Genomic DNA, 56,952 nt, shown 5'->3' on the forward strand with positions numbered 1-56,952 from the left:
CGGCACATCACCGCCGAAGCGCGCCGCCGCCAGTACCGTCGCCCGCGCGTCCACCAGCCCTCCGCAGTCCCGCGCGGCCCGCAACAGCGCCTCACCCGGCTGGCGTCCGGCCCGCACCTCCCCGGCGAGCGCCCCGCACAACGCGATCACCGCTTCCGCCCGCCGCTCCCGGTCCCGGCCCGCCCGGCCGGCCTGCCGGACCCGCCTCAGCAAGGGCATCCCGGCCGCTCCCAGGACAACCGGCAGCACCGACGCCCCGAGCACCGCAAGCACCAGCCCGGCCACCGGTGACCACCACTCGGCCCGCAACCGCCCACGGACCCGCCGCAGCCCACCGCTCATCCGCCGCCACCCGGGCGGCCCACTCCCGACGGCTCCGCCGCCCGCGAGCAGCAGTCGCGCCCGCCGCGCCGCCGAGTCCCGCTCCCCCGACAACCAGACCGCCGCCCCCATGCACGCCACGGCCGCTTCCATCGACATCTCGGCCACCCCCGCCATCACTCGCCCCCTCCAGTCCGTGCCATCACTCGGCCCCCTCGGCCCCTGCCATCGCTCAGCCCTCCCAGCCCCGCCGTCGCTCGGCCGCCTGAGCCCTCGTCACCACTCACCCACCGCCGCCACCAGCGCACGGCCTGCCTCACCCGGCCCCCTTCCGCTGCCTTCGCTGCCCCCGCTGCCCCCGCTTCCCTCGCCGTCCTCGCTTCCCTCGCCGTCCTCGCTGTCCTGGCCACCCCCGCCGTGCTCGCCACGAAGCAGCCCCCGCAGCCGCTCCCACCCGCGTTCGCGCACGAAGGCCTCCGCTCCCCACCGCAGCGCCGACACCGTCCGCACCAGCCCCGACGGATCGCGCTCCAGCACATGCACCTCGGCGATCCGCCGCCGCCCGGCCCGGTCGCGTACGAGGTGCAGCACCACGGAGAGGGCGGCCGCCACCTGGCTGTGCAGCGCGGCCCGGTCCAGCCCGGCGGCCGTGCCGAGCGCCTCCAGCCGGGCCGGCACATCGGCGGCGGCATTGGCGTGCACGGTTCCGCAGCCGCCCTCGTGGCCGGTGTTCAACGCGGCCAGCAGATGCACCACTTCGGGCCCGCGCACCTCGCCCACGACCAGCCGGTCGGGCCGCATCCGCAGTGCCTGGCGCACCAGGTCCTCGAGGGTGACGAGGCCCGCACCCTCCTGGTTGGCGGGTCTGGTCTCCAGCCGCACCACGTGCGGATGATCCGGCCGCAGTTCCGCCGAGTCCTCGGCGAGGACGATCCGTTCGTCCGGCCCCACCAGTCCCAGCAGGGCACTCAGCAGTGTGGTCTTGCCCGAGCCCGTACCCCCGCTGACCAGGAAGGACAGCCGTGCGTCGAGCAGTGCGCGCAGCACGCGGTCGCCGCCCGGCGGCACCGTGCCCGCCGCGACCAGCTCGCCAAGGGTGAAGGCACGCGGCCGTACGACCCGCAGCGACAGACAGGCGCAGCCCACGGCGACCGGTGGCAGCACCGCGTGCAACCGGGTCCCGTCGGGCAGCCGGGCGTCGGCCCAGGGCCGGGCGTCGTCCAGGCGGCGCCCGGCCACGGCGGCGAGGCGCTGGGCGAGTCGTCGTACGGCCGCCGCGTCCGCGAAACGCACCGACGTCAACTCCAGTCCGCCGCCCCGGTCCACCCAGACCCGGTCGGGGGCCGACACCAGCACGTCCGTCACCGACGGGTCGGCGAGCAGCGGCTCCAGCGGGCCGCTGCCGACCAGTTCGGACCGCAACTGTGCGGCGGCGCCGAGGACTTCGGCGTCTCCGAGCACCCGCCCCTGTTCCCGCAGGGCCTGGGCCACGCGCGCGGGGGTCGGCTCGGCCCCGCTCTCGGCCAGCCACCGCCGCACCCCGTCGAGCAGCCCGGCGCCCTCGGGTCCGGGCACCGCTTCGGTCATCGCGCTCATGGGGCACCGGCCTCGACGAGCGCCCGCTCCCAGAACCCCTTGCAGAACCGGGCGAGCGGTCCGCGCGGGGCGCCACCCGGTGGTGCCGTGCCCTCGTCCGGGCGCAGCAGCCCGGGCTCGACCGGCACCTCGCCGACCAGGGGCAGTCCGAGCAGCCGGGCCACCTCCCGGTCGTCGAGCCCCGGGGGGTACGGCCCGCGGACCGCCACCCGCAGATCGCGCAGGACCATCCCGACGGCGGACGCCACACGCCCGGCCGCCGCGACGGCCCGCAGCTCGGCGGGCACCACCAGTACGCCGACGTCCAGTTGGGTGAGCACCTCGGCGACCCCGTCGTCGATGCGGCGTGGCAGGTCGACCACGACCGTGCCGCCCCGGCGACGGGCCGCGGCGAGCACCGCGCGCACCGCCTGGGGCGGGACGGCGATCCGGTCGCCGCGGTCCCAGCTGAGCACCCTCAGCGAGTGCAGCTCGGGCAGCGACTCCTCCAGGGCACCGCCGCCGACCCGTCCGCGGGAGGAGGCGAACGCGGGCCAGCGCAGCCCTTCGGCCGTCTCACCGCCGAGGAGTACGTCGAGTCCGCCGCCCAGCGGATCGGCGTCCACGAGGAGCGTACGCAGCCCCTCCCGCGCCGAGGTGACGGCCAGCGCGCACGCGAGCGTGGACGCTCCGGCCCCGCCCCGGCCTCCGATGACGCCCACGGTGAGGGCGGGCCGCCCGACGCCCTCGACCACGTCGGCGATGCGGTCGACGAGCCACTGCTCGCCGTCGGGCAGCATCAGGACGTGCTCGGCGCCGATCTCGACGGCCCGCCGCCACACCCCCGAGTCGTCCTGGTCCCGGCCGACGAGCACAACGCCCCTTCTGTGCACGGCACCGCGCACGCGCCGCGCGGCGTCGTCACCCACGAGGACGAGAGGCGCGGCCTCCCAGCCGCCTCTGCGCTCCGGCACCCCGTGGTGCACCTCAGGGGTGGCGCCCGCCGCCGCGCACAGGCGCAGCAGGTCGTCGAGGAGGTCGCTGTCCTCGGTGACGATCAGTGGTCCGCCCTGCCGCCCTCCGGCGGCCGGTGTCGGATCGTGTGTGACTGCTCCGGCCACGGTCATCCCCCTTCACTGCTTGCCTCGCGCGGCCCTGCGGCCCCGCGATTCCCGAACGTGGGAAGAACCGACGAGGCGGCCTCCCTATGAACGGCCGACAGAAACCGGCCAAACGCACCCGGCAATCGGAACCGGCCATGAACTCGCCGCGAGCGGGGCGCGCAGGAATCACGGTGCAGCGATCTCGGAAATCGTGTGGATCTTGGTGGATAACTGTGGAAGCGTCGACAGTTGTGAATATCGCCGTCACCCATACCGGTGAGCTCCACAGGCCCTGTGTACGACTTCCACAGAGCAGTCCGACAGCTACACAAAGTGACAGATCATGGGCATGACAAGACTCTCGCCAGCACCACATCGGAGCGGCGATCCGGCCGCGCGAAGAAGGAGAAAACCCACCCGGACATGCGACGACCCCCGCCGGGGGGGAGAGCGGGGGTCGTCCCCACGGCCGACTCGGGGGGGGGAGGAGTCGGGCCGGGTTAGCACGGTCGCGAACGATCCGTGACTTCCATGGTGTACCCGAGAGCCTTCTCAGGCAAACCCACACGCCCCACCTTACGCCGAATGGGCTGCCCCTATGCTCAGGGGCGTGGAAAACCACTCGTTGCCCCGCACAGCGGCCTTCTTTGACCTGGACAAGACGGTCATTGCGAAGTCGAGCACGCTCACGTTCAGCAAGTCGTTCTACCAAGGCGGTCTCATCAACCGCAGGGCTGTCTTGCGTACCGCATATGCCCAGTTCGTCTTCCTGGCCGGCGGCGCCGACCACGACCAGATGGAGCGTATGCGCGCCTACCTGTCCGCGCTCTGCCGCGGCTGGAACGTGCAGCAGGTGAAGGAGATCGTCGCCGAGACGCTGCACGATCTGATCGACCCGATCATCTACGACGAGGCCGCCTCGCTCATCGAGGAACACCACACCGCGGGCCGTGACGTCGTGATCGTGTCCACGTCGGGCGCGGAGGTGGTCGAGCCGATCGGTGAACTGCTCGGCGCGGACCGCGTGGTGGCGACCCGCATGGTCGTGGGCGACGACGGCTGCTTCACCGGCGAGGTGGAGTACTACGCGTACGGCCCGACCAAGGCCGAGGCCATCAAGGAACTCGCCGCGTCCGAGGGCTACGACCTCAGCCGCTGCTACGCCTACAGCGACTCGGCGACAGACGTCCCGATGCTGGAGTCCGTGGGCAACCCCCACGCCGTGAACCCGGACCGCGCGCTGCGCCGCGAGGCCCTCGCTCGCGGGTGGCCGATTCTGGACTTCCACCGCCCGGTCCGGCTCAAGCAGCGCATTCCCGCGTTCTCCGTACCGCCGCGGCCGGCGCTCGTCGCGGTCGCCGCGATAGGCGCCGCGGCGGCCACCGCCGGCCTCGTCTGGTACGCGAACCGGCGCCGGACGACGGTCGCCTGACCCGAAACGACCCGAAGTCCTATTTGAACCCAAAAGTAAAGAAGTGCAGCCTGCACTTCCGCTTACTGCGGGGCAGGAGTACAAAGGACTCAACGGCCCGCGAGACCAAGGACATCCGAGAGGATCACCTTAAATACGCATTTGGCCCCACGGACCGCGCATGAACACCGGGCACCCACGCGACGTCGACCCGTCGAATACGGGCCAGCCGCACCAGGTGACGGGCAAAGTTCCCGACCTGATGGGCATATACCGAGGACGCTTGGTAACCCGATGCTCATGCCAGCGGCGGTACGAGTTTCTCGTACCGCCGCATCTCTTTGCGGGCCTTCCGGCTCAGTGTCACGCCGCTCCGCGCTGGAGCGCCTCGCACACCGCCGTCGACTCGCGTGCCCCCAGTTCGACCGCCCTGCCGCAGTGGGCGATCCAGGCGGCCACGCCCTCCGGCGTACCGGAGACGTACCCGTCGAGGGCTTCCAGGTAGGCGCCGCGGCCCAGCTCGGCGTGCCCGACCTCGGCCGGGCAGACCGACTTCGGGTCCAGGCCGCTGCCGACCAGGACGATGCGCTCGGCCGTGCGCGCGACCAGGCCGTTGTGGGACGTGAAGGGGCGCAGCGCGAGGAGTTCGCCGTGTACGACGGCGGCCGTCACCAGCGCCGGTGCCGTGCCGCCCGCGATGATCAACCCGGCCAGTCCCTCCAGCCGGCCGTGGGCTTCGGCCGCGCTCGGCAGCGGCAGCGCGACGAGCGGCTCGTCGACCGGCTCGCCCTCCTGCCGGGGCCGTCCCACCTGGTCGGCCTGGCCGGCGGCCGCGACCAGGTGCAGCCGGGCCAGCACCCTCAGGGGTGACTGCCGCCAGATCGACAGCAACTGCCCCGCCTCCGCGGTGAGCCGCAGCGCGGCACCCACGGTGTGCGCCTCGTCGTCACCGCTGAAGTCCGTACGCCGGCGCACCTCCTCCAGGGCCCAGTCAGCGCCGGACAGCGCCGCCGAGCCACGGGCGCCGCGCAGGGCCGCCTCGGAGGTGACCGCGTTGCTGCGCCGCCGCATGATCCGGTGCCCGTAGACCCGGTCCACGGCCTTGCGCACGGACTCCACGGACTCGGCCACACCGGGCAGCGCCCCCAGGGTCGCGAGGGGGTCGGCGGTCGCACCTGCTGTACTCATGAGTACGACCCTACGCATCCCGGGAGCCCTCCCCACTGCGGAGTGGCCTTCTTCACTGCGCTACGGCTTCGCCGCCGGAGCCCCGGGCACGCCCCTCGGGGCCGGGGCGGGGCCGCCGGCGAGGAAGGACGCCCAGCCCTGCTTCGGCTTCTCGCCGACCTTCAGGGAGCGCAGCTTCTCCAGCGTCGCCGGGTCCTGGGCGTCCAGCCAGTCCACGAGCCGGCGGAACGAGACACAGCGCACCTCCTTCTTGGTGCACACCGCCTCGATGACCTCCTCGACGGCCCGCATATAGGTGCCGCCGTTCCAGGACTCGAAGTGATTGCCGATGATCAGGGGCGCGCGGTTGCCGTCGTACGCCCGGTAGAAGCCCTTGAGCAGGCCGTCGCGCATCTGGTCGCCCCAGAAGTCGAACTTCTCGGGGTCGCCCTGGGTGGTCGTGCCCGACTGGTTGACCATGAAGTTGTAGTCCATGGTGAGCTGCTCGTAGGAGTGCCCGGGGAAGGGCACCAGCTGCATGGAGACGTCCCACAGGCCCTGCTTCCGCTTGGGCCAGACCTGGTCGTTGACGCCGCTGGTGTCGTAGCGGAAGCCCAGCTCTCGGGCCGCCTTCATGAAGTTCCGCTGTCCTTCCAGGCAGGGGGTGCGGGCGCCGATGAGCTCCTTGTCGTAGTCGAAGGGCAACGGGGACGCGTTCCGCAGGCCCGTGTTGGTCTTCCAGGTCCTCACGAACTGCTTGGCCTGGGCGATCTCGTCCTTCCAGTCCTCCACCGACCACTCGCCGACCCCGCCGCCGCTGCCGCAGAAGTGGCCGTTGAAGTGCGTGCCGATCTCGTTGCCCTCCAGCCACGCCAGGCGCAGTTGCTTCGCGGTGGCGGCGATGCCCCGGCGGTCGTTGAAGCCGATGTCGGAGCGGCCCGGTGAGTGCTGCGGCGGCCGGTAGAGGTCGCGTTTCTCGTCCGGCAGCATGTACACGCCGCTCAGGAAGTACGTCATCGTCGCGTCGTTGGCCTTGGCGACCTCGCGGAAGTGGGAGAACAGCTTCTGGCTGTCCTCGCCCGCGCCGTCCCAGGAGAAGACGACGAACTGCGGGGGCCTCTGGCCGGGCCGCAGCCGCTCGGGCCTCGGCAGGTGGGGCTGGGCGCCGGTGTAGGCGGTGGAGCCGTCTCCGATCAGCCGGACCGAGCTCTTCGGCGCCTGGGCCGGCTTCGCCGTCTGCGGGTCGGGGGCTGCTTCGTGCCGGGCAGTGCCGGTCGAGCAACCGGCGAGCGATGCGGCGCAGACCGCGGCGATCACGGAGCCCGCGGCGATCCTGTGGGTGGCGGCCATGTGTCGCCCACCTTCTTCCTTCTCTCGGGTGCCGACAGCGCCGCCAAATTCGCACGGGACCGAGAAGGAATTAGTACGACAAGCCGATCAAATGGCCACTTCACTCGTCGAGGTGATTTATTCGCCCATTTGCCCGTAAAGTCTATGCCCGCCCTTTACTCTGCATTACGATCCGTTTACCGAGCGTTGATTCATCCCGCCGATTTACGCCGTGACCTACGGCCGCGACCGAACCCCGCCCCGAGCGGGCGCCCCAGTTACGCGACCGCGCAGCCCCGGAGGAGACGGGAAACAATGTCTGCCTGCGTCCCCACACGCGCCGCCGACCCCAACCGGACCGAGCGCACCCACCCGCCCCACAGCCCGCCGCCGACCGGCCCCCGCCGCTTCCGGATCGCGGGTGCCGACGTGTCGGCCTCGATCGCGGTCTTCCTGATCGCCCTGCCCCTGTCTCTGGGCATCGCCCTCGCCACCGGCGCCCCCCTGCAAGCCGGCCTCGTCGCCGCCGCCGTGGGCGGGCTCGTCGCCGGACGGCTCGGCGGCTCCCCGCTCCAGGTGAGCGGACCGGCCGCCGGACTCACGGTCGTCACCGCCGACCTCATCCTGCGCTACGGCTGGCGGACGACCTGCGCCATCACCGTCCTCGCCGGCCTCGCCCAACTCGGGCTGGGCTGCCTGCGCGTGGCCCGCGGCGCCCTCGCCGTCAGCCCCGCCATCGTGCACGGCATGCTCGCCGGAATCGGCGTCACCATCGCCGTCGCCCAGCTGCACATCGTGCTCGGCGGCACACCGCAGAGCTCCGTCCCCGACAACCTGGCCGCGCTGCCCGCCCAGTTGGCGGACATGGGCCCCGCGGCCGTGTCGGTGAGCGCGCTGACCCTCGCGCTGCTGCTGCTCTGGCCGAGACTGCCCGGCCGGGCCGGGCGCCTGCTGCGCAAGATCCCGGCCGCGCTCGTCGCCGTGGCCGGAGCCACCGTGGTCGCCGCCCTCGCCGGGCTGCGCCTGCCCAAGGTCGACCTGCCGTCCTGGAGCAACCACGCCCTGGCCGGACTGCCCGAGGGCCCCGTGCTCGGCCTCGTCGCCGCCGTGCTCACCACCACGCTGGTGTGCAGCGTGCAGTCCCTGCTCGGCGCGGTCGCCGTGGACAAGCTGGTCGCCGGACGTCCCGGTCTGTCGCCCCGGGTCGGGCGCTCCAACCTCGACCGCGAACTGCTCGGGCAAGGCGCCGCGAACATCGTCTCCGGATCGCTCGGCGGGCTGCCCATCGCCGGTGTGGCCGTGCGCAGTTCGGCGAATGTGCACGCGGGTGCGGTGAGCCGGAACTCCACGATGCTGCACGGCGTTCTCGTAGTGATCGCCGCCCTGCTGATGGTCCCGCTCCTGGAGCTCATCCCGCTCGCCTCGCTCGCCGCCCTGGTGATGGCCGTCGGCATCCAGATGGTGTCCCTGAACCACATCCGCACGGTGACGCGCCACCGGGAAGTGTGGGTCTACGCCGTCACCACCCTGGGCGTCGTGTCCCTCGGCGTCCTGGAAGGCGTGGCGCTGGGTGTCGCCATGGCCGTCGGCGTCGCCCTGCACCGCCTCACCCGCACCCGCATCACGCACGACGAGACGGAAGGAGTGCATCACGTACACGTCAGAGGACAGCTGACGTTCCTCGCGGTGCCACGGCTCAGCCGGGCCCTGCATCTCGTACCCCACGGTGCCGACACCGTCGTCGAGCTGGACGGTTCGTTCATGGACCACGCGGCGTACGAGACGTTGCAGGACTGGCAGAAGACGCACACCGCGCAGGGCGGCAGCGTGGAGATCGCCGGCCGGCATCCCGGCACCCGTGTCTCCGAGCCCCAGCCCCTCACCGACTGCCGTTGCCGGCCCTGGACACCCTGGCGCAACCACCAGTGCGACCACCCCGGGTCCGCGCCCCGCTCCGAGCACGCCCCGGACGGGACGGACCGCCCCGAGCCCGACCCGACGGGCCCCGGCAGCGCCAGTGGTCACGAACTGGCGCGTGGCATCAGCGCGTTCCAGCGCAACACCGCACCCCTGGTGCGCAGTGAACTGGCCCGGCTGGCGCGCGAGGGACAGCGCCCTTCGCAGCTCTTCCTGACCTGCGCCGACTCACGACTGGTCACCTCGATGATCACCTCCAGCGGTCCGGGCGACCTGTTCGTCGTGCGCAACGTGGGCAACCTCGTACCGCTGCCCGGCGAGGAGAGCGGCGACGACTCGGTGGCCGCCGCGATCGAGTACGCGGTGGACGTGCTGAAGGTGCGGTCCATCACGGTGTGCGGGCACTCCGGGTGCGGAGCGATGCAGGCGCTGCTCAGCTCCGAACCCGGCGGCACCCGGACCCCGCTAGAGCGATGGCTGCGGCACGGGCTGCCCAGCCTGGAGCGCGTGGCCGGCGACAGCCCGCCGTGGGGCAGGCTGGCCGGACGGGCGCCCGAGGGCGTGGTGGAGCAGCTCTGCCTGACCAACGTGGTCCAGCAGTTGGAGCATCTGCGTGCCCACGACTCGGTCGCCCGCGCCCTGAAGGAGGGTGAGCTGGAGCTGCACGGCATGTACTTCCACGTCGGCGAGGCCCAGGCCTATCTGCTCACCGAGCGGGACGGGGACCGGGTGTTCGAGCACGTACGGGAGGCCGGTCTGCCGGCGTGAGCGCGGGGCTCGCCCCAGGGCAGCCGGCCGAGGCGACCGTCCGCACCCGGCGGCCGCGGCCGCTGTTCACCCGGCGGCCCCATCCGGGGGCAGGCCGGGCGAAGGAGAGCGGCGACCCCCGTACGCCGCCCGCCGGCGGCCTCAGCCCTGAGACTCCGGTTCACACGGCGCGATCTTGCCCTTGATCGCGTAGAACAACTCGGTGCTGAGCCCGGGCTTGCCGTCCTTGCGGCTGGTGTTCTCCATGCCCAGGGAGTCGCCCGGGTGCAGGGTGACCTGCCAGTCGCGGTGGTAGGCCGGGTCGGTCGGACCGCCGACGGGGACGGTGCCGTCCTCGGGCGGCCCACCGATGAACCCCCGTCCCACGCTGCCCGTCAGCATCTCGCCGCGCGGTTGAGCGCAGTGCTGGCCGAAGGAGAGATTGTCGATGGTCACGTGAATGCCCTCGGCCCGCAGGCGTTCGGCCAGTTGGCGCTGGGATTTCTGGCCTATCGCGATCTTCGTGAGGGTGAGGGTGACGCTGCCGTCGCCGTGCCGCTCCACCGCGTACGCCGGGGACTCGCCCGGTGAGCCCGGCACAAGCGCCAGCACCAGCCCGGTCACGGCGCAGGCGCCCGCGGTCAGGGCGATCCGCCGCCCCGTGAGCACCCCCCCGAACGGGGAGCGTCGCGCGGTGACCTTCTCGGCGGGACCGGTGGCCACCGCCTGCGCGGAACCGGTGGCCCCGCGCAGCTCGATCTCGCGCCGCAGCTCGGCCAGCAGCCGGTCCTCGAACGTGGTCCTCGTGATCATGCCTCTCCTCCGGTTTCTCCGGCTCCGCCGGTGACGTACGACAGGGATGCGCCGGGCGGCGTCTCCGGCACCGGATCCGCCTCCGCCCGCAGGGACTTGCGGGCCCGGTGCAGCCGCACGCGGGCCGTGACCTGGCGGATGCCGAGCGCGGCGGCGGCCTCGGTCACCGTGAGCTGGTCCACGGCGACGAGTTCGACGACGGCCCGTTCGCCGTCCGGCAGTCGCGCCAGCGCGGCCAGCGCCCGGCGCCCCGGACTCTCGGCGTCGAGCTTGTCCTCGAGCCGCGCGATGTCGTCGGGCTCCAGGAGCCGCCGCCCCGAGATACGGCGGTCGCGCGCCGTCTCACGAGCGACCCGGCGGCGCTCGGAGGAGACGATGTTGCGTGCGATGCCGTACAGCCAGGCCCGCTCGTCGCCCCGGCCGGGGCGGTACGTGTGGGCGGAGTCGAGCGCCGCGAGGAAGACCTCGGCGGTCAGGTCCGCCACTGTGTGGACGTCGGCGACACGCCGGGCCACAAAAGACATCACGGCGTCCACATGGCGCCGGTAGAACTCTTCGAAGAGCTGAGGGTCGTGGGCCGCCGCCGCGGGTCCGCCCCGTATGCCGTCCACTCGGCTGTCCTCTCTCTCGGTGCGCCTTCACTGGTAGTTGGGCCGGACTGTGAGAGGCGTTACAGAGGATGAACCCTGCCTGGTCGGCGTCCGTGGGTACGGATGACCCCGGTCACCGAATCCGACCGCTCAAGAGGTCTAAACCAATCGGCGGTCGGCCCTTGTCATCGCACCCCCGGGTCTGATGAGCTGTGGCCTGGGACACAACGGACACCCTGGGAAAGGCAGATGCCGTGAGCAACGAAAGCCTGGCCAACCTGCTCAAGGAAGAGCGCAGGTTCGCACCCCCCGCCGACCTGGCCGCAGGCGCCAACGTCACCGCGGAGGCGTATGAGCAGGCCAAGGCTGACAGGCTCGGCTTCTGGGCCGAGCAGGCCCGTCGGCTGACCTGGGCCAAGGAGCCCACCGAGACCCTCGACTGGTCGAACCCGCCGTTCGCCAAGTGGTTCAAGGACGGCGAGCTCAACGTCGCCTACAACTGCGTCGACCGGCATGTGGAGGCCGGGCTCGGCGACCGGGTCGCCATCCACTTCGAGGGCGAGCCCGGCGACAGCCGCGCGATCACCTACGCCGAGCTCAAGGACGAGGTCTCTAAGGCGGCCAACGCCCTGCTGGAGCTGGGAGTTCAGGCCGGCGACCGGGTCGCCGTCTACATGCCGATGATCCCCGAGACCGCGATCGCGATGCTGGCCTGCGCCCGGATCGGCGCGGCCCACTCGGTCGTCTTCGGCGGCTTCTCCTCGGACGCGCTCGCCACCCGTATCCAGGACGCCGACGCGCGCGTGGTCATCACCTCCGACGGCGGCTACCGGCGCGGCAAGCCGTCCGCGCTCAAGCCGGCCGTGGACGAGGCGGTCGAGAAGGCGGGCATCGTCGAGCATGTGCTGGTCGTGCGCCGCACGGGCCAGGAGGTCGCCTTCTCCAAGGGCCGCGACGTGTGGTGGCACGACGTCGTGGAGCGGCAGAGCGCCGAGCACGCCCCGCAGGCGTTCGGCGCCGAGCACCCGCTGTTCATCCTGTACACCTCGGGCACCACGGGTAAGCCGAAGGGCATCCTGCACACCTCCGGCGGCTACCTCACCCAGACCGCCTACACCCACCACGCAGTCTTCGACCTCAAGCCGGAGTCGGACGTGTACTGGTGCACCGCCGACGTCGGCTGGGTCACGGGGCACTCGTACATCGTCTACGGCCCGCTCGCCAACGGTGCGACGCAGGTCATGTACGAGGGCACGCCCGACACCCCGCACCAGGGCCGCTTCTGGGAGATCGTGCAGAAGTACGGCGTGACGATCCTCTACACCGCGCCGACCGCGATCCGTACGTTCATGAAGTGGGGCGACGACATCCCCGCCAAGTTCGACCTGTCCAGCCTGCGGGTGCTGGGCTCGGTGGGCGAGCCGATCAACCCCGAGGCATGGATCTGGTACCGCAAGAACATCGGCGGCGACCGCACCCCGATCGTCGACACCTGGTGGCAGACCGAGACCGGCTCGATGATGATCACCCCGCTGCCGGGCGTGACCGCGACCAAGCCCGGCTCCGCGCAGACGCCGCTGCCCGGCATCTCCGCGACGGTCGTCGACGACGAGGCGCGGGAGGTGCCCGACGGCGGTGGCGGCTACCTGGTGCTCACCGAGCCGTGGCCGTCGATGCTGCGCACCATCTGGGGCGACGACCAGCGGTTCATCGACACGTACTGGTCGCGCTTCGAGGGCAAGTACTTCGCCGGTGACGGTGCCAAGAAGGACGACGACGGTGACATCTGGCTGCTCGGCCGGGTCGACGACGTCATGCTCGTCTCGGGGCACAACATCTCCACCACCGAGGTCGAGTCCGCGCTCGTCTCCCACCCGTCGGTCGCCGAGGCCGCCGTGGTCGGTGCGGCGGACGAGACGACCGGGCAGGCGATCGTCGCCTTCGTGATCCTGCGCGGTACGGCCGCCGAGTCCGAGGACCTGGTCGCCGAGCTGCGCAACCACGTCGGCAACACCCTCGGCCCGATCGCCAAGCCCAAGCGGGTCCTGCCGGTGGCCGAGCTGCCCAAGACCCGCTCCGGCAAGATCATGCGCCGTCTGCTGCGGGACGTCGCGGAGAACCGCCAGCTCGGTGACGTCACCACGCTGACCGACTCCACGGTCATGGACCTCATCCAGTCCAAGCTGCCGGCCGCACCCAGCGAGGACTGATCAAGGCCCACGCATAGCCGATCAGGCGAAGGGCACCCGGCGGACAGCTCGCCGGGTGCCCTTTCGCCGTCCACGGTGAAGATCGACAGGTGCGCACGGCCATACGGTTAGCTAAACTAAGCAAAACAACTGCCTCATGGTGCGCCGGGAAGTCTGGTCGGCATGCGTTCAGCCCTGCCCACCGACCGGAGGTTCTCCCCGTGACCGCGCCCCGCTCCACCACCCCTCGCAAGGTCCTCGGACGACTGTCGCTGCCCGAGCGGACCTACGTGGCGGACGCGCTGCGCACCGAGACCGTCGGCGGTGTGCTGCTGCTCGCCGCCGCGGTCACCGCACTGCTCTGGGCGAACATCCCCGCGCTGCACGACAGCTACGAGAACGTCGCCCACTTCCACGTGGGCCCCGCCGCACTCGGCCTGGACCTGTCGATCGCGCACTGGGCCGCCGACGGACTGCTGGCGATCTTCTTCTTCGTCGCCGGGATCGAACTCAAGCGCGAGCTCGTCGCGGGCGACCTGCGCGACCCCAGGGCCGCCGCGCTCCCGGTCGTGGCCGCCCTGTGCGGCATGGCCGTACCGGCGCTCGTCTACACCGTCACCAACGTCACCGGCGGCGGCTCCCTGGCCGGTTGGGCCGTGCCCACCGCCACCGACATCGCCTTCGCGCTCGCCGTGCTCGCGGTCATCGGCACCTCCCTGCCGAGCGCCCTGCGGGCCTTCCTGCTCACACTCGCCGTCGTCGACGACCTCTTCGCGATCCTGATCATCGCCGTCTTCTTCACCGCCGACCTGAACTTCGCCGCGCTCGGCGGCGCCGTCGTGGGACTGGGCGTCTTCTGGCTGCTGCTGCGCAAGGGCGTACGCGGCTGGTACGTGTACGTACCGCTCGCGCTCGTGATCTGGGCGCTGATGTACAACAGCGGCGTCCACGCCACCGTCGCCGGCGTGGCCATGGGCCTGATGCTGCGCTGCCACCGCAAGGAGGGCGAGCCGCACTCCCCCGGCGAGCACATCGAGCATCTCGTACGGCCACTGTCGGCAGGGCTGGCCGTACCGCTGTTCGCGCTCTTCAGCGCCGGTGTCGCCATCTCCGGCGGTGCGCTCGCCGATGTGTTCGATCAGCCGGAGACCCTCGGCGTCGTCCTCGGACTCGTCGTCGGCAAGACACTGGGCATCTTCGGCGGGACCTGGCTGACGGCCCGTTTCACCAGGGCCTCACTCAGCGACGATCTCGCCTGGGGGGACGTGTTCGCGGTGGCGAGCCTCGCCGGCATCGGCTTCACGGTCTCGCTGCTCATCGGCGAACTCGCCTTCGCCGGCGACGAGACGATGACGAACGAGGTCAAGGCCGCCGTCCTGCTGGGCTCGCTCATCGCCGCGATGCTGGCGACCGTCCTGCTGAAGATACGGAACGCCAAGTACCGCCGTCTGTGGGAGGAAGAGGAGCGCGACGACGACCTCGACGGCATCCCCGACATCTACGAGGAGCACGACCCGGCGTACCACCTGCGCCTGGCCGCCCGCTACGAGGCCAAGGCCGCGGAACACCGCCGGATCGCCCAGGAGAAGGCAGCCGCGCGCCACGAGCTTGCCGAAGTACCGGGCGGGGCAGGCGAGGACCACGACGGTCCGGCATGATCTGACGAGACGGTACAAAAGACGGAGAGGGAGACATCGCGATGAGCGCACCCGACGGCAGCCCGGTCGGCGCCGAACGCAGCATCGGCCAGCTGTTCGCCTCGGCGACGGCGGAAATGTCGGCGCTGGTGCACGACGAGATCGCGCTGGCGAAGGCGCAGCTCAGGCAGGACGTCAAGCGCGGCGCGACCAGCGGCGGCGCCTTCTCCGCGGCCGGCGCGGTGCTGATCTTCTCCCTGCCGATGCTGAACTTCGCGCTGGCGTACGGCATCCGCACCTGGAGCGACTGGAACCTCGCGATCTGCTTCCTGCTGTCCTTCGCGGCGAACGTGCTGGTCGCGGTCGTGCTGGCGCTGATCGGCGTGGTCTTCGCGAAGAAGGCCAAGAAGAGCAAGGGCCCGCAGAAGGTCGCCGCCTCGATGAAGGAGACCGCGGGCGTCCTGCAGAAGGCCAAGCCGCACCCGCGTCCGGAGCTCCCGCAGGACCGGGTGCCCGAGGCCATCGAGGCTGTGGCACGCTCGTCGTCATGACGGACCCCGCCACACCTTCGGCACAACCGGCCTCGGCCGTTCTTCTCGACGTCCCCGGCGGGAGGAAGGTGAGCCACCGGGACGTCGCCGCCAACGGCGCCCGCTTCCACATCGCCGAGCTGGGCGACGGGCCGCTGGTGCTGCTGCTGCACGGCTTCCCGCAGTTCTGGTGGACCTGGCGGCACCAGCTGGTGGCGCTCGCCGACGCGGGCTTCCGGGCCGTCGCCATGGACCTGCGGGGCGTCGGGGGCAGCGACCGTACGCCGCGCGGTTACGACCCCGCCAACCTCGCGCTCGACGTCACCGGCGTCATCCGCTCGCTCGGCGAGCCGGACGCCGCGCTGGTCGGCCACGACCTGGGCGGATACCTCGCGTGGACGGCCGCCGCGATGCGCCCCAAGCTGGTGCGGCGGCTGGCGGTCGCGTCCATGCCGCATCCGCGGCGCTGGCGCTCGGCCATGCTGCGGGACGTCAAGCAGACGCGCGCCGGTTCACACATCTGGGGGTTCCAGCGGCCCTGGATCCCGGAGCGGCAGCTCACCGCCGACGACGGGGCGCTCGTGGCGGAGCTGATCCAGGACTGGTCCGGGCCGCGCCCGCCGGAGGACGAGGCCCTGGAGACGTACCGCCGCGCCATGTGCATCCCCTCGGCCGCGCACTGCGCCGTCGAGCCGTACCGCTGGATGGTGCGCTCCCTGGCCCGCCCGGACGGCATCCAGTTCAACCGCCGCATGAAGCGGCCCGTGCGCGTGCCGACCCTCCATCTGCACGGCTCGCTCGACCCCGTGATGCGCACGCGCAGCGCGGCCGGATCCGGCGAGTACGTCGAAGCCCCCTACCGCTGGCGCCTGTTCGACGGTCTCGGCCACTTCCCGCACGAGGAGGACCCGGTCGCGTTCTCCTCGGAGCTCATCAACTGGCTCAAGGATCCCGAACCCGATCGGTGACCGGACGACCCCGCCCGGTATCCGCACGTGAACGCTTGTCCGACGAACGGCCAATTGCCTGGCGCATAGGCCAATTGGGCGCGCCGGGAGCGGTTATCGACCATGAGGCGGGGGCACACGTCGGGGTATGGGCTGGACGCACGACTACAGTGACGCAAGCCGCAATCGCCGCTCGGCGGGCGGTGCGAACCCCCACCATCGAAGCGGCGCACCGCAGATGGTGACCGCGGATCCCCGGGTCGGGATCCCGCGCATCCTCCGTCGCCGGGCCCGCTGGGTCTCCGTACGTCTGCGCCACACCCGCGACTGAGGCGTCACCCGCGCGGGTGACAGCCCCGGCCACCCCGCCGCAGGGCACTCCCAGACCCGCCGCAGGGCCGCTCCTAGAGCGCGCAGCTGTCGCTGTCCACCTGCTGGTTGGCGGTGCGCCCCTTGGTGATGTCCTCCTGGATCTCGTCCACGGTCAGCGCGTACCCCGTCAGGGAGTCGTCGAGGGACTTGGCGAAGACCACGCCGTAGACCTTGCCGTCGGGGGTGAGCAGCGGGCCGCCGGAGTTGCCCTGGCGGACGGTCGCGTAGAGGGAGTAGACGTCGCGGCGGACCGTGTCCCGGTGGTAGATGTCCGGGCCGTTGGCCGTGATGCGGCCACGCACGCGCGCGGCACGCACGTCGTACGCCCCGTTCTCCGGGAAGCCGGCGACGATCGCGCCGTCCCCGCTGGTCGCGTCCTGGGTGGTGAAGCGCAGCGCGGGCGCCTTCAGGTCGGGCACGTCGAGTACGGCGATGTCGCGCCGCCAGTCGTAGAGGACGACCGTGGCGTCGTACTTCTTGCCCTCGCCGCCTATCTGCACGGTCGGCTCGTCGACGCCGCCCACCACGTGCGCGTTGGTCATCACACGGCGGCCGGAGAAGACGAAGCCGGTGCCCTCCAGGACCTTGCCGCAGCTCGGGGCCGTGCCCATGACCTTGACGATGGAGCGCTGGGCGCGGCTCGCCACGGGGCTGTTGGCCAGGGCCGGGTCCGGCGGCTGGACGTCGGTGATGGGCTCGTTCGAGAACGGGCTGAATACCTGCGGGAAGCCGTTCTGCGCGAGGACGGAGGAGAAGTGGGCGAACCAGGTGGCGGCCTGGTCCGGCAGCGCCTGCGAGACGCCCAGCAGCACCTTGGAGTTGCGGACCTCCTTGCCGAGCGTCGGCAGCGTGGTGCCCGCGAGGGCCGAGCCGATCAGCCAGGCGACCAGGAGCATCGCCACGACGTTGACCAGGGCGCCGCCGGTGGCGTCCAGGGCCCGGGCCGGGGACCAGGTGATGTGCCTGCGCAGCTTGTTGCCGAGGTGGGTGGTGAGGGCCTGGCCGACGGATGCGCAGACGATGACGACGACGACCGCGACGACGGCGGCGGTCGTGTTCACCTCCGCGTTGTCCGAGAGCGCGTCCCAGATGACGGGCAGTACGTAGACCGCGACGAGACCGCCGCCCAGGAAGCCGATCACCGACAGGATGCCGACGACGAATCCCTGGCGGTATCCGACGACCGCGAACCACACGGCGGCGACCAGCAACAAGATGTCCAGCACGTTCACGGAGGCCACCCTGTCATGCGCGCCAGTCGAGCGGGACCTGCTTCTCGCGGTCCCAGGGCCGCTCCCAGCCCGCGAAGTGCAGCAGCCGGTCGATGATTCCGGCCGTGAAACCCCACACAAGGGCTGATTCGACCAGAAATGCCGGACCTCGGTGGCCGCTGGGGTGGACGGTGGTGGCGCGGTTGGCGGGATCCGTGAGATCCGCCACGGGGACGGTGAAGACCCTGGCGGTCTCGTTCGGATCGACGACCCCGACCGGGCTCGGTACGCGCCACCAGCCCAGTACCGGGGTGACGACGAAGCCGCTGACCGGGATGTAGAGGGCGGGCAGGACGCCGAAGAGCTGGACGCCGGAGGGGTCGAGGCCGGTCTCCTCCTCCGCCTCGCGCAGGGCGGCCCGCAGCGGGCCGTCGCCACGCGGATCGCCGTCCTGCGGGTCGAGGGCGCCGCCGGGGAACGAGGGCTGGCCGGCGTGCGAGCGCAGGGAGCTCGCACGCTCCATGAGCAGCAGTTCGGGACCGCGCGCCCCCTCCCCGAACAGGATCAGCACGGCGGACTGGCGCCCGGCGCCGTCCTCCGGCGGCAGGAAGCGGCTGAGCTGCCGCGGCCGGACCGTCTCCACGGCGTGCACCACCGGGTCCAGCCAGGCGGGCAGGCCCTCCTTGCTCAGCGTCACAGGCCCGCCCGTCACAGGCCCGCCCTGTGTGTCGCTCGCACGCGTCATCGCCACCCCCGTCGTCCTGCCGCTTCCAACGCACGGCGGGTCCGAGATCGTTCCGCGAACGGCCGCGATCCCCCGTTCGGGCAGCGCGATCCCCCGATCAGGCAGCTCGATCCCCCGGTCAGGCGGCTCAGTCCCCGGATCGGGCAGGTCATCCGGCCCCCAGCGGCGGCGCCGGCTTGCCGCCCGCGTCCAGATACGCCTGCGGGGGCCGCAGCCGCTGACCGGGGAAGCCGCCCTTCTCGTACTTGAGCAGCTTCTTCGCCTTCTCGGGGTCGGTCTCGCCCTCGCCGAACGCCGGGCAGAGCGGGGCGATCGGGCAGGCACCGCAGGCGGGCTTGCGGGCATGGCAGATACGGCGGCCGTGCCAGATCACGTGGTGCGAGAGGTCCGTCCAGTCGCTCTTCGGGAAGAGCGCGCCGATGGCGGCCTCGATCTTGTCCGGGTCGGTCTCGCCGGTCCACTGCCAGCGGCGCACCAGACGCTGGAAGTGCGTGTCCACGGTGATGCCCGGCCGCCCGAAGGCGTTGCCGAGCACGACGAACGCGGTCTTGCGGCCTACGCCCGGCAGCTTGACCAGGTCCTCCAGCCGGCCCGGGACCTCACCGCCGAAGTCCTCCACCAGGGCCTTGGACAGCCCTATGACCGACTTGGTCTTGGCCCGGAAGAAGCCGCACGGGCGGAGGATCTCCTCCACCTCCTCCGGGTTGGCGGCGGCCAGGTCCTCGGGGGTGGGGTACTTGGCGAAGAGGGCGGGGGTCGTCTGGTTGACGCGCAGATCGGTGGTCTGGGCGGACAGGACCGTGGCGACGACCAGTTGGAAGGGGTTGTCGAAGTCCAGCTCGGGGTGGGCGTAGGGGAAGACCTCGGCGAGCTCGCGGTTGATACGGCGGGCCCGGCGGACCAGAGCGGTGCGCGACTCGTCACCCGGCGGATGGACGACGGCCTTTGCGGGGGCGGTGCCCTTGACGCGGGCGCTGGCCTTCTTGGGCGCGACGGTGACCTTCTTGGCGGCGGGCGCCTTCTTCACGGCAGGCGCCTTCTTGGCGGATGCCTTCTTGGCCGGTGCCTTCTTGGCAGCCGCCTTCGTCCCAGCGGCCTTCGTCCCAGCGACCTTCGTCGCAGCGGCCTTCGTCCCAGCGACCTTCGTCGCAGCGGCCTTCTTCGCAGTAACCGACTTGTTCTCTTTCGCCGTTTTCCTACCGCCATCGGGGCCCTGTTCGCCCACAGCGGAATCGCGACGTACAACCACCCGCGCAGCCCCCTCGGCCTGTGCTCTCACCGGCGATTTGGACACCCGGCCAGCCTAAGGCGTGGCACCGACATCCGCCCCGGGCCCCGAAGATCGGCGTCCAATTGGACCCCTGCCGCGTACCCCGGGACACCTGTGCGGCATCCTTGTGACAGATCACACTGTTTGGACCGTCCGGCAAAATGGGCACCTCGGTGCCTTGATACAAGGGGGATCCAGGTCCCCTGAGCAGGTCGACAAGGAGAGAACTCGTGGACGACGTTCTGCGGCGCAACCCGCTCTTCGCGGCGCTCGATGACGAGCAGGCCTCGGAGCTCCGCGCCTCCATGAGTGAGGTGACCCTCGCGCGCGGCGACTCGCTGTTCCACGAGGGGGACCCCGGCGACCGCCTGTATGTGGTCACGGAGGGCAAGGTCAAGCTCCACCGCACGTCCCCGGACGGCCGCGAGAACATGCTGGCCGTGGTCGGCCCCGGCGAGCTCATCGGCGAGCTGTCGCTCTTCGACCCGGGCCCGCGTACCGCGACAGCCTCCGCGCTGACCGAGGTCAAGCTGCTCGGTCTCGGCCACGGCGACCTCCAGCCCTGGCTGAACGCCCGCCCCGAGGTGGCCACGGCGCTGCTGCGCGCTGTCGCCCGCCGGCTGCGCAAGACCAACGACGCGATGTCCGACCTCGTCTTCTCGGACGTCCCGGGCCGGGTCGCCCGCGCCCTGCTGGACCTCTCGCGCCGGTTCGGCGTGCAGTCCGAGGAGGGCATCCACGTCGTCCACGACCTCACGCAGGAGGAGCTGGCCCAGTTGGTCGGCGCGTCCCGCGAGACGGTCAACAAGGCACTGGCGGACTTCGCCCAGCGCGGCTGGCTCCGCCTGGAGGCCCGCGCTGTGATCCTGCTGGACGTGGAGCGCCTCGCCAAGCGCTCGCGCTGACGCGCACCCGCGCGTGCCGTACGTCATCGGGCCCTGACTCCTCGCGAGACAGGGCCCGACGTCGTACACCCGAGACAGGGCCCGACGTCGTACACGCGAGACAGGGCCCGACGTCGTACACGCGAGACAGGGCCCGACGTCGTACAAGGGACACGTCAGCCGTGCCCCGGGGGCCCGGTCAGATGAGCCCGTGCTCCTCCAGGTAGTCCAACTGCGCCCGCACCGACAGTTCCGCCGCCGGCCACAGCGAGCGGTCCACGTCCGCGTAGACGTGGGCGACGACCTCGGCGGGGGTGCGGTAGCCGTCCTCGACGGCCGTCTCCACCTGCGCGAGGCGCTTGGCCCGGTGGGCGAGGTAGTACTCGACGACGCCCTGGGCGTCCTCCAGGACCGGCCCGTGGCCCGGCAGCACCGTGTGGACGCCGTCGTCGACGGAGAGGGACCTGAGCCGCCGCAGGGAGTCCAGGTAGTCGCCGAGGCGGCCGTCGGGGTGGGCCACGACCGTCGTACCGCGGCCGAGGATCGTGTCGCCGGTCAGGACCGCCCGGTCCGCCGGGAGGTGGAAGGAGAGGGAGTCGGCGGTGTGGCCGGGGGTCGGTACGACCTTCAGTTCGAGGCCGCCGACGGTGATCACGTCCCCGGCGGCCAGGCCCTCTTCGCCCAGTCGGAGGGCCGGATCGAGCGCACGCACGCGCGTGCCGGTCAGTTCGGCGAACCGCCCGGCGCCCTCGGCGTGGTCGGGGTGGCCATGGGTCAGCAGCGTCAGGGCGACGCGCTTGCCGGCCTGCTCGGCGGTGGCGACGACATGGCGCAGGTGCCCGTCGTCCAGCGGGCCCGGGTCGACCACCACGGCCAGGTCCGAGTCGGGCTCGGAGAGGATCCAGGTGTTCGTGCCGTCCAGGGTCATCGCCGACGGGTTGGGGGCCAGGACGTTGACGGCCCGGGCGGTGGCGGGTCCCGTGAGGACACCGCCCCGGGGCTGGCCGGGAAGGGCTGCTGCGTCCGTCATGCGGTGGCTCCACCGGTGGTCGGGATGTGCTTGGTGAACTCGTCGTGACCCGGCCAGGAGAGCACGATCTCGCCGTCCACGAGACGGGCCGTGGCCAGCACGGGCGTGAGGTCACGCCCCGGGGCGGCCGCGAGCGCCCGGGCGGCCGTGTCGTACGGCGTCAGCTGGCGCAGGGTCGCGATGGTCGGCGGCATCATCAGCAGCTCGCCCTTGTCGTAGCCGGCCGCGGCCTCGCCCGGGGCGATCCACACCGTGCGGTCCGCCTCGGTGGAGGCGTTGCGGGTGCGCTGTCCCTCGGGAAGGGCCGCCACGAAGAACCAGGTGTCGTAGCGGCGGGCCTCGAACTCCGGGGTGATCCAGCGGGTCCAGGCGCCGAGCAGGTCGGAGCGCAGGACCAGGCCGCGGCGGTCCAGGAACTCCGCGAAGGACAGGTCCCGGGCGACCAGGGCGGCGCGGTCCGCCTCCCAGTCGGCCCCGGTGGTGTCGCCGACGACCGAGTCGGGCGCCGGTCCGGCGAGCAGGACGCCCGCCTCCTCGTACGTCTCCCGCACGGCCGCGCAGACGATCGCCTGTGCCTCCGTCTCGTCGACGCCGAGCCGGTCCGCCCACCACGCGCGCGTGGGGCCCGCCCAGCGGACCTGGTGGTCGTCGTCCCGGGGGTCGACGCCGCCGCCCGGATACGCGTACGCGCCTCCGGCGAAGGCCATGGAGGCGCGTCTGCGCAGCATATGGACGGCCGGGCCGGTGCCCGTGTCCTTCAGGAGCATGACGGTGGCCGCGCGCTTCGGGGTGACCGGCGTGAGCGTGCCGGCCGCCAGCGCGCGGATGCGGTCCGGCCACTCCGGGGGGTACCACTGACCGTTCGCCATGGGCGCGAGGCTATCCCGTGACGGGCGGATGTTCGAGTGGCCCCCGGGGCCGATGCCGCACCCGGGCCTGCGGAAAGGGCCCGCGGAAAGGGCCTGTGGAAGAGGCCCGCGGCCCGCGCGAGCGCCGAAGGGCGCTACGCGAGTTCCACCTGGATCTCGACCTCCACCGGGGCGTCCAGCGGCAGCACCGCCACGCCCACCGCGCTGCGCGCGTGCACGCCCTTGTCACCGAGGACCGCGCCGAGCAGCTCGCTCGCGCCGTTCAGCACCGCGGGCTGGCCCGTGAAGTCCGAGGCCGAGGCCACGAAGCCGACGACCTTCACCACACGCGCGATGCGGTCCAGGTCACCGGCGACGGACTTGACGGCGGCCAGGGCGTTCAGCGCGCAGGTGCGCGCCAGCTCCTTGGCCTCCTCCGGGGTGACCTCCGCGCCGACCTTGCCGGTGACCGGAAGCTTGCCGTCCACCATCGGGAGCTGCCCGGCGGTGTAGACGTACGGGCCGGTCTGCACGGCCGGCTGGTACGCGGCCAGCGGCGGGACGACGTCGGGCAGGGTCAGACCGAGCTCGGCCAGCTTCGCCTCGACGGCACCCATTACTGCTTCTCCCGCTTCAGGTAGGCCACGAGCTGCTCGGGGTTGTTCGGGCCGGGCACGACCTGGACGAGCTCCCAGCCGTCCTCGCCCCAGGTGTCCAGAATCTGCTTCGTGGCGTGGACGAGCAGCGGCACGGTTGAGTATTCCCACTTGGTCATGCGGCCGACTCTAGCCCCTGGCGGACAGGGGCAGGCGGCCGACCACGGCGGCGGTTGTCCACAGCCTCCGGAGTAGCCCGGGCGCCGACTGGTTAGGCTCGAATACGTGAGCAGGCTCCAGGTCGTCAGCGGCAAGGGCGGTACCGGCAAGACCACGGTGGCCGCAGCCCTAGCGCTGGCCTTGGCCACGGAGGGGAAGCGGACGCTTCTCGTCGAGGTCGAAGGCCGCCAGGGCATCGCGCAGCTCTTCGAAACGGAAGCGCTGCCTTATGAGGAGCGGAAGATCGCCGTCGCTCCTGGGGGCGGGGAGGTGTACGCGCTGGCCATCGACCCCGAACTGGCCCTTCTGGACTACCTCCAGATGTTCTACAAGCTGGGCAGCGCCGGACGGGCCCTGAAGAAGCTCGGCGCGATCGACTTCGCCACCACCATCGCGCCCGGTCTGAGGGACGTGCTCCTCACCGGCAAGGCGTGCGAGGCGGTACGGCGCAAGGAGCGCAGCGGGCGGTTCACCTACGACTACGTCGTCATGGACGCGCCGCCCACCGGGCGCATCACGCGCTTCCTCAACGTCAACGACGAGGTCGCCGGCCTCGCCAAGATCGGCCCGATACACAATCAGGCACAGGCCGTGATGCGGGTGCTGAAGTCGCCGGAGACGGCCGTGCACCTGGTGACGCTGCTGGAGGAGATGCCCGTCCAGGAGACCGTGGACGGCATCGCCGAGCTGCGGTCGGCGCGGCTGCCGGTGGGGCGGATCATCGTGAACATGGTGCGCCCGGAGGTGTTGGACGAGACCGATCTGGAACTCGTCCGGACGGCCACGCGTTCCACTGTCGCGCGGTCGCTGTCGTCCGCCGGGCTCGGCGGCGCGCGGCGCGGCGGGCACGCCGAGCGGCTGGTGGACCCGCTGCTCACCCAGGCCGAGGAGTACGGCGAGCGGTACGCGCTGGAGCACGAGCAGCGCGCGGTGCTGGCCGAGCTCGGCCTGCCGCTGCACGAACTGCCGCTGTTCGCCGAGGGCATGGACCTGGCTGGGCTGTACGCGCTGGCCCGCGAGCTGCGCGGGCAGGGCGTGTCATGAGCGGGGCCGCCGCCGGACGGGGCATGTTCATGAAGGCCGTCGTGGAACAAGGCGTCATGGAGCTGGTCATGAGTCGGAAGCAGGGGATGTCATGAGTCGTCCGGACCCAGACCGCACACACGACCCGGCCCGCCCCCGCATGTCCCCCGCCCGACTGCTCGACGTCGATCCGCTGCTGGCGGACCCGAAGACCCGGATCGTGGTGTGCTGCGGCTCGGGCGGGGTCGGCAAGACCACGACCGCGGCGGCCCTGGGCCTGCGCGCGGCCGAGCGGGGCCGCAAGGTGGTCGTCCTCACCATCGACCCGGCCCGCCGGCTCGCCCAGTCCATGGGCATCGACTCCCTCGACAACACCCCGCGCCGGGTCAAGGGCATCGACGACTCCGCGGGCGGCGAGCTGCACGCGATGATGCTCGACATGAAGCGCACCTTCGACGAGATCGTCGAGGTGCACGCGGACGCCGAGCGGGCGGCCGCGATCCTGGGCAACCCCTTCTACCAGTCGCTCTCGGCGGGCTTCGCGGGCACGCAGGAGTACATGGCGATGGAGAAGCTCGGGCAGCTGCGGGCCCGGGACGAGTGGGACCTGATCATCGTCGACACCCCGCCGTCCCGCTCGGCCCTGGACTTCCTGGACGCGCCCAAGCGGCTCGGGTCGTTCCTGGACGGGCGGCTGATCCGGCTGCTGACGGCACCGGCGAAGCTGGGCGGGCGCGCCGGGATGAAGTTCCTGAACGTCGGGATGTCGATGATGACCGGCACCCTGGGCAAGCTGCTCGGCGGTCAGCTCCTCAAGGACGTCCAGACGTTCGTGTCCGCGATGGACACGACGTTCGGAGGCTTCCGCACGCGCGCGGACGCTACGTACAAGCTGCTCCAGGCGCCCGGGACGGCGTTCCTCGTGGTCGCGGCCCCTGAGCGGGACGCGCTGCGCGAGGCCGCGTACTTCGTGGAGCGCCTGGCCGCGGAGGACATGCCGCTCGCCGGTCTTGTGCTCAACCGGGTCCATGGCAGCGGCGCCGACCGGCTGTCCGCCGAGCGGGCGCTCGCCGCCGCGGAAAATCTTGAAGAGCCCCGCATTGTGGATCAGGAGCGCGGGAAAGCTGGACTTCGTAACTCCCCCGACGCATACGACAGTTCAGCCTCTTCCACGTCCGAAACCCCAGCTCAGACCTCAGATCAGGCCCCAGCTCAGACTTCAGATCAGGCCTCAGCTCAGACCTCAGCCACGGCATCGACATCGGCTCCCGAGGGTGGCTCCCCCACCGAGGACTCCGAAGACGCCGCGGACGCCGAGCGGTCCGTCGACCAGCTCACGGCAGGCCTGCTGAGGCTGCACGCCGAGCGCATGCAGCTGCTCTCCCGCGAGCAGCGCACGCGTGACCGCTTCACCGCGCTGCACCCCGAGGTGGCCGTGACGGAAGTGGCCGCGCTGCCCGGCGATGTGCACGACCTCGCGGGACTGCGCGACATCGGCGACCGGCTCGCGGCGAACGAACGCGAGCTTCCCGACGCGGCCGAACCGGAGCAGCCCGGCCGTGATGCCTGAGGGCCCGTACGGGCCCCCGACCGGACATCAGCGACGAGGAGCCCCCGTGGAGTCCCCGTGGAGTCCCCGGTGGGAACTCCTCAGCTCACCTCAGCTCACCGCGGCGTAGTTCTCGTAGATCTCGTCGTCGTCGAGGGACACGACACCCGTGCCGCGCTCGTACTCGCTGCGCGCCGTCTCCAGCAGCCGGCGCCAGGACGTCACCGTGGGCCGCCTGCGCAGCAGTGCGCGGCGCTCCCGCTCCGTCATGCCTCCCCACACGCCGAACTCGACGCGATTGTCGAGCGCGTCGGCCAGGCACTCCGTACGCACCGGACAGCCGGTGCACACCGCCTTGGCCCTGTTCTGCGCTGCTCCTTGAACGAACAGTTCATCCGGATCGGTAGTGCGGCAGGCCGCCTGCGCACTCCAGTCGACTACCCAGCCCATACCGGCGCCGTCCTCTCCCGAATCGAGGCTCCCCCACGGCGGCAGCGGCATATTCACCGCCGCCAGTTGAGGACGTTACGGAAGGTGGGCACAGCGCAACACCCCCGTCGGGCCCAATCTTGAATGGCCCGAACGGACTATGGGTAAGCGGCAGATCACCCGGGGGAGTGAGCTGGCGACATACATAACCTTCCCGGCAAACCGGGACAGTTCAGTTGCGTCACAACGGACGCCGTGTGACACACAAGGCGGATTCGGACACGACCCCAACAAAAAAGTTGGGGAACACCCAGAACGATTCGGGGTCGCCGGACGTATTGATACGTGGCCTCACTGCTGTGACAGTTGAGAGCAGCTTAGGCCAAGGCCTATACGCCTGTCCGGCGAATGAGAACGTAGGCTGCCCTCATGCCAAAGAAGAGCTCGGGCGGTGGTCTGTCTCCTGCGCAGCAGGCCGCCAAGTTCCTCGGTGTCAGTGTCCTCGCGGGAGCCGTGCTGGCCGGCATCGCGCTGCCCGCCGTGGGTGCGCTGGGGCTCGCGGCGAAGGGCTCGGTCGAGAGCTTCGACGAGCTCCCCGCCAACATGAAGACGCCGCCGCTGAGTCAGCGCACCACGATCCTCGACGCCGAAGGCGGCCAGATCGCCACGGTCTACTCGCGCGACCGCACGGTGGTCCCGCTCAAGGACGTCTCGCCGTACATGCAGAAGGCGATCGTCGCGATCGAGGACTCGCGCTTCTACCAGCACGGCGCGGTCGACCTGAAGGGCGTCCTGCGCGCCCTCAACAAGAACGCGCGCAGCGGCGAGGTCTCCCAGGGCGCCTCGACCCTGACGCAGCAGTACGTGAAGAACGTCTTCGTCGAGGAGGCGGGCGACGACCCGACGAAGGTCGCGCAGGCCACCCAGCAGACCATCGGCCGCAAGATCCGCGAGCTGAAGTACGCGATCCAGGTCGAGGAAGAGCTCGGGAAGAAGAAGATCCTCGAGAACTACCTGAACATCACGTTCTTCGGCCAGCAGGCCTACGGCGTCGAGGCCGCGGCCCAGCGCTACTTCTCCAAGTCCGCCAAGGACCTCGACATCCCGGAGTCGGCCCTGCTCGCCGGCATCGTCCAGTCGCCCAGCCGGTACGACCCGGTCAACGACGAGGCGGAGGCCACCAAGCGCCGCAACATCGTGCTCCAGCGCATGGCCGCCGTCGGCGACATCTCCCGGGCACAGGCCGGCGAGGCGATGAAGGCGCCGCTCGGCCTCAAGGTCAGCAAGCCCAGGAACGGCTGCATCACGGCGGTCAAGGGCGCGGGCTTCTTCTGCGACTACGTGCGCGAGGTCTTCCTGAACGACAAGGTCTTCGGCAAGACCAAGGAGGCCAGGGCGAAGGTCTGGAACCAGGGCGGCCTCACCATCCGCACCACCATGGACCCGGCGGCCCAGGACTCGGCACAGCGGTCCATCAAGGACCACGTCTACACGAGCGACGAGGTGGCCACCGCCGCCAGCATCGTCCAGCCCGGCACCGGCAAGATCCTCGCCATGGGCCAGTCCCGTCCGTACGGCGTCGACATCAAGAAGGGCGAGACGACCCTCAACCTGTCCGCCGACGACGACATGGGCGGCGGCATGGGCTACCAGCCCGGTTCGACGTTCAAGCCGATCGTGGCGGCGGCGGCCCTCGAGGACGGCATGCCGGCCAACAAGGTGTACTCCTCGCCGTACCAGATGGCCTACCCGAGCCCGGTCTCGGCTTGCGGCGGCAAGCGGTGGGCGAACGACCGCTCCAACCCCGCCAAGCTCGAGAACGAGAACAGCTCCGAGGTCGGCCCGTACGACATGAAGGAAGCGACCGCCAAGTCGGTCAACACCTACTACGTCCAGATGATCAGCGACATCGGCATCTGCCCGGTGACGACGATGGCGAAGAAGATGGGCGTTCAGCGGGCCGACGGCGACAAGATGCCGCAGGTGCCGTCCATCGCCCTGGGCACCCAGGAGGTGTCCCCGCTGACCATGGCGAACGGGTACGCGACCTTCGCCTCGCGCGGCATGTACTGCACGCCGGTCGCCATCGAGTCGGTCAGCCAGCGGGTCGGTGGGGAGACCAAGTCGCTCCCGGTCCCGAAGTCGACCTGCTCGCGTGCGATGTCCGAGAAGACCGCGGACACGATCAACGCGCTGCTGAAGGGCGTCGTCGAGGACGGTACGGGTTCGAAGGCCGGCCTCAGCGGCCGTCCCAGCGCGGGCAAGACCGGTACGACGGACGAGCGCTACGCGGCCTGGTTCGTGGGCTACACGCCGAACATGGCCGGCGCGGTGTGGGTCGGCGACCCCGCGCACAAGCGGAAGATGTCCGGAATCACCATCGGCGGCCGGTCGTACGGCAAGGTCTTCGGTGGTGAGGTCCCGGGTCCGATCTGGCGCGACATGATGTCGGGCGCGCTCGAGGGCAAGCCCGTCGAGCAGTTCAACGACATCCACATCCCCGACGGCGGCCACAAGGGCCGCGGCGACGGGAACCGTGACGACGACGACCGCGACGACGGGGACAACGGCAACGGCAACGGCGGCTTCATCGGCGGCCTGGTCGGCGGCAACAACAACGGCGGCGGTGGCGGCGAGCCCATTCCCACGCCTTCGTTCTCCCTCCCCGAGGGCTTCTTCCGGGGCCAGGACAACGGCGGGGGCAACGGCAACGGCGGGCGGTTCGGCTGAGCCGACTGTGTGAGCGAACAGGGGTGGCCCCCTCTTTCCCGTACGGGAGGAGGGGGCCACCTGTTTCGTCTGCTGGTGATCAGCCGGCGAGCAGCTTCTTCACCACGGCGGCGACGCGGCCGCCCTCGGCCAGCCCGGCCACCTTCGGGTTCACGATCTTCATGACCGCGCCCATGGCCCGCGGCCCCTCGGCGCCGGCGGCCTTGGCCTCCTCGACGGCCTGGGCCACGATCTGCTGGAGCTCGTCGTCGGACAGCTGCTTGGGCAGGTACTCGGCGAGCACCTCGCCCTCCGCCTTCTCCCGCTCGGCGCTCTCGGCACGACCGCCCTGCGCGAAGGCCTCGGCCGCCTCGCGGCGCTTCTTGGCCTCGCGGGTGATCACCTTCTGCACCTCGTCGTCGGAGAGCTCGCGCTTCTCCTTGCCCGCGACCTCCTCCTTGGTGATCGCGGCGAGCGTCAGCCGGAGCGTCGAGGAGCGGAGCTCGTCGCGCTCCTTGATCGCAACGTTGAGGTCATCCTGCAGCTTCGACTTGAGCGTGGTCATGGGGCTGATTGTCGCAGGTGCGGGAGGAAGGACGCCCCCTGTTTTGCGGGGCGGTGGCGGAGTGGTGGCGGGGTCGGTGGATCGAAGCGCCGGTGCCGCGGGGGCATTTCGGGCACCGCCCCGGCAGGTGCGACGTCCGGGGTCTGAGACGATGGTCGTATGCGCGCGCGATACGGAGTCCCCCTGGGAATCGCGGCGGCTGGTGCCGCCGGTCTGTTGTACGCCGCGGGCTTCGAAGCCCGCTCCTTCCGCCTGCGACGGGTCACCGTCCCGGTCCTGCCCTCCGGAATGCGCCCACTGCGTGTGCTGCAGGTCTCCGACATCCACATGGTCGGCGGCCAGCGCAAGAAGCAGCGCTGGCTGCGGTCCCTGGCGGGTCTGCGCCCCGACTTCGTGATCAACACGGGCGACAACCTCTCCGACCCGGAGGGCGTCCCGGAGGTCCTGGACTCGCTCGGCCCGCTGATGGAGTTCCCGGGCGCGTACGTCTTCGGCTCGAACGACTACTACGGCCCCACGCTGCGCAACCCCGCCCGCTACCTGCTGGAGAGGGCCCAGGGCCGTCACGGCCTCAACGGCAACGCCCCGGCCGTGGGTGTGGTGCACAACCCGTGGGAGGACCTGCGGGACGGTTTCGACGCGGCGGGCTGGCTCAACCTGACCAACACCCGCGGCACGCTCAAGATCGAGGGCGCCGAGCTGGAGCTGACGGGCCTGGACGACCCGCACATCAAGCGGGACCGCTACGCGCAGGTGGCCGGCGGCCCGTCCGACTCCGCCGACTTCTCGATGGGCGTCGTCCACGCCCCCTACCTGCGCACCCTGGACGCCTTCACGGCCGACGACTACCCCCTGATCCTGGCCGGCCACACCCACGGCGGCCAGCTGTGCATCCCCTTCTACGGCGCCCTGGTCACCAACTGCGACCTGGACACGGACCGGGTGAAGGGCCTGTCGACGCACACGGTGGAGGACCGTACGTCGTATCTGCACGTGTCGGCGGGCTGCGGTACGAGCCGCTACACGCCGGTACGGTTCGCGTGCCCGCCGGAGGCGACGCTGCTGACACTGGTGGGGCGGGAGTAGCCGGGGCTCGCGACCGGATGGGCGGGGTAACCCACACAGCCCGCCCACATCGCCCCCTATGTCCGTTTCTGTCAGCGTGGGGGCATGACCGCCCCGATACCCAGGGACATCCCGGACCTGCCCGCGATACCGGGCAGGCCCGCGCTGAAGCCCTCCCCCGTCCCGGCCACGGCCGTCGTCAGCCCGGTCCGCCGCCCCGCGGCCGCGGCCTTCCGCCTGCTGGTCGCCTGCGCGGCGGCCGTCGGCGTGACACTCGAACTGCTCCTCGGCGACGCGTCCCGGGCCCTGGGCTACTTCGCGATCCAGAGCAACATCCTGCTCGCGCTGGTCATGGCCGTCTCGGCCCGCCGCGCCTGGACGGCCGGCCGCCCCCTGCCGGGGGCCCTACTGGGCGCGACGACCCTCTACGTCGTCATCGCGGCCCTGGCACATCACCTGCTCCTGGCGAACGAGGCCAGCCCCTTCTCCCTCACGGGCGCAGCGGCCCACCCGACGGGCTGGCAGGCCCTCACCCACTACACCCTGCACACGGTGACCCCGATCGCGGCCGTACTGGACTGGCTCCTGCTCACGCCCCCCGGCCGCCTGCACCTGCGCCAGGCCAGCACCTGGCTGCTCTACCCCCTGGCCTACCTGGCCTTCTCCCTCGTCCGAGGCGAACTGCTCCTCCCGGGCTCGTCCGGCCGCTACCTCTACCCCTTCCTGAACGTCGACCAGGACGGCTACAAGAAGGTCCTCGGCAACGCCCTCCTCCTCGGCCTCTCCCTCTACGCCCTGGCGATCCTCCTCGTAGCCCTCGACCACGCCCGCCCGAACCCCCTCCGGCACCCCTGGAAAACCGGATTTCGTCTCTAGCCACCGGTGGGCTAAAGTAAACGTCGTCGCCGCGACAGCAGCGACATCGGGGTGTAGCGCAGCTTGGCAGCGCGCTTCGTTCGGGACGAAGAGGTCGTGGGTTCAAATCCCGCCACCCCGACGCTGGTCAGAGGGCCATTCGCATGAGTGCGAATGGCCCTCTTTCGTGCTTGGGGGCCAAGTCGGGGGAGCCAAACGAAGCTGATCTAGTCGACCGGGCAAGGTCCACAGGTCCGGTGATTGCGTACGAGTTGTCTTGGCCCGGGTCCTGCGGGTCGCCTCGCGTTGGTCTCCGGTCGAATCGCAGAATGCGGCGTACCCGGTGTCGAGGCGATTAGGGCGGCTATGGCCAGTGAGAACGCACCCGTAGGCCGCCCTGTCGTCCAGGGGACGGTCAAGAGCTGGTTGTCAAAGTTGTTCGAGCTCAACCCCTCGGGGCTGAACTGGCAGCGCGGGGTCGCGATGCTGGATGTCGGCCTCGTGCCGCTGTTCGTGTTCTGGGCGATCGGGCATGAGCAGTATCTGCTCAGTGTGCTGTTCGGCCTGCTGTTCGCTGGGCTGACGGATCCGGGAGGCGGCTTCGGATATCGGGCGTCGCACATCGCTGTCTTCGGGCTGATCGGCGCGGGGCTGACCGCCCTGGGATTCGCCCTGGGGGCAGAGGCTTGGGGCTGGATGACGCTTGCGGCTTTCGCGGTCACGCTGGGTGCCGGTCTGGCCGTCGCGTTCGGTGTGCGCAGATTCGTCGCCGCCCTGCTGCTGAACGTGTGGTTCATCGTCGCTCTCGCGATGGCGTTCGGCCTGCATCATTCCGCCCGTGTCACCAGCCACACCTGGGCCCAGGTGCTTGCCTGGACTGGAGGGGCGGCGCTGTGGATCGCGGTGGCGTTCCTGGTCTGGCTGGTCCGCGGGCGCCGGGACCTGCCGCAGCCGGTCGCGGAGCTGCCCGGCGACACTTCACGGCGGAAGCTGACGCGGCCGGTGATCATGTTCGCGGTGATCCGTGCTGTGGTGGTGGCCGGAACCGTCGCGCTTGCGTTCGGGCTGGACCTGTCCCATGGCTCCTGGATGTCGTTCGCGGCGATGGTCGCGATGAAGCCGAGTCTGGGGCAGGCCGCGTTGATCGGCGCGCAGCGGCTTGCCGGAGCGGCGATCGGTGCCGGCATTGCTGTGCTGTTCCTCCTGGTGCCCGCCGGTGAGCACGGAGAGCAACAGTTCGCGGTCGAGCGAGGGCTCGAGGTCGTCGCGCTCATCCTGTTCATGCACGCGATGGCGATCCGCTTCCTCAACTACACCCTGTACTGCGCGGCCATCGCCGCCGGCGTGCTGATCCTGTTGGACCTGCCACAGCCCTCCGACTATTCGGCCGAGGGCTACCGGGTCCTGTGGACCTTGTGCGGCGTGGGAATCGGTCTGCTCACCATGCTGTTCACGGGCCTGCTCGCCAAGCGCACTGCCAAGGGCCCACCACAGCCAGCCTGAACGAGAGGTCCGCCACGCGGAAGACATCACCACCTGCCTCAGGAGCACGAGGACGTCGGAACCGCTGTGGCGGAACCCTGGCCGTCGTCGCCGGGGGCGGGCCGGGTGAAGCGGTAGCACTGGGCGACTGCCGCCTCCGAGCTCGAGACGAGGACGGAGACGGTCAGCTTGTCGCCCTCACGCGCCACGTTCCTGACGTCGAAGGAACGCCGTCCGGTGGGGTCGAGGGCCTTCTGTACCCCGGTGCGCGTCAGGTCCTCGGCGTACATGCTCGAGATGCGTGTCAGCGCGAGGCGGACGCGGCTGGCGATCTGGGTGCTCGGGCGGCATACATCGTCGTCCCGCTCGGAAACCCTAGGCGTCCACGCCTGCCCGGGGCGGGGGGTGTAGGTGACGACGAAGCACCGGGTCACCTTGACGGGCCCGCCACCGGGGAGCATGAGGTCTTCGTCGTACTGGGCGGATCTCGCGGCGGTGGCGGTGAACTCGCGGCGGGACGCGTCGTAGGTGATCACCGGGGCTTCGGAGTGCTGCCAGATCACGCCGGTGAGGGCGTCGGCGTCGGTGGTGTCGCTCGTGCCGAGTGCGCGGGCCGTGTCGTCCGCCGTGGCACGGGCCTGCTTTCCGATCGAGGCGAATGCCTTCTCCTCGCGCTCCCTGTTGACGTTCCCGTCGTGCCAGTGCCGGTACCACAGCCAGGAGACGACGATGCCGAGAATGACGGCCAACGCGATCAGGACGGTCAGGCAGCCGGTGGTCACGAGGCCGTTCGCCCGCCTCGTGACCACCGCACCGCCGGTTTTGTCAGGTGCCACTAGCTGCCTTTGTATCCGATATCGGCCAGTGCCTGATCCATGACCCGGGCGTAGCCCGTGGTGCCGGCGTTCTTCGGGTGGAACGACTCGAGGCTGGCACAGACGTTCTCCCCGGGCCAGGGCAGGCAGGGAGCCTGGTTGGCCGGGTCCCCGTCGTGGAAGTCGCCGTCGCCGTTCGGGCCGGCGACGATGCGGTTGATCCACTCGTCGCCGTCACAGATTCCGTGTCCCCGGAAGGCGGGTATCGGATCGGCGAAAGCCACCTTGGTACCGGCCTTGCTCAGCTCTCCCACCTTGGCCTTCTGCTTGTCGCGCACATAGTCGGCCAGTTGGTTCAGCGCGTCGAAGTCGGCTGTCACGCACTGCTGGTCACTGACCAGGCGGGGGTAACCCATGAGCACGATCTGTGCGTTCGGCGCGGCAAGCGCGATCTCGTCGATCAGGCTTCCGGTGTCCGCGACCGCCTGGTCGACCTTGCCCGTGTAGTCGGCCGGGTCGCACACCCCTATGACGTAGCAGTTCGTGACGGCGTTGGTGAAGTTGTCCCCGTCGTTACCGCCGATGGTCAGCATGACCAGGGTGGTGTCCGGGCTGAGGACGCCGGAGTCGAGCTGGGTCTTCTCGCGGTAGTTGCCGATCTGTCCCCATGATGTGGGGTTCCCTGCGGTCAGCTGCCAGGTGTGCGCCCCGGAGCAACTGACGTCCAGGAAGTCGACGGTGGTGCTCCTGTCCTTGGAGAGCTGGCCGAGGCTGGTGCTCTGACCGGGCAGCAGGACCTTGCGCGGCCAGGAGTTGTCGCCGCGACGGCAGGCGTTCCAGGTGCTCTTGCCGTGACCCCTGTCGGACTCGGGCGAGTAGGACCCGGACCCCTCACCGGAGGTGTAGGAGTCGCCCATCGCGACGACCATGTGCTTCGGCTTGCCCGACAGCGGCTGGAAGGCGACGGCGTCCCAGGCGACGTCCTCGTCCGCGGTGCCGTCGTCGGTGGTGTTCGTCAGCACCACCCGTGGCGTGCCGGTGAAGCGGTAGACACCGAGTTCGACCCAGGTGTTCTTGCTGAAGTAGGTGTTGACGTAGCGGTGGCGGTCACCGCCCGCGACTCCCTTGATCACGTAGTGGGCCTGCTGGGTGTGCGTCCCGGTGTCCGGCATGTGAGCAAAGACGCGGGCCCACTCGACGCTGCGGCCGAGGGTCCAGGTGCCGTCGATGGTCATCCGTGCGCCGGGGCCGCCGAGATGAGCGGTGTCACGGGTGTGCGTGTACCAGAAGTGACCGCCTTGGCCACCGCCGATCTGGTGCAGGTCTCCCTTGGCCTCGAACGGGCCGAGACCCGGTCCGGTCGACGTCGGGTTGGGATGGAACGTGAACTGGAAGTTCCCGGCATCGGTGCCCGAGGATCCGCAGGAACTGTAGGTGTCGACGTTGTCCGGGACGGACTCCACGATCAGCGCCCCGGAGGGGGCGGCGCCGCACTGCGGCGTGCCGTGCTGCAGCCGGGTGCCGCGGCCGGGCTCCTCGCGGAGTGTGACGTACTTGATGCTCTCGTTGCCGCAGTCGGCGTCGCAGTTCGGCTTCCATGTCACGTTCGAGCCGCGCCACCAGTACTTCTCGTAGCACGCGGCGTCGGGGCAGTCGGGCGGGTTGGCGGCATCGCAGTTGTTGGTGGCGTTGCAGAACGCGTCCAGCGGCGGCTTGACCCGGTCGCGCTGCCCCGGGTTGATCCACCAGGCCGGCCGGAAACCGGCGCTGGAGAACCCGGACTCGCCAGGCCAGTCCTGGCGTCCGTCGGTGGCGTAGGAGTAGCCGGTGTCCATGGACCAGGCCGACCAGCCCATCACCTTCTCCTGGTACGGCCAGTTCTGCGGCTTGGCCGCGTCGCGCGGGTCGGACATGAACGGGTGCCGGGAGGGCGGGTAGACGGGGTTCGCCGGGTTGTTGTACCAGCCCAGGCCCCACGGTTTGCCGTCACCCTTGTTCTCGTTGAAGCCGAGGTTGTAGTTCCACAGCGCGGCGAACCAGTTCTCCGGCTTCGACGGGTCGTCGTTGTTGACCGTGATGGTCTGCCCGGCGGTGTGCACCTGGTTCCACTTGTCCGCGAGGATGTACATCGACGCGGCGATGTTGACCGCGTAGTCCAGGGCCACGGCCTTCTGCTTCGCCGGAGGCAGGGACGTCTCGCCGGGCTTCTCGAGGCCGGCCAGGCGCATGCCGTCCGTGACCTGGCCGACGCCGTAGCCGCAGTCCGACAGGTGCCAGTTGATCTTCCAGTACGCCTCGGACGTCTCCCCCTTGTGCCCGTAGAACCCGGCGATCGCCGCCTGCGGGTTGCCCATCTGGCCGGGGATGGCGCCGCCCTCGGCCTGCCACAGGTTCGACTCCTGCGCGAGCACGCCCAGCAGCACCTGGGCGGGGATGCGTGCGCCCGCCTTGCCCTTCAGCGTCGGGGGAGGGAAGAGGCCCTGCGGGTCGACGGTGCCCAGGCCCGAGCGCCAGCCGCCCTGCTTGATCCACTTGGACCGCAGCTCGCCGCGGATCGCCATGTTGACGGCCCACTCGACCTGGTTGGGGGTCGGCTGCAGCGCGAGCCCCTTGACGTCGTTGCGGGGGATGGAGCACCAGCGGTCCGTGTCGACCGGATTGTTCGGGTCGGCCGCCTGTGCCGACCGCCCGCTCTTCCCGGGTGCCTGCCCCGTTCCGCCGGCCGCGCGCAGGGCGGGCGAGAACGAACCCTTCCCCGTACCACTGGTCGTGTCGGTGACCGTCTGGGTGATCTTCGCGCCGGTGGCGGTCGCGACACTGCTGACGGTCAGCGGGTCGGCGCTCTCGCCCGTGGGGTCCTCGGAGGTGCGCGCCCGGGGCGAGGGCTCCCCCTTGGTGAAGCCCTTGCCCGCGTTGCCGATCCGCTCCAGGCCCGCACGCACGCCAGGCATCAGCACGGGATCGACGGCCAGTCGGCCGAGGCTGGACACCTGCGTGTCCGCCGGAACGTCCAGGCGAGTCACCGCGGTGCCCGTGAGCTTCGTGTTCTCGGCGTTCCCGGTGAGGAACGCCCGGCCCTCAGTGCCCTGTTCGAGGGCCAGGTCTCCGAGCTTTCCCGACGCGAGCGCCGACGGCTTGCCCCGGCCCTTCCACAGCTTGGCGTGCGCCGTTTCGCCCTTGCGGTCGAGGAACGCGATGCCCTTGCTGGTGGGGCGGATGCCGAAGGGCACACCGTCCACGGCGGCCAGCCCGCGGAGCTTGCTGCCCGCCGGGTCGACGTGCACCAGCCGGCGACCGTGTGCGGCGACGAGGCCGTCCTTCGTCGGGACGGCCGAGGTCACCTGCCCGGTGACGGTGGTGTCGGTGGCCGTCCTGCCGCTGGTGTCGACCGTGAGGAGCCGGGTCCTGCTGTCGCGGAAGGCGGTGAACGCGGCCGTGCGGGTCTCGGGGTTGCACGACGGGTCGAAGTAGGCCAGCGAGGCGGTGAAGGGCAGTTTCGCCACCCGGCCGGACTTCAGGTTCACGACCGCGGTGAACGCCCCGCCCTGCATCAGGTCCGGCTTGTTCGTGAACGTACGCGGCGCGTACACGACGGCGGCGTGATCACGGTCCATGACGCAGGAGTTGCCGATCCATGTGTCCGCCGGCATGCCGGGCTCGGCCAGCGTGGCGACGGTCCGCCACTGGTAGGCGTCCTTGCTGTCCGCCACGAGGACCTTCAGGCCCCCGCTGTCCGCCGCGGTGGTCACCGCCCGGTCCGTCGAGGTCTTCCAGCTCTTCCCGAGCTTCCTGCCGGGATCCGGCACACGCGTCGGCGGATCGGACGACGGACTGCCGGACGGCTGCGGCGACGACTTCGGTGACGGCTTCGGATCGGGTGGGCTGGTGTCGGCGAACGCCGGCGCGGCTTGTACGAGCCCGGCCAGGACCGCGGTGGCCGCAAGGCCCGCGATGCCCACCCGGCTCGGTCTGCGAACTCTCAACTGCTCTCCTTCATGGGACTTTTCAGGCATGGAACGGGAAACCGGCGCAGCCCTCAGATGGACAGGGGCTGCGGTGGCCGACTGTGGTGACGTCCTCCCGGCCCTGAAGGACCGGGAACTTCCTGGCTGAAAACCGGGTGAAGCAGTGGCTGTTCGGCGGGCGCCATGAGGGCGGCCCTCACCTCTGGCAGGGATGCACCGCTGGAATGGTCCGCTGTACGGTCGCGGAAGCGGCGGGCTTGCGCTCCGCAGCTGTCGAAGGTGACTGCCGGCATCGCGGCATGGCGAACTTCCCCTCCCCCGTAGCGACGCCGGTCCCCCCGGTCGCTCACTGAAAGCGCTTGCGGGAGTTGTCATGTCCCGCCAAACGCAGCAGTCACCATAGACACAGACCACCAGCGCGCAACAAGGGATAACTGCCGCCTCACACGCTGAACTGACCTGAAACGTCTGCATGTCGCCACGTGCGAACCTCGGGCCACCTGAGCGGATCCCGTAAAGCCCTGGTGCGGGTAGGCCGAAAATCTCCCACGGAAGAGGGGCGTGAGGAGGGAGTCGCCGTCGCGGTGAGCCCGGGAGGAGCCGCACCCCGGGCAACGTGATGCGCTGCCGGGCGTCGCTACGATCACGGGCCATGGACTGGTTGGAGCGCGCCGCGAAGCTCAGGCAGTGGAGTCGGGACGGGGTGCGGGCTCCGCACAAGCCGTTGCTGCCGCTGTACGGGCTGGGCCGTTTCCAGGCGGATTCCGAGGGCGGGTTGCGGTACAGCGCGGTGGAGGCCGATCTGAAGCGACTGCTGGCGGAGTACGGTCCGGCGCGCGGTACGACCCCCGCCTACCCCTTTCATCGTCTGGTCAGCGACGAGATGTGGGAGATACGAACTGGCGGAGACGGACGCCCTGGCACCGCGCGGGCGTCGGCGGCGGGACCCGCGGATGCGGGAACTGGTGCTGACCGCCTACGAGTTCCAGTGCGCCTTCTGCGGCTACGACGGCATGCTCGACACCATGCCCGTCGGGCTGGAGGCCGCGCATGTGCGCTGGTGGGCGTTGGACGGACCGGACGACGTTGTCCGACTCGAAGGCGCCGCGCCCGGACCGCCCTCACAGGCGGATGATGACCAGCGCCGTGTCGTCGGTGGTGCCGGAGAGGGGGAGGAGGTCTGCCAGCAGGGCGTCGGCCAGGGCCTCGGGATCGGCCTGGCCGTGGCGGACGAGGGAGTCGGCGAGGCGGGCCAGGCCGGTGTCGATGTCCTCGTCACGGCGCTCGATCAGGCCGTCGGAGTAGAGGACCAGGGTGGCGCCCTCGGCGAAGGCCGTACTGGCCTCCGGCCGCGGAACGTGCTCGGGGCGCGCGCCGAGAGGCGGATCGGTCGCCTGGTCGAGGAAGGTCACCGTGCCGTCGGGGTGGAGCAGGGCGGGTGGTGGGTGGCCCGCACTGCTGTACGTGAGGGTGTGGGTCTCCCAGTCGATGTAGGTCTTCACCACCGTGGTCGACTCCGCACCGTCGACATGGCGGGCGTACAGCCCGAGGGCCTCCAGCGCCCGGGCCGGGCCGTCGGCGACCCGGGCGGCCGCGCTCAGCGCGCTGCGCAGCTGTCCCATGACACCGGCCGCTTCCAGACCGTGGCCGACGACGTCGCCGACAGCGACAGCGATGCGGTCGCCGGGCAGGTCGACCAGGTCGTACCAGTCGCCGCACACGTTCAGGGTGCCGACGGCGGGCCGGTAGCGGACGGCCGCCCGATGGTGCCCGACCGGCTCCGGGGCGGGCAGCATCGCCGCCTGCAGGGCCAGGGCGACCTCGCGTTCGCGCGCATGGGCCCGGCGCAGGCGCTCGTTGACTTCCTGCAGTTCACGGGAGCGGGTGTAGAGCTCGGCCTCCAGCACACGGGCCCGGCTGCTCTCCCCGCCCGTGCCGCCGTGGGCACGGGCGCGGGCGTGGATGAGTTCGGTGACCTCCTCCACCCGGTGCGCGATCAGCTTCACCCGACCGTCCGGGCCCAGCACGGGTGCGTTGACCGGGCTCCAGAAGTGTTCCACCCAGTGGCCGGGCCGCTCGGGGTCCTCGATGTCGTAGCGCAGCAGCGCCATGGTGTCGCGCTCGCCGGTGGCCACCACGCGGAGCATCGACGCCTGGGTCTCCCGCATGCCGGCCGCGGCCGGTTCGTTGGGGTTCTCGGGGAAGACGTCGAAGATGTAGCGGCCCAGCAGTTGCTCACGCGTGCGCCCGGCGAGCCGGAGGAAGTCCTCGTTGGCGTCGGCGTACACCAGCTCAGGGGTGAGCAGAGCCACCATGCCGGGCAGGGCGTGGAAGACCGCCGCGTAGTCGATCTGCGGTTCCGTCATGTGCTGCCCGCCTCGGCGCCGACCGTCACTGTGCGGACCCACGATAGGAGTGAACGCGCCACACCGCCTGACTCGCTGCTCCCCCTCAGGCCCCGAAGTCACCTGCGCGGCGGCGCGTCGTTCGCGCCGGACCCGGGTCTGAAGCACCGTCCGACGGCCTTCACAGGCGGGGTCGGGGCGGCCGGGGAGCGCCGTCCCCGAGAGGGCCGGGGCCCGGCCACCGTCCGCCTTCCGGACTCACCGAACCCTTGTCCGCGAGGGTCCGGCGGGCCGCTGACCTCCTAAAGAACCGGGGGAAAGAACTACCCGCCCTCCCACCCTCCCCGGCCAGGAAGGCCACGTCACCCGTCCGAGTGACCGGCTTGCGGGGGCGGGTAACGGACCGTTACGTTCGCCGCGACAACCGCAAACAGATACGGCCCCCGGCCGGGACGGCAATCCCGATCGAGGGCCTGACCGATCAGGAAGAGCACAACTTCCCGATGGATGACTCGCAGTCTAACGCGCCCCTGCGCGCCGACGCCGGAGCTCCGGCGTCCGGCGTGATGCACATCCGCACCCGCCTCACCGCCGACTTCACGGTGATCTCCAACGCCCTCGCCCAGCGGCGTGGCAGCGCCGTCACGGTCGGCGTCGCGGCGTACATCTCCTCCCTGCCCGACGGCTCGTCCGTGAGCATCACCGCCCTGTGCGCGCACTTCGACGAGGGCGAGATCCTGATCTCGCGAGCGCTGCGGGAGCTCGAAGCGGCCGGGTACCTGGAGCGCCGCCGGGTACGCACGCCCTCCGGGCAGATCCGCACCCGGACGTACTTCTACGACGTGCCCGGTGGTGATCCCGACACCGACACCGCCATCGACACCGACCCCGCCACCGACCCCGACCCCGACCCCGATCCCGATCCCGGTCCCGGTCCCGGTCCGGACCAGCCGCAGGAACCTGCGGCCCTCTCCGACGCCGACCCCCGGGCCGTCGCCGTGCTGGCCTCGCTCCGCCGCGTCGATCCACGACTCGTCCTGTCCGAGCGGGAGGCCGCGCGGCTGGCCCCGGCCGTCACCCGGTGGCTCACGGCCGGTGTCGACCCCTCTCAGATCACCGCGCTGCTGACCGCACGGCTGCCCGACCGCTTCCTGACCCGCCCCGCGGGCATCCTCGCCTTCCGTCTCCGGGAGACGCCCCTGCCCGCGCCGCCTCCGCTCCCGCTGGTCGAGCGCCCGGTCGTGCTGCCCTTCCAGACCTGCGACGGCTGTGAGCGGGCGTTCCGCGCGCCGGAACCCGGACACTGCCGGGAATGCCGGTCCAGGGAATGCCGGTCCACGGAATCCCGGGGTCGTCTCCCTGCGGCCTGCTGATCCGCCGCCTGAGCCCGGGCCAACTGCCGGATGACCGACACCACTTCAATCATGTGCGGTCGCGAACCCGTTATAGGGTGATCGATCTCTGCTCATGGATGGGCAGATCGCAACACCAACGAGGGGAAACTGATAGTGAATCTGCGTCGAATAGTGCCCGCGCGGCAGTCGTCCGCGGGCAAGAAGTTCATGTCGGTCGCACTGGTCGGTGCCACCGTCGTCGGCGCGTCCGTGCTGTCCGTCTCGCCGGCCGCCGCGCTGAGCTGGAAGTGCAAGGAGAGCTCCAAGACCATCGACGACGCCGGGTACACCGGCCCCTGGGGCGACAACTGGGACTTCACCGTCAAGAACTGTGTGGCCCGGTCCGGCAGCTACGTCTACGCCAAGGCCAAGGTGACCTGGGACGCTCCCCCGTGGTACTCCGGGAGCGACCTGTCGGAGACCTTCGACAGCGCCGGGTTCCGGCTGTACCTCAAGCACTCCGACGCGGGCGCGGACACCGTCCTGCTGAAGAAGGACTTCGGCATCCGGGCCAAGCTGGCCGCCATGAACGGCAGCGGGAACGGTTCGTGGACGTCCTCCACGATCAAGAAGAAGGTCGGCGGCAAGAGCGCCTACGCCGACGGGGCCCTGCGCCTCAACTGGGACGAGGACGGCAAGGACGTCATCCACTACGGCTTCAAGGCCAGCCGCTCGGTCTGATCCGATGAGCCTGTGCCGGGTTCTCCCGTGGGGAGGGCTCGGCGCAGTCCCTACGCGAGCGCCCCGGCCAGTGTTCCCGCCAGGGTGAGCGTGAGGAAGACCGCTCCCCAGGCCATTCCCCGGCGTATGAAGCGGTACTTGATCCAGACGGTGCGGGGCCTCGCGGCCAGGCCGAGCAGGACCAGGGACGGGGCGCAGGCCGCGCAGCCTGCCCAGACCAGGAGCTGGGGGATCACGGGGTACTGGGCGGGTGCGATGACGCCCGCGGCGATCGCGCCGAGCAGGGCGGTCAGGGCCGCGCCCAGGGTCGCCAGGGTCAGTTCGGCTCTGTTGTCGGCCTTCACGAGTTCCTCGCGGGCCTCGGTGCGGAACCGGCCTCTGTGTGTGGTCATACCGTCCCCCTCGCTGAACAGCGGGCTTTACGGGTACCCCCAAGTGGGCGGTCCAGTACGCCAATTCAGGTGTTCCACGTTTCGTCGTAGGGGTCGTGCGGCGTGGGCACCGGCTTGGCGCGGGTGACCTCGAGGTACGGGATCGGGCCGTTGTTGACCGGGTCCTTGGTCCGGCGCGGGGTGTAACGGCCGGTGATCTCCAGCCAGGTGTCCGGGCTCAGGACCGGCGGGACGTTGCCGGTCAGGGCGATCTTGACCGGCTGGGCGTCCGCCGCACAGCAGTTGAGGCCCATCCGGACCAGATACGGGGAGCCCGCCCGGTCCAGGGTGACGAAGCCGGTGATCTTCAGCTCACGGTCGCGCAGCGAGCGGCCGTCGCCGTAGACCGCGCGGCCCGCGTAGTCGGCCACGCCCAGGCGGAGCGGGCCGTCGGCTGGGAGGTCCGCGAAGCCGAAGGGTTTCTGGAGAGCCGTGCCGGTGTGGGACGCGCTGTAGGAGCCCAGGGCCGGCGGGGCGACCAGGATCAGGGCCAGGACGGGGAGCGTGAGGAGCCAGGTGACGCGGGGTTCGTGGTGATGATCGTGCCCGTGTCCGGTGCCATCGTGCCCCTGTCCGGTGCCCTCGTGTCCGCCCTCGGTGCCATCGTGCCCGTGTCCGGTGCCTCGGCGGTCGTACCAGAGCGTCGCCGCCGCCGTCGCGATCAGTACCACGCCCGCCGCCAGGACCAGCGGGCGCAGGCCCGCCTTGACGTAGCGCAGATAGAGGTCGGTCACGCCGGCGTGCAGGAGCGTGGCGCCCAGGAGGAAGAGGAGGGCGCTCTGGGCCGCGCGGTTCACAGCAGGACCGTTCCGGTCAGGGCCGACACGACGACGGCCAGGGCGAAGGTCGCGGGGGCGAAGCGCAGGGCGAAGGCGCGGCCGAAGGTGCCCGCCTGCATCGCGAAGAGCTTCAGGTCGATCATGGGGCCGACGACGAGGAATGTCAGACGGGCCGTCAGGGAGAACTGCGTGAGGGACGCCGCCACGAACGCGTCCGCCTCCGAGCAGATGGAGAGGAGGACGGCCAGGACGGCCAGGGCCAGGACCGACAACACGGGGTGTCCGGCCGCCAGTCGCAGCCACTCCGCCGGCACCACCGCCTTGAGCGTCGCCGCGGCCATCGCGCCGATCACCAGGAAGCCGCCCGCGTGCGTCACGTCGTGGCGCACCGAGCCCCAGAAGGCCGCGCCCTTGCTCTGACCCTCGTACGACGCCCTTTCCGGGGGACGCAGCCAGTCACTGCGGCCGAGGCGGTGCCAGAGCCAGCCCATCGCGCAGGCCACCAGCAGACTCGCGACGAAGCGGGCCAGGACCATCTCCGGGTCGCCGGGGAAGGCCACGGCCGTCGCCGTCAGCACGATCGGGTTGATGGCGGGCGCGGAGAGGAGGAACGCCAGCGCCGCCGCGGGTGTGACGCCTCTGCGCACCAGTGCTCCGGCGACCGGAACCGACGCGCACTCGCAGCCCGGCAGTACCGCGCCCGCCGCGCCCGCGACCGGGACCGCCAGGACCGGGCGTTTCGGCAGGGCCCGGGCGAAGAACGACGGCGGCACGAACACCGCGATCGCCGCCGACAGCAGCACGCCGAGCACCAGGAACGGCAGCGCCTGGACCATGACCGCCACGAAGACCGTCATCCAGCTCTGCATCACGGGTGCGGCCAGGGCGCCGCGGATCGGGTCCTGGAACATCACCGCCGTGACCAGCAGAAGGGTCAGCAGGAGGGCGGAATTGAGGTGTCTGCCCTCGTCCCGGCCTTCCGGGCCTTTCCGGCCGTGGTCCGCCTCGGTGTCCCCGTGCTCGCCGGTCTCCCTCGGGACGGTCTTCGTGGTGGCCACGGGCCCGGTACCTCCGGTGGTGCGCATGGGCATGCATTGCCTCCCCTTCGGTACGGACGGGCGGCTCCGGGCGTTCAAGCACCTCGGTTCCCTTCTGGAACCAGCCGTCCCGGTGAGGCAGTCTTCTCCCTTGTGGGGAGCGTTCCGAATCAAGGTCAGCCGGGCGAACCGGCCACGCACATGGTCGTATGCGGTGACGACGGGCTCGCCCATCGGCTCGCCGCCGAACTCCGGGGTGTCTACGGCGAACAGGTCACGCTCGTCGTGCCGCCGTCGGGGCGCCGTGTGCGGCAGCCGGTGGTCGGACGGGCCCGGGCCGCCTCGGCGGCCCTCCTCGACCGGGTCAGCGCGGCCGTCAACCGGGCGGGCGCGGGCGGCGCCGAACCGGCCGCGACCGAACAGGTCGTGGAGGCCGCCGAGATCACCGAGGCCGTGCTCACCGAGGTGGGCGCCGACCGGGCGGCGGCTCTGGCGCTCGTGTACGACGACGACGAGACCAACATCCGGGCCGCGCTCACGGCCCGCCGGATCAACCCCAGCCTGAGACTCGTACTGCGGCTCTACAACCGGCGGTTGGGGCAGCACATCGAGGAACTGCTCGACCAGACGGCGGCCGTGGCCTCCGGGGCGGGGCCGGGCGCGGGCGCCGACACCTCGACGACCGTGCTGTCCGACGCCGACACGGCCGCGCCCGCGCTGGCCGCCACCGCCCTGGTCGGCACCAGCAAGGTCGTCCAGACGGAAGGGCTCGTCCTGCGGGCCGTGGAGCGGCAGCCGCCGCGGCCGGGCGAGGTGGCCGACCCGGGGCTGTGCACCCTGGCGCTGCTGTCCGCGACGAGCAACGACCCGGCCGGTGCCGACGGTTCCGAGAGCAGCGGGGAGCACGGGCCGCAACTGCTCCCGGACGAGATGGCGGTGGCGTCCGCGACCGGGCGCGGGACCGTCGTCCTGGAACAGGTGGCGTACTCCGGGCCGTCGCTGCCCTCCGGGCGGGGCGGTGTGCCGCCGTTCGCCTCGCTGTTCTCGCGCCGGCTGCGGTGGTCGCTGGCCGGGCTGGTCGGGTGCGTGCTCGCGCTCGCCGTCGCGTTCATGTTCGTGACCGACGAGCATCCCCTGTACGCCACGTACGTCACGCTCCTCGACCTCTTCGGCATCAACGATCCCGCGTACCACGAGTCCACCGGGCGGCAGGTCCTGCAACTGCTGTCCGGGCTGGTCGGGTTGCTGCTGCTGCCGGTGCTGCTGGCCGCGGTGCTGGAGGCCCTGGGCACGTTCCGCAGCGCGTCCACCCTGCGCAAGCCTCCGCGGGGGCTCGGCGGGCACGTGGTGCTGCTCGGGCTCGGCAAGATCGGGACGCGGGTGCTGACGCGGTTGCGTGAGCTGCACATTCCCGTGGTGTGCGTGGAGTCCGACCCGGAGGCCAGGGGGATGGCCACGGCGCGGCGGCTGCGGGTGCCGGTGGTGCTCGGGGATGTCACGCAGGAAGGGGTGCTGGAGGCCGCCAAGATCCACCGGGCGCACGCGCTGCTGGCGCTCACCAGCGCGGACACGACGAATCTGGAGGCCTCGCTGTACGCGCGGTCCGTGCGGCCCGATCTGCGGGTCGTGCTGCGGCTGTACGACGACGACTTCGCGACGGCCGTGTACCGGACCCTGCGGGCCGCGCATCCCTTCGCCCTCACCCGGAGCCGGAGTGTGTCCCATCTGGCCGCGCCCGCGTTCGCCGGGGCGATGATGGGGCGGCAGATCCTGGGGGCGATTCCGGTGGAGCGGCGGGTGCTGCTGTTCGCGGAGGTGGAGGTGGCCGGGCATCCGCAACTGGAGGGCAGGACGGTGGCGGAGGCGTTCCGGGGCGGGGCGTGGCGGGTGCTGGCGCTGAATACTTCACCTCTTGGGCGGCGAGGGGATGACGAGCCTGTGGGTGAGGAGCGGGTGCCGGCTTCGGGGCTGGTGTGGGATCTGCCTCCTACGTATGTGCTGGGGGCCGGGGATCGGGTGGTGCTGGCGGCGACTCGGCGGGGGTTGGCGGAGTTGCTGGGGCGGAGGCGGCGGGAACGGGCGGGGGCGTAGGCGGGGGCGTAGACGCCGGTTCGCTGCGCGGCTCGGCGTGACACGTCACCCGGAGTCGGTGCTGAGGCCGGGGCGTCGCGCAACCCGGCGCAGCGGGGTGCCGCCCGCGCCCACCCGTGCCGCCCTTAGCGGCACGCATGCCCGCGGACTATGGGCGACTCCGTGGCGCCCCAGCGGCACGCATGCCCGCGGGTGGCGCGGGTTGCGCAGCAACCCAGGGGCGCGGGGAACTGCGCGCTTCAGCCATGGCACACCCGCAGCCGCCGCACCGTCCGCACCCCCGAGCTACTGGGCGCTCCCCCGCTCCCTCAGGTTCCTCTCCGCGAACTCCAGTTCCAGCCGCACCTGCTTGATCCGCTCGTCCACCACCAAGGACCCGTGCCCGGCGTCATACCGGTACACCTCGTGGACCGCGCTTCGCTTCTCCAGGCGTTTGACGTAGTTCTCGATCTGGCGGATCGGGCAGCGCGGGTCGTTGACGCCGGCCGAGATGTAGACCGGGGCCTTGACCTGGTCGACGTAGGTCAGAGGAGAGGACGCCTCGAAGCGGTCGGGGACCTCCTCCGGGGTGCCGCCGAGGAGGGTGCGGTCCATCGCCTTCAGCGCTTCCATCTCGTCGTGGTACGCCGTGACGTAGTCGGCGACGGGGACCGCCGCGATGCCCAGCGTCCACGCGTCGGGCTGGACGCCGAGGCCGAGGAGGGTGAGGTAGCCGCCCCAGGAGCCGCCGGTGAGGACGATGCGGTCGGGATCGGTGAGGCCGGAGGTGACGGCCCATTCCCGGACCGCGGCGATGTCCTCGAGCTCGATGAGGCCCACGCGGTGCTTCAGGGCGTCGGTCCAGGCACGGCCGTAGCCCGTCGAGCCGCGGTAGTTGACCCGGACCACCGCGTAGCCATGGTCGACCCAGGCCGCCGGGCCCGCCGCGAAGGAGTCGTTGTCGTGCCAGGTCGGGCCGCCGTGGATGTCGAAGACCGTGGGGAGCGGGCCGGTGGTGCCCTCCGGCTTCTGGACCAGTGCGTGGATACGGCCGCCGGGGCCCTCCACCCACACGTCCTCCACCGGCACCGAGCCGGGTGACTTCATGCCGGGCGGGTCGAGCACGACACCGCCCGACGTGGAGCGCAGCGCCGACGGTTCGGCGGCCGAGGACCACAGGTACTCCACGCTGCCATCAGGCCGGGCCGTGGCGCCGGAGACCGTGCCGGGCGGGGTCGGGATCTCCGCCAGGGCGCGGCTCGCGAGGTCGTAGCGGAACAGTTCACTGCGGGCCTCGAAGCCGTGCACGACGAGCAGGCCGGTGCCGTCCGGGTACCACTCGGCGCTGACGTCGCCGGGAAGCTCCAGCGCCAGGTCCGTCTCCTCGCCCGAGGCCACGTCCCACACCAGGGGCTCCCAGCGGCCACGTCGCTGGTGGCCGATGAGGAGGCGGGTGTCGCCGTCGACGGGAGCGAAGCCGAGGACCTCCAGGCCGAGCTCGCGCCTACCGCCCTCGGTGTCGTCGAGATCGGCGACCGGGGTGCCGTCGGGGCGCAGGACGCGCAGGGCCGAGTGCATCGCGTCGCCGTGCTCGGTGTGCTCGACGGCGATGAGGGAGCCGTCGTGGGAGAGGTCGCCGACGCCGGCGGACTCGCGGTGGCGGTAGATCTCCACCGGGTCCTCGCCGGTGCGGACGAGGTGGATCGTCGTACCGTCCTCGTCCGTCGAGCGGCCCACGACCGCCGTGCGCCCGTCACGGCCGAGGGCGAGGCCCGCCGGGTAGGAGGCCTCGAGACCCGCGGCGGCCGGTTCGTCCTCACCGCCCGTGAACGGCTGGCGGCGCCACACGCCGAACTCGTCGCCGTCCTTGTCGTCGAACCACCAGATCCACGCGCCGTCCGGCGACAGCACACCGTCCGTCGTGCCGTTCGGCCGGTCCGTCACCTGGCGCTGGTCGCCCGTCGACCGGTCCCACGCGTACAGCTCGTACGTCCCTGTCGCGTTCGACACGAACAGGGAGCGGTCCGGCGCGTCCTCCGCCCAGTCGGGCAGGGACACCCGGGGCGCCCGAAAGCGCTTCTCCCAGTCCGGCATCCGCTCCTGCTGTCCCGCCTGTACCACTTGTTCGTGCTGGTCCCGCGGGTCCCGCTGGTCCCGCGCATCGGACGCGTTGCTCTCAGTCATGGCCCCATACTGCCCGCCTCGGCCGACATCGCGCTGCCGAGGTGCCCAGCCTGTGGATAACCTCCACCGGTTCCCCTTCCCGGCAGGTCAGGGCCGACTGTCAGAGGTGGCGTGCACACTGCTCGACATGACCGATCTGCGCAAGACCGTCGAGAGGTTCTGGGCCGCGGCCGAGGCCCGGGACTGGACCGCGTTCGCCGGCACCCTGACCGAGGACGTCGTCTACGAGCTGCCCCAGACGCGCGAACGCATCAGCGGCCGGGAGCGGTACGTCCGATTCAACCGCGAGTACCCGGGCGACTGGCACCTGCGCGTCGAGCGCCTGGTCGCCGAGCCGGGACAAGTCGTCAGCCGGATCCACGTCACGGTGGGGGTGGAGGAGATGTACGCCGTCTCCTTCTTCACCGGCGACGGAGAAGGCCGCATATCCGCCATCACCGATTTCTGGCCCGAGCCGTACGAACCCCCGGCGGGCCGGGAACACCTGGCCGAGCGGTACTGAGCGGCGCCCACCCCGCGGGCCGGGCCCGCCGGACACCCCCGTACCGTAAGGGTGTGTACCGGTTTCTGCTGACGCCCCGATGGTGGGGGATCAACGTCTTCGTGCTGTTGTCCATCCCCTTCTGCATCTTCATGGGGTCCTGGCAGCTGGGCCGGTTCGAGGACCGTGTGCAGGACCACCGCACCGCGACCGAGCAGGTCTCCGAGGCCCGGCACGAGGCGCCCCGGCCGCTCGCCGAGATGCTGCCGGTGACCAAGGCGACGTCCGGCAAGCAGGTCACCGCGACCGGCCGCTACGGCAAGCAGCTGCTGGTGCCGGGCCGGGAGCTCGACGACAAGCGGGGCTACTACGTCCTGACGCTGCTGCGCACCGACTCGGGCGAGGCCCTGCCGGTCGTCCGCGGCTGGCTGCCCGGTTCACCGGACGCGGCCGGGGCCCCCGCCCCGCCGACCGGTGAGGTCACGGTCACGGGGGCACTCCAGGCGTCCGAGAGCCCGGGCGACAACGGCGTCCCCGCGCAGGGCGGCCTGCCGTCCGGGCAGACCGGGGCGATCAGCGCGGCGTCCCTGGTGAACCTGGTGCCGTACGACGTGTACGACGCGTGGGTCACGCTCGCGAAGGGCGACTCGGGCATGAAGGCGGTGCCCGCCAGCGCCCCGCCGGACTCGGGTCTCGACCTGAAGGCGTTCCAGAACCTCGGCTACACCGCCGAGTGGTTCGCCTTCGTCGGGTTCGTGATCTTCATGTGGTTCCGGTTGCTGCGGCGCGAGGTGGAGTTCGCCCGGGACGCGGAGCTGGGTCTGGTCCAGGAGGACGAGGAAGAGGAGCGCGTGGTCGCCTGACGGCGACCACGGCGACCGCCCTGCCCGGCGAGACCGGCCGGTCGTCCTGGAGAGAGGCAGGCCTACGCGCCCGCCAGCACACCCGTCCAGTACACGGTCCCCGCGCACGCGTTGGACACCGTGACCGAGCTCGCGCCCGAGCCCGTGCCCGGCGTGTACGTCACCGCCACGCTGCCGTCGGTCGTGCCGTCCTCCGTGGCCAGCTGCGGGGCCGTGCCCGTGTCGCCGCCGGTGGAGGTGCCGCCCGTCTCCGTCGTGTCACCCGTCGGGGTGGGGTCGGGGGTGGGGTCGCCGGGGCCGCCGACGCTGCCGCCGGGGGTGGGGCAGGTCTCCGTGGGGACCCAGGCGAACTTCACGTCGTAGGCGGCTCCGGGCGCGAGCACCAGCTGGGCCGCCTCCAGGGACGGGTCGGGCAGGCCCGCCGCCGCGTCCCCGGCCGCGTGCCGGGCGGTGCTGACCTTGCTGATGTCGGCCGTGCCCTGCGGCAGCGCGCTCACCGAGCCGGGGCCGGTGACCGTACAGCTCGCCGCGGAGACGTTGGTGACGCGGAAGGAGCCGTAGACCGCGCCCGTGGAGTCGGGGGCTGCGCTGCTTCCGCTGGCGGGGCCGAGCTGGGCCGCGGTGCACGCCGCGATGCCGGCGGCGGTGGTGGAGGAGGGGTCGGCGCCCTGGGTCGCGCCGGTGGCGGTGCCGCCGGTGCCCTTGCCCTTGCCCTCCTCCTTCTTGTCGCCCTTGTCCTTGCCCTCGGTCTTGCCGGAGGAGCCGCCCACGGTGCTCTCGCCGCCGTCCGGTCCCTTGCCCTCGCTCGCGCCGCCCTGGGTCTCGGAGGCGTGGCCGATGGCGGACGGGTCGGCGTCGGGGCCGGTGGAGTTGGAGACGTGCACGAGCGCCGGGACGGCCGTGCCGATGAAGAGGAAGGCGGCGGCCATGCCGACGAGGGCCTGCCGCTTGCGGGCCCGCCGCTGGGGCACCGCCTTGCGGAGGTACTCCAGCGTGCCGTCGCGCGGTTCCACCTCCTGCACCCTTTGGTGCAGCATCGAGCGCAGGTCCAGCTCGTCCGAGCCGAACCCGTCGGGGCTCTGGTCGTCGGGGCCGTGGTTCACAGTTGCGTTCCCAGCGTGCGATTGCTTCGGATCTTGCCCGTGCGGCCTGGTCGTCTCGCGCCGGCCGGGCCCGTCACGGCCCGCGCTGTCCGGGGCGCTCATGCCGACGCCTCCATGGCCAGCCGGAGCGCCGCGATGCCGCGCGAGCCGTATGCCTTGACCGAGCCCAGGGATATACCGAGGGTCTCGGCGACCTGCGCCTCGGTCATGTCCGCGAAGTAGCGCAGCACCAGCACCTCGCGCTGGCGGCGCTGCAGCCCCTTCATCGCCTTGATGAGGGAGTCGCGCTCCAGCTGGTCGTAGGCGCCTTCCTCGGCACTGGCCATGTCGGGCATGGGCTTCGACAGCAGCTTCAGGCCGAGTATGCGGCGGCGCAGCGCGGAACGCGAGAGGTTGACGACCGTCTGCCGCAGGTACGCCAGGGTCTTCTCCGGGTCGCGGACCCGCTTGCGGGCCGAGTGGACCCGGATGAAGGCCTCCTGGACGACGTCCTCGCAGGAGGCGGTGTCGTCGAGGAGGAGGGCGGCGAGACCCAGCAGCGAGCGGTAGTGCGCGCGGTAGGTCTCGGTGAGGTGGTCGACGGTGGTGCCGGCCGCCGCTTCGTCCTCGGCGCCGTCGCGCTGGTTCGGTATGCGGGCCGGCCGCGCTGCGGGCACGGGCGCGATCACCGGCATGCCACCGGGCGTACCGGCCATGCGGGGTCGTAGAGCCGCCGGACGGGGCGGTCGTAGGACCGTGCCGCGTGCCGCGCTGAAGTCGAGTACCTCTGCCACGCCTGTTGGACACGCTCACCCCTGTGAGGGTTGTACGTGCCGGGCGTCACTTTCACGCCGACCGTCGCCGTCGACGGTCTACCCGCGTCAGGCTGCACAACAGATGGTGCGTCAAATGCCCTCATGCGTCCCGCTCTTCCCCTATGTCCAATTGTGAACGGACGTCCCCACGCCCGGTTCCAGGCGTCCCCACGCCTGATGAAGCGCTTGCACGGCCGAAGGGCGACCGCAAAGACGCTCCCCGCCCTCCGCACGGTTGCGGAGGACGGGGAGATAAATCCTCTGATGCCGAAGCGCCCCGGACAAGTGGTCCGGACCATCGATCAGCTCACATGTCGCACACAGATCCTACAAACCACCCACCTCGGCGGTCGGAGGTTTTCACCGCCGTGCGAGACGCGAGAGGTCAGGACAGCTCGGCGGCCACCACCTCGGCGATCTGCGCGGTGTTGAGCGCGGAGCCCTTGCGCAGGTTGTCCCCGCACACGAAGAGTTCGAGCGCCGTGGGGTCGTCCAGCGCCCGCCGCACCCGTCCGACCCAGGTCGGGTCGGTGCCGACCACGTCGGCGGGGGTCGGGAACTCCCCGGCCGCCGGGTTGTCGAACAGCACGACACCGGGCGCCGTGGCGAGGATCTCGCGGGCCTTGCCGACGGTGACCTCGCCCTCGAAGCGGGCGTGCACGGTCAGCGAGTGCGTGGTGATCACCGGCACCCGGACACAGGTGACGGCCACGGGAAGATCGGGCAGGCCGAGGATCTTGCGGGACTCGTCCCGGACCTTCAGCTCCTCGGACGACCAGCCGTCGTCGCGCGCCGAACCGGCCCAGGGCACGACATTCAGCGCGACCGGCTCCGGGAACGGCCCGGTGTCGTCTCCGACGGCCCGCCGTACGTCACCGGGGCTGGTGCCCAGTTCCGTGCCGGAGACCAGGGACAGCTGCCGGCGCAGGGTGGCGACGCCCGCGCGCCCGGCGCCGCTGACCGCCTGGTACGAGGAGGCGACGAGCTCGCGCAGCCCGAACTCGGCGTGCAGCGCGCCCAGGGCCACGATCATGGAGAGCGTCGTGCAGCTGGGGTTGGCGATGATCCCGCGCGGCCGCATCCGCACGGCGTGCGGGTTGACCTCGGGCACGACGAGCGGCACGTCCGGGTCCATCCGGAACGTGCCGGAGTTGTCGACCACCACCGCGCCCTTGGCGACCGCCAGCGGCGCCCACCGCTCGGCGACCTCGTCGGGGACGTCGAACATCGCGACGTCGACCCCGTCGAAGGCCTCCTCGGTGAGGGCGATGACCTCGGTCTCCTCGCCGCGCACGGCCAGCTTGCGGCCGGCCGAGCGGGGGGAGGCGATCAGCCGGATCTCGCCCCAGACGTCGGCCCGCTGCGACAGGATCTGGCGCATGACCGTGCCGACGGCCCCGGTCGCGCCCACCACGGCAAGCGTCGGACGCCCGGACCTGCCGGTCCGGGCGTCCTGTCGGAAGTGGGCCATCAGCGGCCGGTGCCCCCGTAGACGACAGCCTCGTCGCTGTCGGAGTCGAGCCCGAACGCGGAGTGCACGGCGCGGACGGCCTCGGGCACGTCATCGGCGCGCGTGACGACCGAGATGCGGATCTCGGAGGTCGAGATCAGCTCGATGTTCACGCCCGCGTCCGACAGCGCGCCGAAGAAGTCGGCCGTGACACCCGGGTTCGTCTTCATACCGGCGCCGACCAGGGAGATCTTGCCGATCTGGTCGTCGTAGCGCAGCGAGTCGAAGCCGATGCCGGACTTGTTCTTCTCCAGCGCGTCGATGGCCTTGCGGCCGTCGGTCTTCGGCAGCGTGAAGGAGATGTCCGTCAGGCCCGTGGAGGCCGCGGACACGTTCTGCACGACCATGTCGATGTTGAGCTCGGCGTCGGCGATCGTGCGGAAGATCGAAGCCGCCTCGCCCGGCTTGTCCGGCACACCGACGACGGTGACCTTGGCCTCGGAGGTGTCGTGCGCGACACCGGAGATGAGAGCCTGCTCCACCTGCTTCTCCCCTTGCTGCTGCTTCTTCTGAACGACTGGCTCGTTGCTGACCCACGTGCCCTGGAGTCCGCTGAAACTGGACCGGACGTGGATCGGGATGTTGTACCGGCGGGCGTACTCCACGCAACGGTGGAGCAGCACCTTCGATCCGGACGCCGCCAGTTCGAGCATGTCCTCGAAGGAGATCCAGTCGATCTTCCGGGCCTTGGTCACCACGCGCGGGTCGGCGGTGAACACGCCGTCGACGTCCGTGTAGATCTCGCAGACGTCGGCGTCGAGGGCGGCGGCGAGCGCCACCGCCGTGGTGTCGGAGCCGCCGCGGCCGAGGGTGGTGATGTCCTTGGTGTCCTGGCTGACGCCCTGGAAACCGGCCACGATCGCGATGTTGCCGTCGTCCACCGAGTTCTTGATCCGGCCCGGCGTGACATCGATGATGCGCGCTTTGTTGTGGACCGAGTCGGTGATGACTCCTGCCTGGCTTCCGGTGAACGACTGGGCCTCGTGGCCCAGCTTTTTGATCGCCATGGCCAGCAACGCCATGGAGATCCGCTCTCCGGCGGTCAGCAGCATGTCGAGCTCTCGCCCGGCAGGCATCGGGGATACCTGCTCGGCGAGATCGATCAGCTCGTCCGTCGTGTCGCCCATCGCGGAAACCACGGCAACCACCTGGTGGCCGTTCTGCTTCGCTTCCACGATTCGCTTGGCGACGCGCTTGATGCCCTCGGCATCGGCTACGGAGGAGCCTCCGTACTTCTGCACGACAAGGCCCACGTGCGCTCCTCGCTCAATCCGTCTCTATCCGCATATACGCATTCGTACCGCGGTCGGCTCAGTCTAACGAGCGTCCGAAAATCCCCTCCGCGATATCGCATGGTGAGATTTCCGGGGTACTCGTTCAGAGCTGCTCATGCCCACCTGGGCACAGGCCACTCGAGAAAGTGCCCGGCGTCACAATCGTCACCCGCCCCACCCCGGTGCGCCAACTTTCAAGCACTAGGGTTCGGCTGTGCGCGTACTTCTGGTGGAAGACGATGAGCCGGTCGCCGAGTCCCTGCGCCGTGGCCTGAGGCGCTACGGCTTCGAGGTCGAGTGGGTGACCACCGGCGCGGCGGCGCTGCGGCACGAGGGCCCCTACGACGTCGTCCTGCTGGATCTGGGCCTGCCCGACACCGACGGCCTGGACGTCTGCAAAGCGCTGCGTGAGCGCGGCGACGTCCCGATCATCGTGATCAGCGCCCGCAGCGACGAGACGGACCGGGTGGTGGGCCTGGAGCTCGGCGCGGACGACTACGTCTCCAAGCCGTTCGGCGTCCGGGAGGTCATCGCCCGGATAAGGGCGGTCATGCGCCGCACGCAGGCCCGCAAGCCCGTGGCAGGCGCCCCCGCGCCCGGCCCCGACCGCTACGGCACGCGTCTGACGGTCGATCGCAAGGCCGCCCGGGTGCGCCTCGACGGCGAGGAGGTGGCCCTCGCGCCCAAGGAGTACGACCTGCTGGCCTTCCTCACCGAGGAGCCCGGGGCACTGATGTCGCGCGAGCAGATCATGGAAGCGGTCTGGGACGCGAACTGGTTCGGGCCGACCAAGACGCTGGACGTGCACGTGGCGGCGCTGCGGCGCAAGCTCTCCGGGGCGATCGCGATCGAGGCGGTGCGCGGGGTGGGCTTCCGGCTGGAGATCGTCAAGGACGACGGGGCCTCATGAACCGGCAGCTCATCCGGAGCTACATCCTCCTGGTCGCGGTGGCCATCTTCCTGTTCACGGTGCCGGTCGCGTTCACCCTCACCAAGCAGCTGCGGGACGACACCAGGCAGTCCGTCCTGCGCGAGGCGAACACGATGGCGCTGCTGCTGAGCAACGGCACCGGCGCCTCGTGCGAGGCCCTGACCGAGGTGGCCAGGGCGTACGGCGACGTACAGGCGACCCCCACCGCCTCCTGTGACCCGAAGCTGCCGGAGCCCACCGCGGACGAGGCGCTGACCCGGGCCACGCAGAAGAACGAGGTGACGACGGACTGGGGTTCCGACTTCGTCTGGGGCGAGCACCTGAAGGTCACCGTCCCCGCGCGGGGCGACGCGGCCGTGCGGATCGTCTACTCGACCTCGGACATGACCAGGCGGCTCTGGCAGATCTGGGGCTTCCGGGCCGGGCTCGCGGTGGTCGTGCTCGCGGCGGCCGCCGCCATCGGCGCGTTCGCCGCCCGCCGTATCACCCGCCCGCTGCGCCAGCTCAACGACATGGCCAGCAAGTTCAGCGACGGAGATCTGACCGCCCGCTCCCCCGTGACGGGCCCGCCCGAGACCCAGACCCTCGCCCGCACCCTCAACCAGGGCGCGGAACGCCTGGACACCCTGATCGCCGCCCAGCGCATCTTCGTCGCGGACGCCTCCCACCAGCTGCGCACCCCGCTCACCGCGCTGCGGCTGTCCCTGGACAACATCGCGGACGGCGTGGACGACGAGTTCGTGCGCGAGGACGTGGAGCAGGCGACGGCGGAGGTCGTCCGGATGAGCCGCCTGGTCAACGGGCTGCTGGTGCTGGCCCGGGCCGAGGCCAAGGTGACGGCGGCCGAGCCGCTCCCGCTGATGGACATCGTGCGGGAACGGCTCGCCGTGTGGAGACCGGCCGCCGACGAGCGCGGAGTCACCATCGCGCTCAGGGGGAGTGCCGACGGCCGGCCGTCTGTGCTGGCCAGCCCCGGTCATCTGGACCAGATGCTGGACAACGTGCTCTCCAACGCCCTGGAGGTGTCACCGGACGGCGGGACGATCACCGTGCGGGTGGACCACCGGGGCGATGTGGTGGGGGTGTCGGTCCTGGACGAGGGCCCCGGCATGTCGGACACCGAGAAGTCCCGCGCCTTCGACCGTTTCTGGCGGGGCCAGGGCCTGA

The 56,952-nt window shown here is 71.1% G+C and carries 48 protein-coding genes, 1 tRNA gene and 1 pseudogene (2 of these 50 only partly in view); 23 read left to right on the forward strand and 27 right to left on the reverse strand.

What is annotated here, in order from left to right:
* The 3 genes from ACIBK5_RS31315 to ssd form a co-directional block, all read right to left on the reverse strand.
* Positions 1–498, reverse strand: the 5' portion of a protein-coding gene (locus tag ACIBK5_RS31315) for a type II secretion system F family protein (protein ID WP_399024736.1). The gene continues 375 nt to the left of window position 1, outside the view; the window shows 498 of its 873 coding nt (coding positions 1–498); the start codon lies at positions 496–498; its stop codon lies off the left edge, out of view.
* Positions 499–597: 99 nt separating this feature from the next.
* Complete coding sequence (locus ACIBK5_RS31320) at positions 598–1,917, reverse strand: TadA family conjugal transfer-associated ATPase (RefSeq protein ID WP_399024737.1); 1,320 nt, start codon at positions 1,915–1,917, stop codon at positions 598–600.
* Positions 1,914–3,017 carry a septum site-determining protein Ssd gene (ssd, locus tag ACIBK5_RS31325; RefSeq protein WP_399024739.1) on the reverse strand — a complete coding sequence of 368 codons (1,104 nt, stop codon included), beginning with the start codon at positions 3,015–3,017 and terminating at the stop codon, positions 1,914–1,916. The genes ACIBK5_RS31320 and ssd overlap by 4 nt, the downstream gene beginning before the upstream one ends.
* Before the next feature lie 580 nt (positions 3,018–3,597).
* Between ssd and ACIBK5_RS31330 the strand changes: the two genes are divergently transcribed.
* On the forward strand, positions 3,598–4,431 hold the full coding sequence (locus ACIBK5_RS31330) for an HAD family hydrolase (protein ID WP_382491112.1): 834 nt from the start codon (positions 3,598–3,600) through the stop codon (positions 4,429–4,431).
* A gap of 342 nt (positions 4,432–4,773) precedes the next feature.
* Here ACIBK5_RS31330 and ACIBK5_RS31335 read toward each other — a convergent pair whose 3' ends face one another.
* Together ACIBK5_RS31335 and ACIBK5_RS31340 are read right to left on the reverse strand one after the other, a co-directional pair.
* Positions 4,774–5,598, reverse strand: coding sequence for an oxidoreductase (locus tag ACIBK5_RS31335; RefSeq protein ID WP_399024742.1), 825 nt, complete (start codon positions 5,596–5,598; stop codon positions 4,774–4,776).
* 60 nt (positions 5,599–5,658) lie between these two features.
* Complete coding sequence (locus ACIBK5_RS31340) at positions 5,659–6,927, reverse strand: hypothetical protein (protein ID WP_399024744.1); 1,269 nt, start codon at positions 6,925–6,927, stop codon at positions 5,659–5,661.
* 294 nt (positions 6,928–7,221) lie between these two features.
* Here ACIBK5_RS31340 and ACIBK5_RS31345 point away from each other — a divergent pair, with 294 nt between their 5' ends.
* Positions 7,222–9,591 carry a bifunctional SulP family inorganic anion transporter/carbonic anhydrase gene (locus ACIBK5_RS31345; RefSeq protein ID WP_399024746.1) on the forward strand — a complete coding sequence of 790 codons (2,370 nt, stop codon included), beginning with the start codon at positions 7,222–7,224 and terminating at the stop codon, positions 9,589–9,591.
* 141 nt (positions 9,592–9,732) lie between these two features.
* Here ACIBK5_RS31345 and ACIBK5_RS31350 read toward each other — a convergent pair whose 3' ends face one another.
* Positions 9,733–10,383 (reverse strand): hypothetical protein, encoded by a 651-nt coding sequence (locus tag ACIBK5_RS31350; RefSeq protein ID WP_399024748.1) that lies wholly within the window; start codon positions 10,381–10,383, stop codon positions 9,733–9,735.
* Positions 10,380–10,994, reverse strand: a complete 615-nt coding sequence (locus tag ACIBK5_RS31355; RefSeq protein WP_399024750.1) for an RNA polymerase sigma factor — start codon at positions 10,992–10,994, stop codon at positions 10,380–10,382. Before ACIBK5_RS31355 ends, ACIBK5_RS31350 begins: the two co-directional genes overlap by 4 nt.
* Positions 10,995–11,227: 233 nt before the next feature.
* Here ACIBK5_RS31355 and acs point away from each other — a divergent pair, with 233 nt between their 5' ends.
* From acs to ACIBK5_RS31380, 5 genes are all read left to right on the forward strand, one after another.
* The gene (gene acs, locus ACIBK5_RS31360) at positions 11,228–13,183 is read left to right on the forward strand and encodes an acetate--CoA ligase (protein WP_399024752.1); all 1,956 of its coding nucleotides are present in this window, start codon (positions 11,228–11,230) and stop codon (positions 13,181–13,183) included.
* Positions 13,184–13,383: 200 nt separating this feature from the next.
* Positions 13,384–14,820: a Na+/H+ antiporter NhaA gene (nhaA, locus tag ACIBK5_RS31365; RefSeq protein WP_399024754.1), complete on the forward strand. Its 1,437-nt coding sequence runs from the start codon at positions 13,384–13,386 to the stop codon at positions 14,818–14,820.
* 41 nt (positions 14,821–14,861) lie between these two features.
* Positions 14,862–15,350: a phage holin family protein gene (locus ACIBK5_RS31370; protein ID WP_399024756.1), complete on the forward strand. Its 489-nt coding sequence runs from the start codon at positions 14,862–14,864 to the stop codon at positions 15,348–15,350.
* Positions 15,347–16,297: an alpha/beta fold hydrolase gene (locus ACIBK5_RS31375; protein ID WP_382491129.1), complete on the forward strand. Its 951-nt coding sequence runs from the start codon at positions 15,347–15,349 to the stop codon at positions 16,295–16,297. The genes ACIBK5_RS31370 and ACIBK5_RS31375 overlap by 4 nt, the downstream gene beginning before the upstream one ends.
* A 127-nt stretch (positions 16,298–16,424) precedes the next feature.
* Positions 16,425–16,607: a hypothetical protein gene (locus ACIBK5_RS31380; protein ID WP_382592553.1), complete on the forward strand. Its 183-nt coding sequence runs from the start codon at positions 16,425–16,427 to the stop codon at positions 16,605–16,607.
* 73 nt (positions 16,608–16,680) lie between these two features.
* On the opposite strand, the gene ACIBK5_RS31385 is transcribed toward ACIBK5_RS31380, so the two are convergent.
* The 3 genes from ACIBK5_RS31385 to nth all read right to left on the reverse strand — a co-directional run bounded on the left by ACIBK5_RS31385 (position 16,681) and on the right by nth (position 19,631).
* Positions 16,681–17,880 (reverse strand): MarP family serine protease, encoded by a 1,200-nt coding sequence (locus ACIBK5_RS31385; protein ID WP_399024759.1) that lies wholly within the window; start codon positions 17,878–17,880, stop codon positions 16,681–16,683.
* Positions 17,881–17,893: 13 nt separating this feature from the next.
* Positions 17,894–18,604, reverse strand: coding sequence for an NUDIX hydrolase (locus ACIBK5_RS31390; RefSeq protein WP_399024761.1), 711 nt, complete (start codon positions 18,602–18,604; stop codon positions 17,894–17,896).
* A 148-nt stretch (positions 18,605–18,752) separates the two neighbouring features.
* Entirely contained in the window at positions 18,753–19,631 is an 879-nt protein-coding gene (nth, locus tag ACIBK5_RS31395) for an endonuclease III (RefSeq protein WP_399024763.1), read from the reverse strand.
* Positions 19,632–20,104: 473 nt separating this feature from the next.
* Here nth and ACIBK5_RS31400 point away from each other — a divergent pair, with 473 nt between their 5' ends.
* Positions 20,105–20,779 (forward strand): Crp/Fnr family transcriptional regulator, encoded by a 675-nt coding sequence (locus tag ACIBK5_RS31400; protein WP_215119931.1) that lies wholly within the window; start codon positions 20,105–20,107, stop codon positions 20,777–20,779.
* 178 nt (positions 20,780–20,957) lie between these two features.
* Here ACIBK5_RS31400 and ACIBK5_RS31405 read toward each other — a convergent pair whose 3' ends face one another.
* From ACIBK5_RS31405 to ACIBK5_RS31420, 4 genes are all read right to left on the reverse strand, one after another.
* Positions 20,958–21,788 (reverse strand): MBL fold metallo-hydrolase, encoded by an 831-nt coding sequence (locus tag ACIBK5_RS31405; protein WP_399024764.1) that lies wholly within the window; start codon positions 21,786–21,788, stop codon positions 20,958–20,960.
* The gene (locus tag ACIBK5_RS31410; protein ID WP_399024767.1) at positions 21,785–22,657 is read right to left on the reverse strand and encodes an NUDIX hydrolase; all 873 of its coding nucleotides are present in this window, start codon (positions 22,655–22,657) and stop codon (positions 21,785–21,787) included. The genes ACIBK5_RS31405 and ACIBK5_RS31410 overlap by 4 nt, the downstream gene beginning before the upstream one ends.
* 134 nt (positions 22,658–22,791) lie before the next feature.
* Positions 22,792–23,253, reverse strand: coding sequence for a RidA family protein (locus ACIBK5_RS31415; RefSeq protein WP_189725766.1), 462 nt, complete (start codon positions 23,251–23,253; stop codon positions 22,792–22,794).
* On the reverse strand, positions 23,253–23,411 hold the full coding sequence (locus ACIBK5_RS31420; protein WP_097218487.1) for a DUF4177 domain-containing protein: 159 nt from the start codon (positions 23,409–23,411) through the stop codon (positions 23,253–23,255). Before ACIBK5_RS31420 ends, ACIBK5_RS31415 begins: the two co-directional genes overlap by 1 nt.
* Before the next feature lie 106 nt (positions 23,412–23,517).
* Here ACIBK5_RS31420 and ACIBK5_RS31425 point away from each other — a divergent pair, with 106 nt between their 5' ends.
* Both ACIBK5_RS31425 and ACIBK5_RS31430 read left to right on the forward strand, forming a co-directional pair.
* Positions 23,518–24,495 (forward strand): ArsA-related P-loop ATPase, encoded by a 978-nt coding sequence (locus ACIBK5_RS31425; protein WP_215119934.1) that lies wholly within the window; start codon positions 23,518–23,520, stop codon positions 24,493–24,495.
* 91 nt (positions 24,496–24,586) lie between these two features.
* Entirely contained in the window at positions 24,587–26,044 is a 1,458-nt protein-coding gene (locus tag ACIBK5_RS31430) for an ArsA family ATPase (protein ID WP_399024769.1), read from the forward strand.
* A 90-nt stretch (positions 26,045–26,134) separates the two neighbouring features.
* On the opposite strand, the gene wblA is transcribed toward ACIBK5_RS31430, so the two are convergent.
* Complete coding sequence (gene wblA / locus ACIBK5_RS31435) at positions 26,135–26,473, reverse strand: transcriptional regulator WblA (protein WP_184594573.1); 339 nt, start codon at positions 26,471–26,473, stop codon at positions 26,135–26,137.
* Positions 26,474–26,881: 408 nt separating this feature from the next.
* Here wblA and ACIBK5_RS31440 point away from each other — a divergent pair, with 408 nt between their 5' ends.
* Positions 26,882–29,182 (forward strand): transglycosylase domain-containing protein, encoded by a 2,301-nt coding sequence (locus ACIBK5_RS31440; RefSeq protein WP_399024770.1) that lies wholly within the window; start codon positions 26,882–26,884, stop codon positions 29,180–29,182.
* 79 nt (positions 29,183–29,261) lie between these two features.
* Here the strand turns inward: ACIBK5_RS31440 and ACIBK5_RS31445 are convergent, their stop codons facing one another.
* A complete protein-coding gene (locus tag ACIBK5_RS31445; protein ID WP_215119938.1) occupies positions 29,262–29,726 on the reverse strand; it encodes a GatB/YqeY domain-containing protein in 465 nt (154 codons plus the stop codon).
* Positions 29,727–29,885: 159 nt separating this feature from the next.
* Here ACIBK5_RS31445 and ACIBK5_RS31450 point away from each other — a divergent pair, with 159 nt between their 5' ends.
* The 4 genes from ACIBK5_RS31450 (at position 29,886) to ACIBK5_RS31465 (ending at position 33,149) form a co-directional block, all read left to right on the forward strand.
* Entirely contained in the window at positions 29,886–30,812 is a 927-nt protein-coding gene (locus tag ACIBK5_RS31450) for a metallophosphoesterase (RefSeq protein ID WP_399024772.1), read from the forward strand.
* Positions 30,813–30,896: 84 nt separating this feature from the next.
* Complete coding sequence (locus tag ACIBK5_RS31455) at positions 30,897–31,667, forward strand: Pr6Pr family membrane protein (protein WP_399024774.1); 771 nt, start codon at positions 30,897–30,899, stop codon at positions 31,665–31,667.
* Positions 31,668–31,714: 47 nt separating this feature from the next.
* A tRNA-Pro gene (locus ACIBK5_RS31460) sits at positions 31,715–31,788 on the forward strand.
* 293 nt (positions 31,789–32,081) lie between these two features.
* Positions 32,082–33,149 (forward strand): FUSC family protein, encoded by a 1,068-nt coding sequence (locus ACIBK5_RS31465; protein ID WP_399024776.1) that lies wholly within the window; start codon positions 32,082–32,084, stop codon positions 33,147–33,149.
* Between the two features lie 38 nt (positions 33,150–33,187).
* Here the strand turns inward: ACIBK5_RS31465 and ACIBK5_RS31470 are convergent, their stop codons facing one another.
* Together ACIBK5_RS31470 and ACIBK5_RS31475 are read right to left on the reverse strand one after the other, a co-directional pair.
* Positions 33,188–33,964, reverse strand: coding sequence for a hypothetical protein (locus tag ACIBK5_RS31470; protein WP_399024778.1), 777 nt, complete (start codon positions 33,962–33,964; stop codon positions 33,188–33,190).
* Complete coding sequence (locus ACIBK5_RS31475) at positions 33,964–37,926, reverse strand: hypothetical protein (protein WP_399024780.1); 3,963 nt, start codon at positions 37,924–37,926, stop codon at positions 33,964–33,966. Before ACIBK5_RS31475 ends, ACIBK5_RS31470 begins: the two co-directional genes overlap by 1 nt.
* Positions 37,927–38,560: 634 nt before the next feature.
* Between ACIBK5_RS31475 and ACIBK5_RS31480 the strand changes: the two are divergent.
* Positions 38,561–38,996 (forward strand): annotated as a pseudogene (locus ACIBK5_RS31480) (restriction endonuclease); the annotation flags it as partial.
* Positions 38,997–39,029: 33 nt separating this feature from the next.
* Here the strand turns inward: ACIBK5_RS31480 and ACIBK5_RS31485 are convergent.
* Positions 39,030–40,274 carry a PP2C family protein-serine/threonine phosphatase gene (locus ACIBK5_RS31485; RefSeq protein ID WP_399024781.1) on the reverse strand — a complete coding sequence of 415 codons (1,245 nt, stop codon included), beginning with the start codon at positions 40,272–40,274 and terminating at the stop codon, positions 39,030–39,032.
* 482 nt (positions 40,275–40,756) lie between these two features.
* Between ACIBK5_RS31485 and ACIBK5_RS31490 the strand changes: the two genes are divergently transcribed.
* Both ACIBK5_RS31490 and ACIBK5_RS31495 read left to right on the forward strand, forming a co-directional pair.
* Positions 40,757–41,626 (forward strand): hypothetical protein, encoded by an 870-nt coding sequence (locus ACIBK5_RS31490; protein WP_399024783.1) that lies wholly within the window; start codon positions 40,757–40,759, stop codon positions 41,624–41,626.
* A gap of 135 nt (positions 41,627–41,761) precedes the next feature.
* Positions 41,762–42,328 carry a hypothetical protein gene (locus tag ACIBK5_RS31495; RefSeq protein ID WP_399024784.1) on the forward strand — a complete coding sequence of 189 codons (567 nt, stop codon included), beginning with the start codon at positions 41,762–41,764 and terminating at the stop codon, positions 42,326–42,328.
* 50 nt (positions 42,329–42,378) lie between these two features.
* On the opposite strand, the gene ACIBK5_RS31500 is transcribed toward ACIBK5_RS31495, so the two are convergent.
* The 3 genes from ACIBK5_RS31500 to ACIBK5_RS31510 all read right to left on the reverse strand — a co-directional run bounded on the left by ACIBK5_RS31500 (position 42,379) and on the right by ACIBK5_RS31510 (position 44,629).
* Entirely contained in the window at positions 42,379–42,720 is a 342-nt protein-coding gene (locus ACIBK5_RS31500) for a hypothetical protein (RefSeq protein WP_399024786.1), read from the reverse strand.
* 65 nt (positions 42,721–42,785) lie between these two features.
* Positions 42,786–43,556 (reverse strand): TIGR03943 family putative permease subunit, encoded by a 771-nt coding sequence (locus tag ACIBK5_RS31505; RefSeq protein WP_399024788.1) that lies wholly within the window; start codon positions 43,554–43,556, stop codon positions 42,786–42,788.
* Positions 43,553–44,629, reverse strand: coding sequence for a permease (locus ACIBK5_RS31510; protein WP_399024789.1), 1,077 nt, complete (start codon positions 44,627–44,629; stop codon positions 43,553–43,555). The genes ACIBK5_RS31505 and ACIBK5_RS31510 overlap by 4 nt, the downstream gene beginning before the upstream one ends.
* 147 nt (positions 44,630–44,776) lie before the next feature.
* Here ACIBK5_RS31510 and ACIBK5_RS31515 point away from each other — a divergent pair, with 147 nt between their 5' ends.
* The gene (locus tag ACIBK5_RS31515; RefSeq protein ID WP_399024791.1) at positions 44,777–46,666 is read left to right on the forward strand and encodes an NAD-binding protein; all 1,890 of its coding nucleotides are present in this window, start codon (positions 44,777–44,779) and stop codon (positions 46,664–46,666) included.
* 285 nt (positions 46,667–46,951) lie between these two features.
* Here ACIBK5_RS31515 and ACIBK5_RS31520 read toward each other — a convergent pair whose 3' ends face one another.
* Complete coding sequence (locus tag ACIBK5_RS31520; RefSeq protein ID WP_399024793.1) at positions 46,952–48,829, reverse strand: S9 family peptidase; 1,878 nt, start codon at positions 48,827–48,829, stop codon at positions 46,952–46,954.
* A 127-nt stretch (positions 48,830–48,956) separates the two neighbouring features.
* On the opposite strand from ACIBK5_RS31520, the gene ACIBK5_RS31525 reads away from it, so the two are divergent.
* Entirely contained in the window at positions 48,957–49,331 is a 375-nt protein-coding gene (locus ACIBK5_RS31525; protein WP_399024795.1) for a nuclear transport factor 2 family protein, read from the forward strand.
* Between the two features lie 53 nt (positions 49,332–49,384).
* Entirely contained in the window at positions 49,385–50,173 is a 789-nt protein-coding gene (locus ACIBK5_RS31530) for an SURF1 family protein (RefSeq protein WP_399024797.1), read from the forward strand.
* Positions 50,174–50,235: 62 nt separating this feature from the next.
* Here ACIBK5_RS31530 and ACIBK5_RS31535 read toward each other — a convergent pair whose 3' ends face one another.
* From ACIBK5_RS31535 to ACIBK5_RS31550, 4 genes are all read right to left on the reverse strand, one after another.
* A complete protein-coding gene (locus tag ACIBK5_RS31535) occupies positions 50,236–51,276 on the reverse strand; it encodes a hypothetical protein (protein ID WP_399024799.1) in 1,041 nt (346 codons plus the stop codon).
* Positions 51,277–51,374: 98 nt separating this feature from the next.
* Complete coding sequence (locus ACIBK5_RS31540) at positions 51,375–51,950, reverse strand: SigE family RNA polymerase sigma factor (protein WP_215124312.1); 576 nt, start codon at positions 51,948–51,950, stop codon at positions 51,375–51,377.
* Between the two features lie 505 nt (positions 51,951–52,455).
* Positions 52,456–53,541: an aspartate-semialdehyde dehydrogenase gene (locus ACIBK5_RS31545; RefSeq protein ID WP_399024801.1), complete on the reverse strand. Its 1,086-nt coding sequence runs from the start codon at positions 53,539–53,541 to the stop codon at positions 52,456–52,458.
* Complete coding sequence (locus tag ACIBK5_RS31550) at positions 53,541–54,833, reverse strand: aspartate kinase (RefSeq protein WP_399024803.1); 1,293 nt, start codon at positions 54,831–54,833, stop codon at positions 53,541–53,543. The genes ACIBK5_RS31545 and ACIBK5_RS31550 overlap by 1 nt, the downstream gene beginning before the upstream one ends.
* A 235-nt stretch (positions 54,834–55,068) precedes the next feature.
* On the opposite strand from ACIBK5_RS31550, the gene ACIBK5_RS31555 reads away from it, so the two are divergent.
* Both ACIBK5_RS31555 and ACIBK5_RS31560 read left to right on the forward strand, forming a co-directional pair.
* Positions 55,069–55,764 carry a response regulator transcription factor gene (locus ACIBK5_RS31555; RefSeq protein ID WP_399024805.1) on the forward strand — a complete coding sequence of 232 codons (696 nt, stop codon included), beginning with the start codon at positions 55,069–55,071 and terminating at the stop codon, positions 55,762–55,764.
* On the forward strand, positions 55,761–56,952 hold the 5' portion of the coding sequence (locus ACIBK5_RS31560) for a sensor histidine kinase (protein WP_399024807.1). 146 nt of this gene lie beyond the right edge of the window; the window shows 1,192 of its 1,338 coding nt (coding positions 1–1,192); the start codon lies at positions 55,761–55,763; its stop codon lies beyond the right edge, outside the window. The genes ACIBK5_RS31555 and ACIBK5_RS31560 overlap by 4 nt, the downstream gene beginning before the upstream one ends.

This window comes from Streptomyces sp. NPDC050546, assembly GCF_044457425.1.
Lineage (GTDB): Bacteria > Actinomycetota > Actinomycetes > Streptomycetales > Streptomycetaceae > Streptomyces.

Excerpts from the sequence above, each read along its gene's own strand:
- ACIBK5_RS31320 (WP_399024737.1), bottom strand. The coding sequence starts at position 1,917 with ATGAGCGCGATGACCGAAGCGGTGCCCGGACCCGAGGGCGCCGGGCTG.
- ACIBK5_RS31330 (WP_382491112.1), top strand. The coding sequence starts at position 3,598 with ATGCTCAGGGGCGTGGAAAACCACTCGTTGCCCCGCACAGCGGCCTTC.
- ACIBK5_RS31335 (WP_399024742.1), bottom strand. The coding sequence starts at position 5,598 with ATGAGTACAGCAGGTGCGACCGCCGACCCCCTCGCGACCCTGGGGGCG.
- ACIBK5_RS31340 (WP_399024744.1), bottom strand. The coding sequence starts at position 6,927 with ATGGCCGCCACCCACAGGATCGCCGCGGGCTCCGTGATCGCCGCGGTC.
- ACIBK5_RS31345 (WP_399024746.1), top strand. The coding sequence starts at position 7,222 with ATGTCTGCCTGCGTCCCCACACGCGCCGCCGACCCCAACCGGACCGAG.
- ACIBK5_RS31350 (WP_399024748.1), bottom strand. The coding sequence starts at position 10,383 with ATGATCACGAGGACCACGTTCGAGGACCGGCTGCTGGCCGAGCTGCGG.
- ACIBK5_RS31370 (WP_399024756.1), top strand. The coding sequence starts at position 14,862 with ATGAGCGCACCCGACGGCAGCCCGGTCGGCGCCGAACGCAGCATCGGC.
- ACIBK5_RS31375 (WP_382491129.1), top strand. The coding sequence starts at position 15,347 with ATGACGGACCCCGCCACACCTTCGGCACAACCGGCCTCGGCCGTTCTT.
- ACIBK5_RS31380 (WP_382592553.1), top strand. The coding sequence starts at position 16,425 with ATGGGCTGGACGCACGACTACAGTGACGCAAGCCGCAATCGCCGCTCG.
- ACIBK5_RS31390 (WP_399024761.1), bottom strand. The coding sequence starts at position 18,604 with ATGACGCGTGCGAGCGACACACAGGGCGGGCCTGTGACGGGCGGGCCT.
- ACIBK5_RS31405 (WP_399024764.1), bottom strand. The coding sequence starts at position 21,788 with ATGACGGACGCAGCAGCCCTTCCCGGCCAGCCCCGGGGCGGTGTCCTC.
- ACIBK5_RS31410 (WP_399024767.1), bottom strand. The coding sequence starts at position 22,657 with ATGGCGAACGGTCAGTGGTACCCCCCGGAGTGGCCGGACCGCATCCGC.
- ACIBK5_RS31415 (WP_189725766.1), bottom strand. The coding sequence starts at position 23,253 with ATGGGTGCCGTCGAGGCGAAGCTGGCCGAGCTCGGTCTGACCCTGCCC.
- ACIBK5_RS31420 (WP_097218487.1), bottom strand. The coding sequence starts at position 23,411 with ATGACCAAGTGGGAATACTCAACCGTGCCGCTGCTCGTCCACGCCACG.
- ACIBK5_RS31430 (WP_399024769.1), top strand. The coding sequence starts at position 24,587 with ATGAGTCGTCCGGACCCAGACCGCACACACGACCCGGCCCGCCCCCGC.
- wblA (WP_184594573.1), bottom strand. The coding sequence starts at position 26,473 with ATGGGCTGGGTAGTCGACTGGAGTGCGCAGGCGGCCTGCCGCACTACC.
- ACIBK5_RS31440 (WP_399024770.1), top strand. The coding sequence starts at position 26,882 with ATGCCAAAGAAGAGCTCGGGCGGTGGTCTGTCTCCTGCGCAGCAGGCC.
- ACIBK5_RS31445 (WP_215119938.1), bottom strand. The coding sequence starts at position 29,726 with ATGACCACGCTCAAGTCGAAGCTGCAGGATGACCTCAACGTTGCGATC.
- ACIBK5_RS31450 (WP_399024772.1), top strand. The coding sequence starts at position 29,886 with ATGCGCGCGCGATACGGAGTCCCCCTGGGAATCGCGGCGGCTGGTGCC.
- ACIBK5_RS31455 (WP_399024774.1), top strand. The coding sequence starts at position 30,897 with ATGACCGCCCCGATACCCAGGGACATCCCGGACCTGCCCGCGATACCG.
- ACIBK5_RS31485 (WP_399024781.1), bottom strand. The coding sequence starts at position 40,274 with ATGACGGAACCGCAGATCGACTACGCGGCGGTCTTCCACGCCCTGCCC.
- ACIBK5_RS31490 (WP_399024783.1), top strand. The coding sequence starts at position 40,757 with ATGGATGACTCGCAGTCTAACGCGCCCCTGCGCGCCGACGCCGGAGCT.
- ACIBK5_RS31500 (WP_399024786.1), bottom strand. The coding sequence starts at position 42,720 with ATGACCACACACAGAGGCCGGTTCCGCACCGAGGCCCGCGAGGAACTC.
- ACIBK5_RS31510 (WP_399024789.1), bottom strand. The coding sequence starts at position 44,629 with ATGCCCATGCGCACCACCGGAGGTACCGGGCCCGTGGCCACCACGAAG.
- ACIBK5_RS31515 (WP_399024791.1), top strand. The coding sequence starts at position 44,777 with ATGGTCGTATGCGGTGACGACGGGCTCGCCCATCGGCTCGCCGCCGAA.
- ACIBK5_RS31520 (WP_399024793.1), bottom strand. The coding sequence starts at position 48,829 with ATGACTGAGAGCAACGCGTCCGATGCGCGGGACCAGCGGGACCCGCGG.
- ACIBK5_RS31525 (WP_399024795.1), top strand. The coding sequence starts at position 48,957 with ATGACCGATCTGCGCAAGACCGTCGAGAGGTTCTGGGCCGCGGCCGAG.
- ACIBK5_RS31540 (WP_215124312.1), bottom strand. The coding sequence starts at position 51,950 with ATGCCGGTGATCGCGCCCGTGCCCGCAGCGCGGCCGGCCCGCATACCG.
- ACIBK5_RS31545 (WP_399024801.1), bottom strand. The coding sequence starts at position 53,541 with ATGGCCCACTTCCGACAGGACGCCCGGACCGGCAGGTCCGGGCGTCCG.